Genomic DNA, 57,671 nt, shown 5'->3' with positions numbered 1-57,671 from the left:
GTCGCACTCGACCTGCATCACCTCGGCTTCCTTCTCCGCGAACACGTTCCGCAGTACCAAATAGCCCTGCTCGCGATACGTTCGCAGTTGTTCGAAGCTTAACGCTCGAACTTCTCTCTTCATCGTAATTCCCTGCTCTCATGTCGTATTATTCCTGCTGTTTCTATAGTAAAATCATTCGTATCAAACCTCCATGCACGGGTTTCCTATTTGTCATATACTTTTTTGTATGAACAGGGAGCGGATCGCGATGAGAATCACCCGGTTGGTCCGGCACAGCTTTCATTTGTCCAGAGAACGATTCCAGCTGCCCGAGGACCGGTATGCGGATTGGGCGCTCCTCGCCGCGCAAGGCGGACGGTTCGCGTACGAGCTGGCGTCCGACGAGGGGACGGTCGCGCGAGGATTTTCTCAATACGGAGACGTCCTGTTATGCCCGCCCGGCTATGTGCTGAGGCGGGACGCCTTGGAGCCCGTTCTGTTTCACTTCGCCGAATTCGCGGTCGACGACCCGCGGGATCTGCCGATCGGCAACGTCCGCGTCTCCGATTTGCAGCGGCTCGACTCCACCTTCGCTTGCCTGAAGGATTGGCAGCAGGACGTCCCGGACCGCAGAGACGATTCCGAGGGCGAGCACCTGCTCCTCGACCTTCTGTACCTGACCGTTCGTGCCCGGAGACAGGCCGAGCGGCGCGAGAATCGCTGCGGCGATCCTCTGATGGAACAAGCGGCGGCGTACATAAGGCAGCATGCGCTCGAAGGCCGGCTGTCGCTGCAGCAGCTCGCGGAACGGCTTCGCATCGGGCCGTCGCAGCTCACGCGCCGCTTCCAAGCGGCGTACGGCGTCTCCCCCGTTCGCTACGCCACCGAGGCGCGGCTTGCGAAAGCCCGGGCGCTGCTCGCCGACGCCGAGCTGACGCTGGACGAAATCGCGGAACGGTGCGGGTTTCAGAACGCGTTTTATTTCAGCCGCGTGTTTACGAAATATATGAAGTCGAGCCCGTCTGCGTATCGGAAAACCCATTGGGTATGAAAAACGACGACCCCTGACCAATCAAAGGACAGGGGTAGGTAAACCGGAGTACGGATATACCGGTTGGACGAAGGATATGAAGAGGGATGCGCAAAATGTAATATAATTCCGAGCGGAATCGCATGTATTCGGCCTTTATCGGCAAAATGAAGTATATTTCATATCCGAAACCGTCGTAGCATGGGAAATATATGAACTTTTGCGCAAATTGTGTTATGGAGCGGAGAGTGTTGAACGAATATACGAAAATTTGCCGATCTTTCTTGTTCCCTTCGCCCCGTACGTCTTTTGAAAACAGCGGTATAAATAAGGACGCCCGCGTCGTCGCTCGACCGTCAGGCGTCCTGCATGGCTTCATGCCTTATTTTGTTCCTTATGGATGTCCCGGTACGCGCCCGGCGTCACGCCTTCGTATTTCTTAAACAGCCGGATGAACGTGCTGATGCTGTAGATGCCTACCTCCTCGGACACCGACTTGATCGCGGCGTCTTCCCCTTGCAGCAGCAGCTTCGCCTTCGCCATGCGGCGCCGGTTGATGTAATCGGACACGGTGTCGCCGGTCTGTTCCTTGAAAAACCGAGAGACGTACGACGGATGCAGCGCGAACGTATCGGACAGCGTCGCGGCGGATAGGTTCGGATCCCGGTACGACTCCTCGATGTAGGCGAGCATCTCGTCTTTCAGCCGGACGTTACGGCTCTTCTTCCGCGCTTCGACTTGCGTGCAGACGCTCTCGAGAAACTCCGTCATGCGCGCCCGCATGCTGGCGACGGTCTGCTCCTGCAGCATCGCCTGCAACGCGCGCTGATTGTCCTCGAGCAGCTCCCACTTGCCCGAAGCCGCCTCCGCGGACGCCTTCATCATCGAGCTGACCAAGTCGAACATGAAGCAGCGAGCCATGTCGATCGACATCGGGCTCTCTTGCAGATTGCGTTCGATCACCTCGTCCATGATCGCCTTCGCCATGTCGAAGCTGCCCGACTTCACGTGATTGATGAACTGCTGCTCCTTCTCCAGCGGATACGCGTAGGACGCGCCGGGCTCGCGAATTTGCTCGTAGTCGATCGTCGTGCCGGCGCCTAACAGCATCCGGTACTCCATCGCCTCCATCGCCTCGCGGTACGCGGTCGGGATCGCTTCGGCCGTGCGGTGGACGCCGCCGAACGAGCTCGTGAATTCGATGCGGAACCGCTCGCCGAGGAAGCTGCGGGCTTCCTCGAGCAAGCGCTGCACGTCCTGCTTCGCCTGCGCCGCCGTCGTGCCGGGCGCGAAGTTGACGAGGCACGCGAGCATCTCGTCCGATTCGGCGACCCACCCTCGATGCTTGCGGCCCGCCAGCTCCTCCACGATGTTGGACATGATCAGGTGCACGAACCGAAGGTTCTTCTCGACGTCCCGCTCCTCCGCGCGGAATAAGCCGCTGAAGTCTTCGATATAGAAGAGCAGCACGGCGAAATCGTCGGATAAAAATGTAATTCGGTATTCCTCGAGCGCGGATTCGAGCGGGAAGTTCCGCTCGAGCCGCCCCTTCAGCAGGCGGACGATCAGGTTCGAACGCAAGACGACGTTCTGCTTGTCGAGCTCGCGCCGCATCGTCTCGTTCCGTTCAAGCGCCTCTTCGAGCGTCTCTCCGATATACTGCAGCTCGTTGCGAGCGCTGTGCGGCTCCACCTTGGAGCGAAGCGACACGCTGTCTACGAGGCGGCGGATCGGGTCGTAGTTCCGTCTCGCGGCGAAGACGGCCGTCAGCGCGCCGAGTACGACCGCGATGAGCAGCGTGAGCAGCGTCAGATTGCGAACGTACCCGGCTTTCTCGGCGTAGAGGCGCATCGGCAGCGAGTAGACGTACGTCCAGTCCAGCATAGACGACTGGATATACGAGACGACGACCTCCTCGCCGCCGCCGGTATGGCGCACGACGCCGGTATCCTCCGTCGGCTCCCAATCAGGCGGAAGCGCCGGTCCGCCCTCCGTCGCGTCGACGGAGGAGGCCAACACCCGCCGATTGCCGTCCAAGACGTAGGCGTCGCCTCCGTTGTACGTGCGGATATTTTCTAAAGCGGCCTGAAGCCGCTCTTTATTCATATGGATGACGAGCGTCGCGAGGCGGTCGTTCGGATTTTCGATCGGCAGCGACTGCGTGAACCAGATGTCCCCTTCGCCGGGAGACACGCCGACGTCCTGCCCGTTCACGAATTCGCCCCGATGCGACTCATCCAGAAACTCGCGCCAGACGTCGTACGTCAGGCCGGTATCGGCCAAATACAGCTGAAAGTACATCTCCGGCGCGTAGTTCGCCGTGTCGGTCACGATGAAGTTTCCCGTGCGGTAATAAATGTAGAAATTGTCGATGTATCGATTCGTAGAGCTGTATGTCCGGAAGTCGGCGAACGCCTGCACCATCGTCAGTCGATGCTTGGGCTCCAGCCGCTCCGGAGCGTATAGCAAACTGCGCACCCGCGCATTGAAGGCGATGACCTCCCGCATCCGCTGCACGTGCTCGAGCTGCGAGTCGATCTCCTCCCGCAGCTGCCCGAGCAGGGAGGAATTCGCTCGATTGATTTCGTCCTCGATGACCTGTTGCGTCTGTACGTAGATGATGCCCATCATCGCGAGCGGGATGACGAGCACCAACGCGTATGAGCGCAACCAGGCGAACAGAATGCTGTTCGAGCGCCACTTCTTCATCCGCCTCACCCCTTGATGGACCCTATCATAACACCTTTCACGAAGTATTTCTGCAAGAACGGATAGACGACAAGGATCGGCAGCGTCGCCACGACGATCGTCGCGTATTTAATACTCTCCCCGACCGCCTGCGCATCGCCGGCCGCGGCGTCCGAGGACATGAATTGCGTACTGTTCTGGATGAGAATTTCCCGCAGGATGAGCTGCACCGGGAACAGCTCCCGATCGCGCAAATAGATCATCGCCTGGAACCAGGCGTTCCAATGGCCGACGCTGTAGAACAGGATCATGACGGCGATGACCGGCATCGACAGCGGAATGACGATGCGGAATAGAATCGTGAAGTCTTGCGCTCCGTCGATGCGTGCCGATTCGATCAAGCTATCCGGAATCGAGGCGAACGACGTCCGCAAAATGATCAAATTCCAAGTCGAGATCGCGCCGGGAATGATCAAGGCGGCGAGCGTGTTGCCGAGATGCAGCCAGTTGTAGACGAGCAGATAAGACGGGATGAGGCCGCCGGAGAAAAACATCGTAAAGACGATCATCAGCATGACGGGTCGCGTCCAAGGCACTCCGCGGCGCGAGAGCACGTAGGCGCCGAGGCTCGTCAACGTCAAGTTGACGATCGTGCCGACCGTCGTCAGAAACAGCGTGTTCCGAAAGCCCGTCGCGATGTTCGGGTTGCGGAATACAAGGGCATACGCCTCCGTCGTGAACTCGAGCGGCTTCAGCAGCAAGCCCGTATGCGACAGCAGCAGCATCGAATTGCTGAGGGACGACATGAGCACGTAGACGAACGGATATAACGTAACGACGACCATGACCAGCATGAGTACGACGTTGAGCGTATCGAACGCGAGGGACGCGGCGCTTTTTCGCATTTTCAAAGGATGTCCTCCCTCCTTACCATAAGCTGGTCTCGCTGACCTTGCGGCTGAACCAATTCGCGAACACGAGCATCAAGAAGTTCACCGTCGCCTGAAACAAGCCGACCGCCGTCGCGTAGCTGAACTCCAACGTCGAGGTGAGGCCGCGCCGATAGACGAAGGTGTTAATGACGTCCGCCGTCGCGTACGTATTCGGGTTGTACAGCAGGATAATCTTCTCGAACCCGATATCCAGCATGCTCCCGATCTTCAGGATGAGCAGAATGACGATAATCGGCGCGATGCCGGGCAGCGTCACATGGAACATCTGTTTCGCGCGTCCCGCGCCGTCCATGCGCGCCGCTTCGTACAGCTCCGGATTGACGCCGCTGATCGCGGCCAGGTAGATGATCGAGCTCCAGCCGATCGTCTGCCAAATATCCGAGACGATATAGATCGTTCGGAAGTTCTCGGGATGGCCGAGCAGCGCCGTTCGCTCCATGCCGAGCCAGACGAGCAGATCGGTGACGACGCCGTCGCGAGAGACGAATTGCGTAATCATGCCGCAGATGACGATAAGCGAGATGAAGTGCGGCAAGTAGGTTACGGTCTGAACGACGCGCTTGAACCGCTTGCCGACCAGCTCGTTCAGCAGCAGCGCGAACAGAATCGGGGCGGGGAAGACGAATAATAGCTGGTACAGATTGAGCATGAACGTGTTCGTGAGCAATCTCCAGAAGTAATAGCTGTCGAAGAAATCTACGAAGTGCTTCCACCCGACCCACGGGCTGTCGAACAGTCCCTTGGCCACTTGGTAATCCTTGAACGCGATTATTGCGCCGTACATGGGGACGTATTGGAAGAGCAGGTAATGAAGCGCCACCGGAAAGATCATGATATACAAATATTTATGCAGGCGGAAATCTTTGCGAATGGCGCTCGACCAGACTTTCATCATGATGCGTTCGTCACCACACATTCTCGGTTAGTTAGGATAGCGCGGACGGAAGGCAAGATTCGGCGTCCCCCGCCCGCGCTTGGATACGGCTTGGATCGGCGTTGCCCGCGGCGGTTACCGCTGGGCGTAACGCTCGACGGCGGCGGCCTTCAGCTCGATGGCGCGCTCGATGTTCATCTTCTTCAGCTGCTCGACGTACGCGTCGAAGTTCTCGATCGGCTCGGAGCCCATGACGAACTTCAGGAGCATCTCCTCGCGGAACGTATTCACTTCGGCCATAATCGTCGCCAGCTCGTTCGCTTCCTCCGGCGTATGGCTGACGAGCGGCAGCCTCGTCTCGGAAGCATTGCTTTGGAATTGGCTGTATACGGCGGCGGCTTCCTTCTGCTGATCGTAATCGTAATATTGCTCGATATATTCGTCGGGACCGACGAAGCCGACGGCAGGGGCGTTCACCCGCGTATATTTACTCATTGCGTCCCCGATCGACAAGCCGTCCGGGTTTTTCATAATGAGGTCCGTGAAGCGCGGGAAATCGCCTTCCCAGTTAAACGTGACGCCTTCCACGCCCCACGATTTCAGATTGTGGCCTTCCTCCGAGTAGAAGTAATCCAGCCATTCGGCCGTCGCTTCGACATTCTCGTTGGCGGTCGTAATCCCTACGCTTCCCGTTCCCCGGTATTCATGAGAGTACGTAATGAACCGCGGCTCTTGACCTGCGCTCTTCACGGGGTACTGAGCGGCTGCAAGCGTGAATTTCGGATCCTTCTCCGCCAGCGCGGGCAAAAATTTGCCCATGCCGCTTCCGATGAAAGCAAAGAAGGCGCCGGTGCTGCTGTTAATTACCTTCGCGTCGAAGGCTGCGCCGTCTTGCGTCGCGAAATCGGGATCGAACAGTCCTTCTTCATACCATGCATTCAGCTGCGCCAGATATTCCTTGAAGCCCGGCTCGATCGGACCGTATTTGATGGTGCCGTTATCGTTATAGAAGTCGACGCCGACATCGAATGCACTGTTGAACGTATTGGAACCGAGCAGATGAGTAAGCATCATCGTGAGCGGAGCGCTCGCCGATTTCTCGTTTTTGAACGCGCGCAGCACATTCGTCCAATCGTCGATCGTGACCGGATTCGCGAGGCCAAGATCGTCCAGCCAGTCCTTGCGGATCATGATCCCGTTGTTCACGCCGCGGTTCCCGACTCCGATGCTGGGGAATACGTACATCTTGCCGGAATCCGTAATGACCTGCTTCTTCATCTCCGGATTCTCGTCCAGATACTTCTTCAAGTTCGGCGCATGCTGCTCGATGACGTCGTTCAATTCGATAAGAATGCCGTCCCCCAGCGCCTTCTCCGGTCCGCCGGGATAGGCGGTGAAATTGTACTCGATCATATCCGGCAGATCGCCGGACGCGATCATCAGGTTGAACTGCTCCTTCTCGCTGCCTACGGCCGGGTGCTGGAATTCGATATGCACGCCTGTGCGCTTCTCCATCTCTTGATACGTCAACAAGTCGTTGAACGTCTGGAGCGACTGCGATTGGCTGGCGCTGATCCCGGCCCAATACGACAGCGTAATCTTCTCGCCGTTCCCCGCCGGCGGCGTCGTCTCGCCCCCGCCGGATGCCGAAGGCTGCTGCGCGGACGGCGTCTCGGCTGCGCCTTCGCCCCCGCCTCCGCCCCCGCTGCATGCCGCCAGCACCCCGGCGAACAGCGTGAACGTCATGATCCATCCGAATGACTTGTGCATTTTCATTGGCTTGTGACCTCCCGTATAGGTAGAAATCCGGCTCGCTCTCGCGGCTCCCCGCCACTATACCCCGGGCGCGGCGCGGCTGTAGATAAGCAACCTGTTATTCCTTGCGCATTCGATGAGAATCGCCGATGCGCAATTCATGCAGCGATGGTTATTCGGTGACGTCGGAACCTCCCGGCCGCGCCGCGACGCGGTTTTCGCGCTGCCGCTGCGACGTCGACCAAGCCTCCGCCTGCCGCCGCACGACGCCGCGGATCGTATCCGCCATATCGAAGTTCACGTCCTTCGACGGCTTCATCGTCACATGGAGCGCGAAGCTCGGCTCGTCGACGATTTCCCTCGCGGCGGTTATGACGCGCTCGCGCTCCGCCGGGTGCCGATCGGCGATCTGGAACAAGGCTCGTAAGGCGAAGGTAAAATATTGGAAAAAGTATTCGTCGTCATGATTGATAAATTCGACGTCCGTCGATACGTTCTTGAACGCTTCGCGGCTCCGCAATATGTCGATCAGCTCCGGCACGACCGTCTCGTCGCCCAGCTTGCCGAGCAAGTAGATCGCGGCGTAGCCTCGCGCCTGATTGTACTTCCGGCTCGTCTTCGGGAAGAAGCCGTCGCGCTCGCGCATCGTCTCGCGCAACGCCGGCAGCGCCGCCTCGTCGCCGAGCAGCGCCAGCGCGAAGGCGCTGTGCCGGCGCAGATGGACGCGCTCCGTCTGCGCCGCCCACGCCCGCAGCGACGGGAGCATCGCGCCCCCGAGCCGCTTCGCGGACCAGATCGCGAGGCCCGGCTTCTCGCCGTCGAGGCCGCTTTGGATGTCCGCTTCGTCCCGCAGCCAACGGATCGACGGCATCGCCTCGTCCATCGACGGCTGGCCGTCGCGCATCCCCTTATGGTTCGCGGCCAGCAGGCAGCCCTTCTCGAGCAGGCGCGGCTTCAGCGATTCGTACGGCAGCCGGGTCAACGGGACGCCGGTTTCGATCGCGAGCGCCGCCGCGAGCCCCGCCGCCTCGCCGCACTTCTGCATATCCCGCTTCATGCGGACGCAAGGCGCCAGATCGTGGTCGACCGCAAGCGCGCGGCCGGCGACGAGAAGGCGGCCGACTCCCTTCGGCAGCAGCGCGCCGAGCGGCACGGGCACCGAGAAGTTCAGTCCCCAGAGGCTGGCCGCCACGATCCAGTCGCGTTGGTTTTCGCTTTCGAACGCCATATCCTTGCCATGGTTGTCGACGTTCGAGTACGCGTAGAAGATCGGCTCCTCCGTCTCCTTGTCGTCCAAGAAGTCCGCGAACGTCACCTGCCGCTCCCCCTCGATGAACCGGCCTTCCCGGACGCCGAGCAGCGGCGCCAGCTTTACGAACTTCCGGCGCTCCTCGAACCGCTCGGGCTGGTGCGTGTGTACGCAAGCCGACTCGAGAACCGCGCGAGCGTAATCCTCCGCGTCTTCGACGTCGACGTACCCGGAATCCGTGTAGAACGTGTGCACGGCGCCGTCGTTGATCCAGACGAGCGCGTTCGAGAACGGCTGCGCCTTCCCGTCGAGCTCCCGCCCCTTCCGGTACGACGCGCCCGCCATCGCCGCGATCTCCGCGTCGCCCGTACAGTCGATCGCGATGCGGCAGCCGGCTTCGTCCGGCCCGTTCGGGCCGATCCACCGCAGACCTCGCACTTCGTTATGTTCCAGGTACACGCCGACCGCCGTGCATTCGTAGCGGAGCTCGACGCCCGCGGCGAGCGCGCGGCGCTCGAGCGCCAGCTTCTTCAGATCGGCGTTGACGCCGCCGGCCTTCGTATACGCCGCGGCGCCCGACAGCCGCTGCACCTCTTGGTCGATCTCCTCGAACAATCCGCCCTTGTTGCCGAAGTAATACCCGACGACGGCGCCGAGCGTGCCCGTGCCGCCCATCGCGTTCAGCCGTTCTATGCCTAGAACGCGGAGGCCGCGTTCCGCCGCGGCGATCGCCGCGAGCGCGCCGGCGGTGCCGAGGCCGACGACGATGACGTCGTACGTCTCGGCCGGCGCGAACGCCGCAGGGCGGCTGACTTGGACCCCGTTCCTGCGTTCCCCTATAGTGATCGTCATACCGCATTCCCCCATTCCGAGAAACTCGCTTCCGCATCGAGCGCCGCGAGCGGCTGCGGGAACGCCGCCGACGGCAGCCACGTCCAATCGCGGCCGATCCGCATCGGCCCCGGCGGCGGCGTCGCGTCGAATTGATCCGCGACGACGGCCAACGTCCATCCTTGCAGCGCCTCGGGCTTTGCGGCCCAGAACGCGTGAAGCTTCGCCCGCGCCGCCGTCCAATCGTCCTGCGGCGAGACCGGCAGGCTTAAGTATGCTTCCGAGTCGTACCGCCCCGGCTCGACGCGCCAGCCGTCCGCCTCGATCGGGAGGCGCGCGGCGTCCGCCGCTGCGGCATGCAGCAGCGCGTTCACGCGCTTCGGCACCCCTGCGGCCGGCGCGAAGCCCGGCTTCGACAGACAGGTCGACGTCGTGTCGACGATGCGGCGGACGCGAAGGTCGCGGAAGCCCGACTGGTCGAACAACGTAACCGCGTATCCGCCCGCTTCGCCGTCCAACGGCTCGACGTTCGCGAGCTCCGTCAGAAACCGCACCGGCAGCTTCGCGTCCCGCGTCAGACGATACAGCGCCGGAATGACGCCGCCCAGATGCGCCCGCCCTTCGGCCGTCAGCAGCCCGCGTTCGACCAGCTCGCCGCGGAACGCCGCCGCGAACCGCCCGCAGCCGTCGGCGCGCCAATTTTCCCCATGTTTAAACGCGTACAGAAATTCATGTCCTACAGTAATCTCCCGATCTACGATCAGAGCGCCGGCTCTCGTTCCCGACGCCAAGCCGATGCCCGCGAACGTCGCGCCGACGATCAGCGTCTCGATGTCCCAATGCGTCTGTGCCTGTGCCATACCGCAACCTCCTCGGAAACTTTGCTAGATTCGACTGTACCCATTATGGAAAGCCGGACGTCCCGGTGTAAATGTGCAACCTGTGCAGCGATGCGCAAATGATGACGCGCCTCAGTCGCCGCGCCCCGTCGCGGCTCCGTAATGGACGAGCAGCCGGTCTACGTCGGCCCGGTCGATCCGGCCGTCGCGGTTCAAGTCAAGGAGAGGGTTGAAGTCGACGGAGCTGCTCCGGTTCCCGTACGCCGCGGCGATCAAACGGAGGTCCGACAGATCGATGCGGTCGTCGCCGTTAAGATCCCCGAGCTTCAGCTCCCCTAACGACCCGACGTCGACATCCGCCTGCTCCACCGTCACGTCCGCCGATATCCGCTTCAGATAGGCGGCTTTCGTAAACGCGAGCTCGTACGCGCCGGGCGGCACGGCATACAGCGCGAAGTTCCCGGCCGCGTCCGTTACCGCTCGTTTCGCTTCGAGACCGTCGACCGACAGCCGCACGACGATGCCGCCGTGATCGGCGGCTCCTTCCAGCGCGACGCGGCCGAAGACGGTCGTCGCGTACCGCTCCGTCCGCATCGCGACGGCTTCCGACAAGGGGGATTCGTAACGCCCCCGCTTCGCCTTCAAACGGTAATAGTACCTGGCGTCCAACGCCAGGCCCTCGTCTTCGAACGCGGTCTCGGCGACCTCGGCGACAAGCGCGTAGCCGTCCTCAGGCTGAAGCGATCTGTACAGCTCATAAGACGTCGCGAAAGGCACCGCCTCCCAAGCCAACGCCAACGCATCCCCTTTGTTCAACGTCTCGCGCAGCCCCATCGGGGCCGCCAGCTCCAGAGGCGGGGTCGACGCTAGCACCGGTTGTCCGGACAACGCGTCGCCTCCGGGACCGATGGCGTCGACGCGATATTCGTAGCTCGTTCCGAATTCCACGCTCGCATCGTTCGCGTACACCGTCCCGTTTTCGACATAGGTCCCTGCATGCAGCGGGGCGAACTGCGCTTCCCCCTCCGACTTCCGGTACACTCGATATTTCGCCGCGCCTGCAACCACGGGCCAGCCGAGCGTCACGTTCGTCCCGGTCGCTTCGAGCACCGCAGGCGCGGGCGGCTCGAGCGGAGGCACGCGATCCGGAATGACGTAGTCGATCGTCAGGCCGGGCCCGTTCGGGCTTTCCTTCGTGCCGAAGTACGCGTAGCCCTGCGACCGCTGCGCATCCAAGCCGCCCAGCAGCATGATCGTCAGCTCCCGCTCGTGGTTGGCGAAGCGCTGCCGGATATAAGGCGTGACGTCGATCTCGTACCAAGCGTTCGTCGGGACGCCGGCGAGCGCGTTCACGCTGCCGATCAGCTCCTTCCCTTCCTCGCTCGGCACGTCGAACGCGGTAATGTCCGCTTCGCTCCATGCGTTGTCTCGGATCGCGTACAGCCCGACCATCGAGCCCCCGCTCTGGACGTCCCTCAAGTACAGACGGAGCGTCGCTTTCCGAACGTCCGTAACTCCGACCAGCGCCCCCAGGTCGAACTTCGCGTAGCCGACCCGCTTCCAGAACGCGGCGTTGTGACGTACGATCATCTCTTGCCGGTTCCCGAAATTCAAGTACGCGTTCTCGTTCGCTTGATTGATATATGCGTCGTCCGTCGGCGCGAACGACGCCGACGTCTCGTCTCCCGGGCCGAGGAACGGCGGCACGGTCACGACCAAGACGTCGCTCTCCGCGGAGGAGCCGTCCTCGGAATAGGCCGTTACCTTATAACCGTAAACCCGGTCCGATTGCACCGTCGAATCGTCGAAGTACACCCCGTCCTCCATCGAGCGCAAGGCGCCGTCGAGGGCGACGAATGCGCCTTCCTCATAGACGGAACGGCTGACCGTGTAATGCGCCGCGCGAGCGGCGGCCGCCCATTTGAGCGTAATCGTCGGAGGCGACGGTTCGATCCCCGCCAATACGACCGTCGGCTTCGCCGGCGGCCCGCCGGCCGTCCCGCCCTCCGAATAGACGGCCTCGATCGTCGGCCGATTCGCCGATTCGGACGATCCGAAATAGGCGAATCCCTGACCCGCCGTAGCCGACGACTCGGCGTAGGAGAAGTTCTTCAGCATCACCGTCGCGGCCGTCTCTCCGTCTTGAAGCCGCTCGTTCAAGTACGCCGCAATATCGTATTCGATCCAGGCGCCCACGGCGTTCGTGCCGGACGTATTGAACGCATAGCGTCCAAGCAGCGTCCGCCCTTCCTCGCTCGGCCTGCGGAACGTGCCGTCCTCGTTCGTCAGATGCACCGTGTCGTCCGACCAATCGTTATCTGTCAAGCCGAACGCCCCCACGTCGCCCATGCCCTCGGTGCGGATCAGATACACCTTGAAGGTTGCGTGTTCTACCGTCATTCCCGCCAAATTCGACAGGTCGAATTTCAAATATGAAACCCGTTCGTACCCGCCGCCGTTGTACCGAGACACCAAGGTCGGGCTAGCGGATTGGTTGCTGTCGCGGTAAGCGAACGTATCCTCGGTCGGAACGATCGTCGCCGTCAGACGCTCCGCGGCTTCCGTCCGGGCAGGTGCATAGGACAATAAACTTCCTAGTAGGAAAAGGATCGCAAGCCCGCAATACAGCCAACGGGATCTCGATCGCATCGTCACGCTTCCGTTCACTGCCGCTCCCCCCTCTCGTTCGCGGCCGGCGGCGTTCGCCGGAACTCCGGAGCGAACTGCCGATTCCCGGCGTCGACGAAGCGAAGCTCCTCGAGGACGATGCCGAGATCCTTCTTCTCCCTTAGCAGCTCGAATTCGACCTGATACAGCTTCGTGTTTTTCCCGCTCGCCGTCGTCGTCGCCGTATACCCTGTCGAGACGCCGGAGAAGCGGATCGTTCCGCTCGCCTCGTCCGCCTCGTCGATCGCGACGAGGTCGAGGCCGGGCAAGAGATGCCCTATGCGTCTTTCGCCGTTCGCGGCGACGATCTTCAGGACCGCCGGATCGTAGCGCAGCGTCAGCTCCATTCCCGCCGCCTGCCGCACCTCGTCCGCTTCGATGACGGCGAAGAATCGCTCGCCGACCTTCAGCGAGGCGGGATGGCCGACGGGCGCCTTCGCGTCGGAGCCGCGGTACAGTCGGACGTCCGCGTTGTACGCGCGGCCGGGTTCATTTTCGAACATAGCCTTGTACAGTCCTATCAGATAATCGTAACCGATCCGCGGCGCGTTATAGGCGCGAATGACCGGAAACTCCCGCTCGGCGATCGCTTTATCGTCTTCGGTGGCGACGCGGTCGTATTCGACGTCGTAATATCTCCATTCGCCGTTGGTCGTATCGGTCACTAGCTTCCTATAGTCGTAGGAAAAGTACCCGTGCGTCCCCTTGTAGACGATGTCCGTCATCCCGACGCGAATGCGGCGCTCCACCTCCGCCACCTCCTCCGGCTTCGACTGCGACGGCCACAAGTCCGGATCGTTCCGGCTGAGCGCCTTCAGCACGAAGGACGTCGGCAGCATCGGCAGCAAGCCCTCGAGCACATAATTGTGGTTGCTTCGCTCGCCGTTGCTTCCCGCATCGTACTCGAACGCCATGCCGATCTCGCCCCGGTTCGGCAGTCGCTCCCGCGCGTGCGGATCGACGACTCGACCGGTCAGCTTCCGCTCCAGCCGATTCGGATCGCCCCAAGTCGCCCCGCCGGCGTATGGAATCGGTTCCCCGGCGTCCATCTCCACTTCGCCGACCGGATGCTGGAAGAAAAACTTCGCCGTCTCCCGAAACATCGGCCAGGATTCGTAAGGCGTGACGATTCTCTGATCCAAGGGGATGGTTCCGCGATCCTTGACCTGCTGCCAATCCTGGATCGGATGGCTCGCGCCGGACACGTAGCCGGGCTCGGTATGGAAGCGCTCGTCGAACGTCGTCGTGTCGATGCCGAGATAGAAGTCCTTCACTTGCCCGTAGCTCCATTGATCGTAGATGTTCCATAACCCGTTCGCATGAAGCTCCGCCAAGAACGCCTCGTACGCCGCTTCGTCGGGAATCGTGGTCGTCAGCGCCTCGTTCACCGCCTCGAGAGAGCCGTGATACAGCAGCGCAAGCTGATACACCGCGTTGTAGCTCTCCCAGTGGTTCGGGTTGGAATAGATGCCCCCCGCTTGCCCGGTCGCGTGCGTCTTGGCGTCGTTCGCGGGATTCATAATAAAGTTGGACGAAATGAGCTGCGCCTTCATCATCAGGTCGATCCGCCGTTTGGCGTCCTCGGGAATCGCGTCCCACACCTCGGGCATATGCTTCGCGAGCACGATCGTCTGATAGGCGGCCGCGTAGTGCCAATTCGCCGTGATGCCGCCCGCGCTGGGCGGCTCGTTCCTTGCCCCGGGCTTTACTATAAACTCGATCCGCTTGCGGACCTCTTCCGTTACGTTGTACTCGAGAATCGTCTCGTTCGGATAATAGAAAGCATAGAACAACAGGTACAACAGCGCCGCGTTCGCGTCGTACGTTTCGACGTAGCCGCCGTCGAATTGATAATTCGGCTCCGTCGGCGGCGTCATGAATTTATATTTTAAGTAGGGCTCCTGCAGCGCCGACAGCAGCAGGTGCTGATCGAACACGGGAAGCGCTTGTTGCTGCTCCGCGGCGTGAGGCGCCCGCTCGGCTGCGACGGCCGTGTTCTGCGGGGCCGGGAGGATCGCCGCGGCCAGCAAGGCGAGCGCCGCGGCTCCTTTCACCGTTTTCGTCCATGCGCTCATTCGGCCTCCCCCTTCCCCGCTCGCGAGACGCTCGCCAGGACGGCCTCCTCCAGCGTCTCCATCATGGCCCGCTGCCGCTCCCGCACGTAGACGAGCGCTTCCGCCGCTCGCGCCTTCGCGCGTTCCGGATGCCGGGCCATCTCCAGCACCGCCGGCACGATCCGCCGCGCCTCGTCCTCGTTGTCCAGATCGAAGAGCCAGTCGCGGAGTCCGATATCGCGCCACATCCAGCCCTTCACGGTTTGTTCGGCCCAACGGCATACGATCGCCGGCACTCCGTGCGCGACGCATAGAATCGGGGAATGCATCTCGTTTCCGAACAGCCCGGCGGAACGGACGTATACGCTTATCGCCTCGTCGGTCGACCAGAAGTTCGGCCGCCATACGACCTTGGAGCGCACATCGTCGGGGAGCTTGTCGTACAGCATCTCTTTCCCGACCGCGACCTGCGTTCGATCCTCCGGGCAAATCAGCACCTTAAGGCCCGTCTCCCGGACGACGGCTAGAATCGCTTCGCGCAGCTGCGCGTGATCATGCTCCTTCATCGCTTCGTTGCGCGCATGCTTCGTTGCGTCGAAGGGGGAATTCCGGATCGTCCAATAGGGCGTATATCGCAGCTTCGGAATGCAGCAGAGGAAGGCGCCCGGGACGAGACCGTTCGCTTCCAAGAATCGCTCCGCCCTCTCGTCGTCCCGCACGTCGCACGAGAATGCCGCGTCGGGGCCGAATTCCATGATCGGACAAGCTACCCCCGCGGCCTTCGCACGCTCGAGCGACACCGTATCGCGGAAATAGACGAATTCCGCCTCGCTCAGCAGCTCCGTCACCGCCGGGTCGTCGTCGTACGAGATGCCGAACACCCCGTACGGCTTCCCCGTTCGCTTGCGGAACGCGGCGACGTCGTCGCTCGCCACAAGCCATGGGCCGGATCCATGCAGCAGGAAATCGCAGGAGGCGATCGCTTCCTCGAGCTCCGGTCCTTCGACTCGCCCGTCTTCGCCGATCCTCCCCTTGACGATCCGAAGCCGCGGAAACCGCCGATGCTCCATCGCGGCTACCTCGTCGGTCAGGTCGTCCGACGCCCACAGAATGACTTCCGCCTCGGGAAAGCGGCGTTCGATCAAGGCCAACGCGCCCGGCGTATGCGCGATGTCTCCGATGTTCACCACTTGCCACGAAGATCGCAGCAGGATAATCGGTGCGCGCCTCACTCGGCTGTGCATTGCTTCATTCCCCCGTTCTCAATGAATTCATCGTTCGCTCCATGCGTGTTCGCCCTTCACTATACCGCAGCGACCGCCGGCCCGTAGATGCGCAAGTAGCGTCATCGATTCGCATCCCATGACATTCCGCGATGCGCAATCGATGCAAGCATGCGCAATTACGCCTGCCGCCGGACGGCGCATTAGAAAAACTCGTCTGGAGACGAGTCCCTAAGCTTCGAGCGTTTGCATCATGCGATTCAGGAGGACGGTAGGCACCTCCGGATCACTCCGGATCTCTGTGAACCGTAAAGAAAATGTGCTGTCGGGCTGCCTACGGTAAAAATTCTTAACGGTAGCTGCCCTTAAGACGGATAAACCGAAGGCGAGGCGCGGAAGGCAGGCGGCGGGACGCGGACCGAGTCCGATGGGGGGGTTGGCGCATGCGAACCGTAAAGAAAATGTGCTGTCGGGCTGCCAACCGTAAAAATTCTTAACGGTAGCTGCCCCTAAGTCGGATAAACCGAAGGCGAGGCGCCAAAGGCAGGCGGTATGGCGTCGAGTTCGCGCAACATGAGCAAAACCGGCCGCAATCGTTCAGCTGAGCGAAGGTCAATCCAGGAGAAGGAGCGCGGGAACAAGCGCGCTTCCTCCTCATGGAATGCTTCAAACTTATATACCTTTTGATTTGTCAACGAAAGCGCGGGCCGCCCCCTGGACGACCCGCGCCTATTCCGCTTCGATCGGTATGATGACGGTCCCGATCCGCTGTCCGTTTACGCGCCTTGCAGCTGCGACGCCCAGAACGCCAACGTCTCCGCTTGAGACGCCGTCAGCTTGACGCCGCTCAGCGCGGCGAGTTGGTCCTTATACGCCTGCAGGAGCGCGTCGGCTTCCGCGGCGTCGCCCCGCGCAAGCGCCTCTTCGGCGTTCGCCAGCTTCTTCGTCAGCGCCTCGGCGATGCCGCCCGCGCCCGGCGCGCCTGTCGCCGCGACGAACCGCTCGGTGAGCGCGATCAATCCGTCCGTCGTCGCCGCGACGACGAACCTCGTCTCGATCGTCCGCGTATGGCCGGCCGCATCCGTCGCTTCCGCCGTCGCCGTATGCTCGCCCGGCGAGAGCTCGTAAGCCTCGGCTTCGACGAGCGGGGACGCGCAGGACGACGACGCGATGCCGGACAGCGCGTCGGACGCTTCGCAGACGATCCGCACGAACGCGTCGATCGTCGCGACGGGCCATCCATCGGAAGGGTTCCCGGGTTCGATTCCGTACGTCGACACCGTCACCGTCGGCGCCTCCGTATCGACCATCACCCGTACGGCGTCCGCCGCCTCCCCGCCGGCGACGCGGTACTCGACGTCGTATATGCCGTCCGTGAAGACGACCGGACCGGTGTACGGCGCGAAGCCGCCCGTCGGCGGCGTCGAGCCGTCGGTCGACCGCTCGGCCGCGATCCGTACCTCCGCCGCGTCCGGCGGCAGCAGCGTCAGCGTGACCGGACTCGCGTACCAGCCTTCTCGGCCGTCGGGCGCTTCCGGACTCCAGACGGCTTCGACCGTTGCGCTCGGCGTCAGCACGAGGTACGGACTGTAGGTCGCGTGTTCGCGGCTCCGCACGCTTACGGCGTACCGGTTCCCGGCCGGGGCGACGTGCCGCAGCGCGACATCCAACCGGCCGCCTTCGGCCGCTTCGACGGCTTCGACCGGCAGCTCGATCGCCCGCCATTGGAAGACGTCGTCGATGTCGACGGACGCGAGCTTCTCCAAGACCGTCGGGCGGGTGTTCCATGTGACGGTATTCTCCTGCCACTCGCCTTCCAGGGCGTGGACGTCGATGCTATGACCCGTCGCTCCCGCGCCGGTGCCTTGATCCGAGACCGAGGCGTAAATATATAGCGTCGCCGCCTCCAGCGGACCGTCGATCGCGCCGACGTCGAACGCGAGATACGCCTCCCGGGCAAAGTCGACATTCGCATCCTGCTTGAGCGTCATGCCCGACGTCGTCCCATATCGGTCGTCTCCGTACGACCCGCCCCGGACGAACGCATCCGCGACGGGCATCCTCGTGTTCGGGTCGGCGACCTTCACCGTCAGACGGTCGTATTTCAAGCGGCGATCCGTTGTCTCGACGACGACGTACAGCGTCGCTTCGCCGGCGCCGACGAACGTAAGCTCGCCGGCGGCGCCGACCGCCGCGACCGACTCGTCGCTGCTGCCGTAACGCACCTGCGCCTGCGCCAGATCGGCTTCGCCGCCGTCCGACAGGACGCCGGTCACGCCGAGCCGCCCCGACTCCCCGACCGCGGGCCGATCGTATTTGGCCGTCAACGCGACGCGTTCCAGGACGGGCGCCCTCGTCTCGAACGCCGGCCAGACCCCGGCCTCCGTATGGAGGCGCGCCTCGGTGATACTCATCCATTGGTTGGAGCTGTTGCCGTATCCGACGATGCGGACGTAGCGGGCTTCGACGGCCGGGAACGCATGAGCCTCCAGCTCGAGCGATATCCCGTTGCTCGACCCGGCGTACGCTTCCGTCCACGTCTCCCCGTCCTCCGACGCAAGCACGGTAAAGTCGAAGCTCCTGACGTCGCCTTGATACCAGGCAAGCGACACGCCGTCGATCGACGTCGATTCGCCAAGATCGTACTGCACCCATTGCCCGTAGCCCTGCGCGGAGAAGAACGTCGTCAAGTCGTCGTCGATCGTATGCTCCGGCGGGAACGTCCCCTGAATGCTAGCCGTCACGACCGGCCCTTCTTCCGAAGCAGCTTCCCTTTGAAAATGCACCTCGTACCTCGTCGTCGGCCCCCCGGCGCGAGACACGAGGATCGTCGCCGTTCCGTCCGGCGTCGATGCTTGCTCGACGTCGACCGTATCCGACGGCGCGGCGGCCGTCGCGGTCACCGTCGGCGCCGCCGCCGTTCCCTCTGCCAGCGGGACGTCATACGTGAACGCCCCCGGCGCGAACGCATCCAGCGGAATGCCGTCGAGCGCGATGCCGCTAAGCGTCGGCACGGCTTCATGCGAGACGGCCCACGCGGCGAGCGGCGTCGCGGCCGTCGGTTCCGCGGCGGGCGCTCCGTCGCGCAGCGGGGTGAACTGGACCGCCAGCCGCAGGTCCGTCACGCCTTCCATATGAATCGCCAGCTTCCGAACGCTGTTGTTCGCCGATTGCTGCGGATCGGGCGACGTCCAGAGCGGCTCCGCATCCATGATCGTGAACGCCGCCCCGGAGGCGGGGGATATAATGCGAGCCAGCATCCGTTCGCCGGCGATCGTCAGAATCGCGCTTCTGCCGTCCGCCGCCGCCTCGACGTTCGCCGGCGTATGCATGAACCACCAGACGTCCGCCGGCTCGTCGGCTTGCAGCTCGTCTTGAACGAGCACTTGACGTCGATGGTCGAACAGCGAGATGCCCCGCTGCCAGGACGTCGCGCCGACATGCGCGTACGCCTCGGACAGCTCGGCGACCGCGAACGCCTCGGTCGGTCCGCTCTCGAACCGGACGATCTTCCCCGTCGCCAGCGGATCTTGATCGTCTCCGGCGCCCGGATTGACGACCAGCGTGTTCTGCCCTTCCGCGCGCTTGCGATAATACGTCCAGCGCTGCCCGTTCGGGCCGGCGCTCCAATACCCCGGCGAACCGTAGTCCTCCGAGCCGAGCTCGGACGCCCACCGGAGGCCCAACGCATCGAGCACGAACGTCCCGAGGTCGAGATCCCCGTGATTGAACGCATTGTCGCCGGCCTTCCATCCGACGTACAACGCGTCGGATTGGTCCCACGCGCTGCGGAACGACGCCGCTTCGGACCGTCGGAACAGCTTATCCAAGGGCAGTCCGGCTTCCCGTGGGCCGAGGGCCGCGCCGGGTTCGTACCAGAGCAGCTGCGTCGGCGCAGCGCTCGCGCTGCCTTCCCCCCACCAAGCATACTCCGGCCGGTCGTACGTTTGGGCGAACCAGAACATCTCCGCCGGACGCTGAGCGCTCGCGGAGGCGTCGTAGTAGTTGAAGGTGAGTCCGGACGGTCCCGTCATATAAATCGGGAACGAGCCGGTGTCCGCCAGACCCGGCGTCTCCGTCAAACCGAACGTCTCGCCGACCGCCGTCTGCAAGGAAGCCAAATACGGCACGAAATACCGGTTGGCGTAAGCCCAGTACATGACCCCTTCCGGATACGCGCCGTCCGGCGCGTATTCGCCGAGCGCTCGCGGGATCGAGGCGAGTCCGGCCTGCAGAATCGCCTCCGCCAGCTCCGGCTCCTCGTCGCCGATCGCCAGCGCGCCGATGGCGAGTCCGCCGTTGCACACGAGATTCCAGTTGTTCGTCGTCGACACCCACCACGCCCCGGATCGGTAGGCGTTCAGGCCCGGCGTCAAGCCCAGCTCGACGATCGCCTCGCGAATCGCGTCCTTCCGCTCCGGCGACCAGTAGTCGTACGCCCAGTCGTAGCCGATCGCGAACGCGTGCGTCATCTCGGCCGTGCTAAGGAAGCTCTCCGGGTTCCAGTCCGGGAAGGCGGCCGCCGCCTCCAGCTCCGTCCACAGCCGCTCCGCGTACTTCGCGTCGCCTTCGATCCGGTACGCGAGCGCCAATGCGTAGGTCCGGCCCAACACTTGCCGGCTCACGTTCAACAGCGTGCGGCCGTCGGGGAAGCCGTATTCCGAGGGCGCTTCGCCGAGGAACCGCTCCGCGTCCGACCGGATCTTCCCGTACCACTCGGCGGAACGCGGGTCGGCCCCGATCCGCGCCGCGAGCGCGGCGAAGTCGTCCGCCGTCGCCATCAGGCGCGGATGCGCGGGCGACAGCTTGCGGACGATCGCGTTCGCTTCCGTCTCCGTCATCGCGCCCGTCATGACGACGTTGTCCAAATACAGCCTCTCTCCCGGCTGCACGCTGGTCGTAAACCGAAGCGTTACCGGCTTCGACAAGTCGATATCAGCGTGCAGCGGTACGCCGCTTTGAATCGGGTAGCCGTTCAGATAGGATGTGAACGTCCGCCCCGCCGCGTCGATCTCGATCTTCGCGTCGACGTACGCATTCCTGTCGAAGACGACCCCTTCCGGCGGAGTCGGCACCAAGCCGTTGCCGTCGAGCAGCAGCAACCGAGTCACGGGCGGCGTCTGCCCTTCGCCGCGCAGCTCCAGCATGAATCGATGACCCAGCGTCTTCATTTGGAATTCGACGGTCAACGTCTCCCGGCCCGCGAAATCGATGCGCTTCTCGACCCGCGGTCCGCCGCCGCCCGTCGCCGTTTCGACCCGCGCGTATTCCAGCGCCTTGCCGCCGTTGTCTTCGACGACCGTTAACGGCGACTCCGCGCTTCGGGCCGCGGCCGTCCACGCGTCGGGATCTCCCGCGTTCACGACCGGCGGGGAACCGACGGCATCGTTTTCGAAATCGTACCGGAAAAGCTCCGTCTCCCCCTCCCCCGTTGCGGCCGCCGCTTCGACAGACGCCGTCCCGGGCGGCAGCAGGCTGAACGCCATGCAGACGGCCAACCAAACCGCCGTCCCTCGAATGAGTGCTCTCTTCATAGATTTCCCTCCTTAATAAATGATCACGTTAACTGTAAGCACTTACAAATCCGCGTGCGCTGACCTCTTCCCGATCCCCCCCTCTCCCGAATCGTCGCAACGTGCGTGCGATATGGAGGATTATAGGGAACGCTTCTCCCCCGTGTACATGTTCAAAACTCGATTCCGATGCGCAATCGATGATCTTCCTCCGTTTTTCCCCGAGTTCAGTCATCGGTGAAAAGACAAGAGCCCAGGCCTTAGTTGGCCTGGGCTCTTGCCCGCATTTCGATTCCTATTGAGGTTAGGCGAGCGTTGTTGTCGCAGCGGCGACCTTCCCCGAATTCGGACTCCATTCCATGGAGAGATAAGGGAAGTGTTCCCGATAGGGCTGGAAACCAAGGCGTTGGTAGAAACGCATGGCCGGGTTATACAATTCTACCTGTAGGCGGATCGGCTTCCCGGTCGGAGCAACGAGTTTCTGCAGCCCTCGGACCAGCACCGATCCGATCCCCCTGCCTCGATAAGGCTTAATCAGGGATACATCGACGAGTTGAACCGCGAGCGCGCTCTCCGACGTCAGGATCCGGCCGACCGGCACGTCTCCCTCCTTCACGATGTCATGCCGTACTCCTGATTGGTTCGCATAGGTCGCTTGCTGCGTCCGAAATTCCACCCACATCAGCGTCTGCATCTCCGACTGGCTCCACCCCGAACCGGCGTATTCGGCGAGTCGGACGCTGACGAATAATTCGAATAGGAACGCTTCGTCCTCGACTCCCGCCGGCGACAACGATATCATGAGCCACCTTCACCTTCGCTTTCCGACAATCGTTCGTTTTCGTTCCTTACGACAGTATATAAGAACGAACTGAACAATTTCTGAAACTATGGCGAAGATTGGAAAAGCGGTCTTGCATGTCAGCTAGAATCTCCCATTTGCAAGTTCGATGAGACGCGAAAGTGCAGCAGCCGAATACCTGCAAGGCTGCAGGATATTCGGCTGCATTCGGCTCATTGCCGGCGTTTACATGTAAGGATGCAAGCAATCGGCTTTGCGCGACACGCAAGAGGGCGCGAACTGCATTGTTGCAATTCGCGCCCCTTCTTCTTCCCTCTAGGTCCCCGCTCCGAACGTCACCTTCGACAGGTCCGGCACGATCTGCACCCACGTCTTCCCGGGAAGAAGCGGAATATCCGTAATCGCCCCTTCCTTGTCGTACGCGCGGATGACGCCGTTCTTCAGCTCCCAGACGATATCCCGCTTCAAGCCTGCTTGCAGCAGAACGCCTTTGCCCGGTCCCTGTACGTCCACTTCCCGCCGACCGACGTCGTCGACGATCCGGTGCTTCGCTTGAACGACGAGCACGTTCGTCGCGGACAACCGCGCATCCGTCTTCTTGTCGGTATGCGGTTTCCCCTTCATCGAGCGCAAGTACGTCTTCGTCGCCGCTTCGTATTCGTAGCCGACCTCGTAACCTCCGATATACGGGATGGTAACGCGATCCGCCGGATCGCCCTTCGGCACCGCCGCATCTCCGCCCGCTCCCGGCAGAGCGAACGTCACAACCGGGTCGGTCCACGCCTCGCGGAATTTCTTCTTCTCCGCGCCCTTGCGGATGAGTTCGATGCTCGTGTATAAATTGTGCGGCGCTTTGCGGGACTTGTCCCGCCAATAATAATCGTGATCGCCGTATACTTGGTCGAGATGGTTCAGCTTATGCTTCACCATCAAATTCATCGCCTCTTGGCTCCATCCCGCATGGACGAGAATGCCGTCGACCTCCATGCCTAATTGGACGAAATACGGACGGATGCTGCGCACAGGCCCGATCTCCTCCGACTTCACGCTCTGATAGACGGCAATAAACCTCGTAATATCGCCTTCCGCCAACACTTCGTATACGAGATCCGCTTCATGCAGACCGGTTTGAGGACGCGCGGCGGGCGAATTTTCCACCATCACGACGACGGGGCGATCCGTCAGCAGCTCCTCGGCCGGCAGTCCGGTAAGCGGGTATGTATAAGGCAAGATCGGTTGTTCCGCAACGTCCTCGGACCCCGGCGTCTCGGGGGTCTCGGCGACCGGGTCTTCTTCGATTGGGTCCTCGACGGGCGCGGCGCCGCCCGCGCAGCCCGCGAGCAACGATAAGAGCATCAGCAAGAGCAGGGGTTGTAGCTTGCGTCTTCGTACGTTCATCGTTGTTGGCTCACCTCTCCGGCAGTTGTATCCCATTATTGTAAACGAGGAGCACGCCGTTGTAACGACTTTTATGCGAAACGAGATCGGTTCGTGTCGATTTCCGGGGAAATAACGTACCGTTGTCGGAAAATGATTTTGTATATTCCTTTGCAGGAATATTTGAAGTATGATACACTCGCTTCAAGAACGAAGTACAGGAACTGGAGGGAACTTGATGTCGGTATTTAATACGGAAGCCTACGTAGAACAGCAGGAGATCGTCGTGAAGCGAACGTTCCGCGCGCCTCGCGAGCTCGTGTTCGACGCGTTCACGGATCCGAACCATCTCGCGATGTGGTGGGGGCCGATCGGCTTCTCCACGACGACGAGCCGATTCGAAGCCCGGACGAACGGGCAATGGGAGTACGTGATGCACGGTCCCGACGGCACGGCGTATCCGAACCTGATCACCTATCGGGAGGTCGTTCGTCCCGAACGGCTCGTCTACTCGCATGGCGAGCCCGGGGACGAAGAGCAGTTCCGCGTGACGGTGACGCTCGAGGATCGGAACGGCGACACGGCGTTATCGATGCATTCGCGATTCCGCTCGGCCGAGCAGCTGAGGCAAGCGGTCGAAAACTACGGCGCGGTCGAAGGCGGCAAGCAGACGATCGCCCGCTTGGCGGAGCTGGTGGAACGGCTCGCCACTTCGAAGAACTAAAGAACGCCGCGGGGCCGCCCTCCAAGTAGATTCCTACTAATCTACTGGAAGGGCAGCCCCGTTTACGTTTAATACAATATACTGTACATCCGCTATACCTTTAATCGGCTTAAGTCCAAAATAAACTCCTTCTCGACGAAGGATAAAATCTGTTTCTCCTGCAGCTCGTGGAACACCTGGAACAGCAGCGGCTTCGTCACCCCGGCCATCTGCGACAGCTCGTCGTAATTGAGGCTGAGCCGGACATGGATCGTCTTCGCGTTCCTACGGCCGTGGGTGCCCGCCAGCTGCAGCAAGTTTTTCATAACCCGCTGCTTCGAATTCAAATACGTTAAATCCTGCACCTGCTGGTTCGTCTCCCGAAGGCGCGCGCTCAATTGCTTAATGATGCCCAGCGTAATTTCGTGATTGTTCTTCAATAGTTGGTTGAAGCTCTTGGCCGACAGCGAGATCAGCTTCGTATCCTCGATCACCTGAGCGGTGGCGGACCGCGGCTTCCCGTCCAGAAGGCTCAGCTCCCCGAAGCAGTCGCCGCGGGTAATGATGGACAAGATTTTGCTTTCGCCGTTCGCGTTGGTCGTGAAGATCTTGATCGACCCCGAGACGACGAAATACAGCAGCGTGCCCACCTCGTTTTCCCGAAACAAGATCGTGCCGGAGGGGTAAGCGTTCGTCACGCACTCATCGGCGATGCTGCGCAGCAGGGGCTCCGCCAAACCGGAGAAGAGCTCCGTCTCCCTCAATAACTCAATCATACAATGCCTCCAGCATAGGAAAATAGACTCATTTCCTATGTTTTCGACATGGGTCGACAGAACTCCTTTTTCTTACTCGATCAACAGCTCGCTCGCCGATACGGCCACCCCTACGGTTCTGCCCCCCGGCTCGACCGACAGCCGACCGTCTCTCCCCGAGGCGTACGCGGTCCCGGCTTGCAACGTCGCGCCGGGCACCTCCGCGATCCCGCGGAGCGTCACTTCGATCGACTGCCCTTCAGTCCCGTCCGAGCCCGCGATGCCGCTGGGGGTTACATACGGCCGGCCGAAGGCGAGGAACGCGTCGTCGAGATAAGCGATCGTGTATATCTGATTGTTCCGGCCGTCCGACATCGCGCAGAACGCTCGGCGGTCGTCGATCGGCAAGAAGACGGAAGGCGTCCCCGGCGACGAGGGGAACGGATAAAACCGGTCCTTCGGAGGCGCGCCGTCCGCTGCGGAACCCGCATCCAGCAAGGCTAACCGCAGATCCGAGGCGGGCCGGCCCGGCTGGGACGTCATGCCCTTCGTCCATCTCGCCTTGTAGACGAATGCCGTCTTCCCCCGCATGCGCCGAAGCTCCGTGACGATCCTCTCCAGCTTCTCCTTCCGCGCCGCCGCATCGCCCGCTTGGAACAGCCTGCCGCCCAGCTTCGCGTACCGGACGGTCTCGATCGCCCCGCTCGCCGAATCGGTCAGAAGGCACGCGACATGGCCGTCTTCTTCGTCGAGCATGCCGTGCGTTTCGCTGCCGCTCGTCTCTAAGGACAGTCTGCCGCTGGAGATCAGCGTCCCGTCCTCCCTCGCCTCGACGAGGAAGCTCCCGGCCGAAGTCGCGGCGAACAGATTCGGCCCGAGCCGCGCCGCCGTGAAGTTCGCTCGCTCGTAGTCCAAGCGCAGCGCCTCGCCGAGCGGCTCGAAGCTCGGGGTCGCGCCCGCCTCCCGATACCGAAAGACGCGGGCGAACAGGTCGATCTTATGATTGAGCCCGAGGACGAGCAATCGGTCTCCGGCGAGCGGGAACAATCGAGTTTCCTTATACGGCTCCGGTTCGAAGCTCGTCGTCGCCTTCTCCGTTAGTCCCTCGCTCGTCACCTTGGCGACGAGCACCTTCACCTCCCGCTCGGAGCCGCCGCTGTCGTACGTCGGCTTGATGCGCTGCCTGTATTGCAGCGCGATCTTCCCCGGCGCGATCTCCACGATCGCCAGGTTGTCGACATGGCTGTACGAGAACGTATGCGACGCGATCGGCCGGTACCCGCCGGGACGAGGCTCGAACACGGACAGCTTGCCGTGCCAGGTGTCCCTCTCCCGGTAGGCCAGAACGACGTACCCGTTCGACAGCGCGACGACGTCGAACAAGCGGTCGCTGGAATAATAGTCGCCCGTCTCCGAGGAGAACTCGCCCACCCCCGCGTCGATGAACCGGAGCGGCGTCCAACCGCACCGGAACAGCTTCATTCGGCCGCTGCCGGACACGATGAATCGGCCGGTCGTTCCGAGCGCGCAGAAGTGGAAATATTCGGCTTCGCAGCCCCGGTCCCATACGTTCGTCAGCTGCTCCTTGACCAGGACGTCCTCGAACGCGGTCATGTCCGCCGTCATGCGAAGCAGGAGCGCCTGCGTATAATCGGCATAGGAGCTCGCCTCGCTATTAAACGTAAGAACATACAGCGATTCCCCCAACGACACGAAACGAAGCCGATTCGCGTTCCCCCGAATCGTGCCGAGCATCCCCCGCGAGAACAGCGACAGCACCGCGTTGCCGGTCGCGGACGCTTCGAACATCGTCGTCGTCAGACTGCCTGCGTTCCGGTCGTTATAGGCGACCGCGAACCGACGGTCCGAGAGCCGGACCGCGTCGAAGAAGAGGCCGCTGACCGTTACTTGGAAAGGAGCCGCCATCGAAGGGACGTCATTGAGCATTGCGACGTTGTAGATGTCCAATCGGCTCTCCGTTTTGTTGAGCAAGATGTACCGGTCCGGGGACAGCGCGAGCGCCCTCATTTCTACGTTTTTGGAGGCGGGCGGCCGCCAGACCGCCCTCCCTCCCAGCTCGATCCGCCCTTCGCGGACGAACAACGCCTGGGTCGCGACCGTCGGCTGCGGATCGCCGATGAAGCAATTGACGACGTAGCGTCCTTCTCCGAGCTTCGCGAAGGCGAACCGGTCGCTCAGCAGAGGGACTCCTTCGAACGCATACGCGTCCGCCGGCATCGCGACGGACAGATCGGAGCCGATCGCGCCGAGGCGGGCCTTCATCCGAGGGGGCTCCGCCAGCACGCAATGCCATACCATGAGGAACGAATCCGCCCCCGCGGATTCGATCTCCGGCAGCCCGTTCGTGCTCAACTCCGTAACGAACGGGCCGCCCAGCTCCAGCCCGTCGCCGCCCGCCCATCGCACCGCGAGGAACCGCCACAGCACCGTGTTATGCTCCAGGTAACAGAGCAAGCCGGTCCCCTCGTCGAGCGGCTTGAACAAGATCCGGTCGATCCCCTCGACCCCGAACACCGGCAGCAGCTTGCCGGCTTTCTCGACGATGCCGTCGGGTCCGGCGGCGAGCCGGGCAATTCGGATGTGGTGGTCCGTCGAGGCGATCTGAATGAATTCGTCCGAGCCGATCGCATGAACCGCCCGGCTCTGTTCGTCGGGCCGCAGGTAGAGGACGTCCGGGCTGAATTTCGGCAGCGCGTCGAGGGGCAGCTCGGCGTTCTTGTACGCCAGATCGTCGAACACCGTCACGACGTCGCCCTTGCGGATCGTCTCGCCCGGCGCGACAGGGAAGGAACGCCGCACGGTCGTCGTCCCGCCCCCGTTCATCGTACCCTTCAAAGAGCTATACAACCGAGATCACCTCGACTCCGGAGATATCGAGGGAGAGCGCGCCCGCGGGCGTCTGCAGCGCCGCGATCTTCGTCCCCTTGGGCAGCACCGTCTCGAAGGAGAATTTCACGGTGTCCTCGCTCGCGATGCTCGTTCCGATCCGCTGCGTCTCGGGGCCGGCCGTCTTGCCCGGGCGGATGATGTGCAGCTGCAGCTTCGAAGAGGAGCTCGTCGTATTGTGAATGACGATGTTCTTCAGAATCGTCTTGTTTTTCAACGTCACCAGATCGGTCAACGCCGCTCCGGGCTGTCCGCCGTACAGATCGACCGCGGAATACGCTTCGTAAGCCATCGTCACACCTCCATCCATTGCAGGCATAGCGCGTTGCCGATCTTCACGTTCCATTCCTGCTCCAGCTTTTCCAACCTCTCCAGCCGGGCCTCCGCCTCGTCCAGCGCCGCGTTCACCTTCTGCGCGCCGGCGTACAGGCTGTCGGGAGCGGCCGGGTCTAACGTAATGCGGTGGGTACTCGCCATCGCCTCTTCACCCGCTTTTTTCTAAATTCTAGGACAATGTCACCATCAACCGCCTGGCCTTCGGCGTCTCCGCTCGCGCGGACTCCGAATTCGACTGCCGAATCCGAATGCGCACCCGATTCGAGGCGGGGACCGTCGCTTCGTATTTGTACTGCGTATATTGCCCGTACTGCCGGACCGCCGCGCCCTCGCCGAGCGGAACCCAGGCGTCGCCCCCGTTCACGCTGTAGTCCGCGGCCTGCGCGGTTCCGGAAGGCTTATATAAATCGACGTACATCGTAATTTTCGTGAAGAAATCGTTCGTGAACCATTCCTTGCTGACGTACGTGCCCGTCGTCTTATAGGACAGCGCGACGGCGCCGATCGCTTCGGTCTGGATGACCGGCGAGCTCTTCTTCGTGCCGGACAACGCGGCGCGAACTTGAATGTGCCGCGTCGGGGCGCCCAGCGCCGTCACGCCCGTATCGTTCAAGGCGTACCAATTCGCGCCGTCCGAGGACCACTGCCACTGCAGGTTGCTTCCTTGCGGCACCACCTGACTCGTGGACAGCAGCAGCTGGGAGGCCGCCTCGGACAACGTCTTGCTTCCGAAATACAGCTTGCTCTCCGTCTTCTTGAATTCGGCCGCGTACAGGCGGAATTTCAAATCCGTATCCTGATGCGCCGTCCACGCCGTCGCGTTGGAGCTGGAGAAGAGCACGCCGACGTCGTAGGGCTGCCGGGACACGGCGTTGCCGGTCATCAGATCCTTCGCGCTCATCTTGGCGACGTATACCCGGTATTGGCTGGACCCGGTCAGAATGACGAGCGCGTATTCGACGTTCGCCTGCAGCAGCACCGGATCGGCGAACGTAAATTTGGTGGCTGTCTCTCCCTTCGCCGACACCTTGACCGCGCTCGCCTCCAACACCTTGGACGCCAGCACCGTCGTTCCCGGGTACCCGTTCACGACGTTACGCAGCTGCAAGGTCACGGGCTTCGCCGTATACCCCGCGGAATCGGCGTCCTTCGTCGCGAAGAACAGCTCGACGCTCGTCACGAGTCTTTCTTCCAGCAGCAAGAACGTTTGCGCGAGCGGGTCGATCTGGTTCCACCAAGGCACCTGCCAGAACGTCTGCTCGATAAGCTGCCTGCGGCCGACGCCGACGTATGAGGTTCTCGATTCGTTTTGGATTTCCGCCACCGTTATCCCCCCTTACACATAATTGAAAATTCTCACTTCCCGCGTGCCGGTTCTGATGTTCTCCGGAATCGTAAAGCTTGCGACGAAGCGGCCGGCTCCGTTCGCCTTCACCGTCCCCGGCGACGTACCCGCTCCGTAACCCGCGGCCGGTTGGAGCGCCACCGGGACGCCGTCGAACGTCGCCTGCAGATTGTCGGCGTTCGGCTCGAAGCCTTCGCCGTGCACGGCGACGACGCGCTGCCGGATGAACGGGATATTCTCGTCGAGAATGACCCGGGTTTCGGTCCGGCTGCCGCCCCACCACGCATCCCACCAACCCCATACGACGTTGGAGACGACCGTCTGCTCGACCCAAGAGTCTTGAGAAGGCGTAAGGCGAATCGTCGCCTGCGCGCCGAACACTTGGTAAGGGTTTACGTTCAGCGATTCGGTCGCGTAGCTCTGCTCGATGACGACCTGCTCGGTATAGTCCAGCGTGAGCAGCCGCTCGTGCCGCCGGACCGACTCCCCGCTCTCGAAGGTCAGCTGCTCGAACGTTTGCGTCGCGGGCAGCTGCAGCGTCTGATTCGCCGGATCGATCATGGCGTCGAAGCCTTTGCCGAAATCGATGCGCTCGAAGTTCGTGAAGTTATCGGTCAGAATGCCCTTCTTCTGCGTCGTCGGATCCGCGATCTGGGCGGATCGCTCCAGCTCCAGCATCGCCTGATTGTATTCGGCGCGCTCCAGACGATCGAGCAGGGAACGCAGCTCCAGCATCGTCAGCCGCTTGGGCTTGTAGTTCACGACGGCGACCTCGCCGCTCGCCGGAGGGAAGTGAAGCTCCCCGAGCTCGAGGATGTCCGGCGGAACGGGCGGCAGCGGCGGATGCACGTCCGATTGCCCCGTCGCGATTCGAATTTGCCCGTCGGGGGTCAAGTAGAAGGCGTCCTTGCGGGCTAAATAGTAGTCGTAGGTGACATTGAAGAGCGAGTCGGGCACCGGGCGCAGCTTGTTCAGCCACGCGACCCCGTTCGCGGAGGCGTCCAGGCGATAATCCTCGTCCTGGACCATCTGCCGCATAAACTGGTAGACGACCGAGTACGTGTCCCCGACGGCGGGCCGGTCGTTCCCGATCGACCAATCGACGCTGTTGTCGACGAGCTGGTAGTGCGTTCCTTTGACATAATTTTTGTCTTTGTAAACGACCCGCACGATATCGACGACGGCCTCTTCGGGGAGCGGATCCGCCATCCCGGTTTGACGCGTGACGTCGGTCTGGAGCTGCACCCGGGCCGTAATTTCGCGGATCGCTTTCACGGGCTTGCTGTTCAACGTATAGACCGGTTCGGCGCCCGAGCCCGGGTCCTTATACACCTTCACTTCGTCCGATACCTTCCGGGCATCGAGCGATTTCCGAAGCCGAATGCGCGTCGGGACGAGCCGATTGATCTCGTAGCCGAGGACGTACGCCTTCCCCGCTTCGATGACCAGGTTCACATACTCTCCTTCGGCCGGCTCGATGAAGCCGTCCATGCCCGAGACGAGGAAGCTTCCGCTCGTATCGTGCGTGCGCCGGGCCAGCACGGGCGTGAAGCCCTCCAGCTCCGGCGGCACCTTGGCGGTGACCACTTCGCCGTTCACGAGCCGGTACATCGGCGTCGCGGCGGGATCGTTCAACACCCACTCCGGCGACGCCGCCAGCCGGTCCATCCCGGGCGAGCCGAAGTTCGCGTAGCCGACCGCCGGATCGAGCAGCTTAGGCTCCGTCTCGTGCGTCACCGTCTCGTAGACGATCTTCAGCCCGATAATTTCCTCGCCTTGGCGGGTAATCGGGATGCGCTTCTCTCCGATGTCGTGAATCATGCCGTCGATATAGACGGAGGCGGGAAAGATAATGGCTTCGTTCCCGGGCGGAGGCGACACGAACATCTGCCCGCCCTCGATAATATGGCCCGAACCGAAGATGACGTCGCCCATCCGCTTGTCGCGGTGAAGCGCGAGCGATTGGATTTCGTTCAGCTCGGCCGATTGGAGCCGCCGGCCGCTCCTCGCCTGCAGCGATACCCAGCGGTCGGCCGGGTCGAATCGATTGTACACACTCATAGCGAGACGCTCCTCCTCCTAGACAAACCCATCAGAACTCCACGATAAATTCGAGAAACTCCCGTTGATCCGCCGCGCGATGAATCGGCGAACGGTGGTTCACGACCAAGGGCAGCCCGTGATCGCCGACCTCCGCGGCCAGCACCGCCAGCTTCCCGGGCGGCGTCTCCGGCGCGAGCGTCAGCCCCGTCACGATCGCGCTCTGGCGATAGCTGACGGCGGGCAGCTCGTCGCCGGCGATCCACGCCGCGACGTACACCCAGCGGGCGAGGCTTTGCCGCCCCTCTTCCTCGGAGACCGGCCTCCACCGCTGCTCGAATTGAACGATGTCGCCTTCCGCGTCGGGCACGACGAATCGGACCTTCTCCGCCTTCTTATATCCGATCGGCTCCGTCAAAGACGACGAACCGGTTACCTCGGGCGCGCTGTCCGCCTCGTTCCACGGCGTCGGCTTGCCGATGCCGATCCAGACGTCGGTCGTTCGCACGAGATGCAGCGCTTGGAACGTGCGCATCCCGGCCACCGACGCCGTATAACTGACTCCCATGTGCGTGACCTCCTACTCCTGCTACTCCTGCTACTCCTGCTACTCCTTCTACTCCTGCCACTGCTCCCGCTTCTACATCGGTTCTTGAACGACGGTCACGGCGCATTGCTGCGCGCGAACCGTCTCGTCCGTGAAGCGAAGCGGGTCGGTGAAGAAGAGGCCCGGGGACCACCACGCCTCTCTCCCCGCGTCGGCTTCGTGGCTCCGAACCAGGGCGACGCGTCCCGCGGTGTCGACGCCGCGTCCGCTGAGTTCGCCGTAAGACAGCTTCGTCTCGCGGTCGATGCCTGGATAGACGCTCCGCTGCATCCCCGCTTTCGGCGCTTGGGTCCGCACGGAAGCTTTCGCATGGACGGCCAACCAATACCGGAAGCCCGCGAATCCGCTGATCTGGATCAGCTTGCGGACGACCTCGACCTGCTCCGGCTCGACGTGAATCGCCGAGATCAGCGGCCCGTAGAACGCGCCGTCCGGAAACACCGCATCGTCCCCTGACAGCGTGTAACCGTCTTCCGGGCTGAGCCGGTACGTCTCCGTCGCCGTTAAGCCGAGCGCCAGAATCGTATCTAAAATCAAAGTGCCCGAGGAACGCAGCTTCGCGAGCAGCGCGTCCCGGTCCGGCGCCTGAAGCTCCCGCTTCCACAGCCCGAGCCATTCCTCCGGCGCCTCGGACAGAAACAGCGCGTGCAGAAGGCGCCCTTCCACATCGGGAATGTCCGGAGCCGCCGCATCCAGAATCGCGTTCATTTGCCGGCTCTCCCGGTAATATTCCGGCAGGTAGCGGATCAAGGACGTCATAAGAGAATCACGACCTCCGCCTTCAAGCTGCTCGATTCGGGCAGCGGAAGGTTTTCCTCCGGCTCGATAACGACGGCGTCCGAGGCGCCTGCGACGATGACGGCCGCCACGATCTTCGAGAGATAGATCGTGCCGCCGATCTCGATCGTCCGCAAGTACTGATGCACCGCCTGCTTCGCGGCGGCTTCGCCGAGGCCCGACACGCGGACGACGACCCGCTGCTCCCGCGGGACGACCGGCGCGACGATCACGTCGACGCCGAGCGGCTTCTTCCGGTCGATCAACTCCCGAACCTCCGCGAAGATCGCCTCCCGGGCTTCGTCGTCCCCTTCGCAGTCGATGACGACGTCGACCGTGCCGAGCCCCCGCTTGCAGTTGATCGCGTCCGCGTACGTCACCCCGGTGACGGACAGCGCCCAGCGCTTATAATCCGATTCGGTCCCGCCGTGCTCGGGATTGCGCTTCTGGTACAGAATCCGTTCCCGAAGCGCGACGTCCGCCTCCTGATCGAGGCCGCCGGCGGCCGGCCGCTTATTGTTCACGGTCCAAATATCCTTGACCGGGTCGAACAGCAGGCGGATCGTATCCGCGTTCACGTTGCCGGCCGGGCCCGGCTGCTTGCATCGAGCGGGCACCGCCGCTTTCCCGTCGGAGCCGATCGTCGCGTTCCCGATCGTCGCGAACGTCAAATCCGAGTTTTCGATCCCGACCGTCGTGCCGTCCGGAATCGCGGCGCCCACGACGCCGGTAAACTCCAGCTCGACCCTCGCCGCCGCGGCCGGCGTCCGCTCGAGCCCGTAATCCTTGGCGATCGAATCCAAAAATCGCCCCTCCGCCGTCACGGCGAACGCCTGCTCCAAGATGCTCCGGAACTTGCTCTCTTCGATCCACAGCTGCATCGCGATCGGGGCCAAGGCGTCGTAGATGACCGAGCCCTCGCTCTTGTCGAGTCCGTCGTTGACGCGGGCGAGCAGCTGCTGCAGCTTCGCCTCGAAGCCGAGCGCCGAAGATTGTTCCATGCTACATCACCCCTTCGTAACGGATCGTCCCCTGGGTCGTATCGGCGAAGAAGGCGATGTACACCTCGTCGTTTTCCGAAGTGATCGTGAAATCGTACACCCGGTGAATGCGTTCGTCGTATACGAGCGCTTCGGTGATCATCCGAACCATCTCGACCTGAATAAAGCCTTGAGAAAACGGTTTGCCGAGCATATGTTGAATTTCGCAGCCGTAGTCGTCCGAATAGATCGGGTGGCTGAACCGAATCGTCCGGACGGCCTTATGAATCAGCTGTTGAATGGCTTCCGCGCCGTCGATCCGCCGGCCGATCTCCCCCGTCTCGAAGTCGAGCTTATAAGTGCGCAGGGCGGGCGCCTTCCTCTGGATGACGGTCGGAAATTCGATTTCGGGAGTAAGTCCCATGCCCATCCCTCCTCGCCTGTCTCCGACGATTAATATTGAACGATGCGATCGTACACGAAATATTTCTGGCCGCCCTCGAACGCGAACGCCATCACGCGGTCGCCCGCGCGCAGCGTATCGTCCTTGTCGTCCTCGGTAATGTAATGAATCTCGCCTTCCAACAGATCGAACTTCCGGTCCTTCAAGGCGACGGTCACGGTCAGCTTATGCGCGTGGGCCGGCGGGATCGGATCGTTCTTGCCTACCGGGGCTCCGACCGCGACGGTCCCGTCGAACGATTGCGACGAGATCGCCGTACTCTCGGCGTTCGTAATGTTCGCCTTGCGTCTGACCCGGCACAGCCGTTCCGCGACGACGATCAGCTCCTTCGGGATGATCAGCTTATCGTTGCCCTTCAGCTTGATCTTCAGGTCCGGCGGGCCTGCCACGACCTCGGCCTCCATCGGCTCTAGCAGCCTTAGCGACTGCACGCTCGCGAGACAGTGCCGCTTCACCAATTCCCCGAACGACATGCGCCCCCTCCTCCGCGTCAATACGTGACGATGCGATCCATCACGAAGAACTTCTGGCCGCCCTCGAACGAGAGCGCCATCACCTTGTCGCCCTTCTTCAGCAGATCGTCTTTACTGTCCTCGTTTAGAAAATGAATCTCGCTTTGCAACGCAGTAAAATCCCGCTCCTTCAACTCGACCTCTACCGATACGGCATGCTGATGCTCCATCACCTTATCCGTGTCCGCCGTGAACGTTTGCTTCGATATCGCCGTCTTCCCGGTATTCGTCACATTCGCCTTGCGATGTACCCGGCACAGATGCTCCGCGACGACGATCAGCTCCTTCGGGATGATCAGCTTATCGCTGCCCTTGAGCTTGATCTTCAACTCCGGCGGGTCGGATACGACCTCGGCTTCCATCAGCTCCGGCAGCCTAAGCGACTGCACGCTCTTGATGCTGTGCCGCTTGATCAATTGCCCTAACGATTCCGCGATGCGCGACTCCCCCTTACGTCATCTCCGTCAACGTCAGCGACATCGAATGATACTTGCCCTTGAACCGGTGGGCGTCCTCTTCGACGGCGTACGTCCGCTCGATGCCGAGCTCCGGCACCTTCGCGACGATCGTCGTGCCCGAGACGACCTCGGCGATGCCGAGCGCTTCGTCCAGCCGCAGCGTCTTCGTCGCCTTTCCCTTCTCCGCCAGCATCCGGTTCGCCGCCTCCTGCAGCTGCGCCCGGTTTTGTTTATCCTTGATTTTCTCGTAATGCTGCAGCACGCCGAACTGTTTCTGAAGCGACTTGTTCTCGGCGGTGGCGACCAAGGTTTGCTTCTCCTCCCCGCCCTGCAGCTTCACCTTCGTGACGGTGTTCTCGATCGATTCGCCGTACGAATAATCGATCAAGTTCAGTCCCGACTCGATGACCCATTTGCGGGTATTTTCCTTGTAAGGCACAAGCTGCACCTTCCCCTCCCGGGAAAAGAGCGAGTATCGCACCCCTTGGTGACGGTACGTAATCCCGAGCGCCTTCTTCGCCATGTCGAAGAGCGTCTCCTCGTCGCACACCATGTACGGGATGACGTACTCGGTATCCTTGATCGCACCGACCGGAATCGAAAAATCCGCGCACAGCTTCGCGAGCACCGCCGACGCCTTCATGCTCTTGAACACATAAGAATCCTTGTTGTTCGTCAAATAAATCATCTGGTCGTAGCAGGTCAAGGCGAGCTTGCCCGGCTTGTATTCGGCGTTGAACACGTTGCCCCGGAACAGCTCCTCCTCCCCGTACCGGAACAGCACGCCGGTTCCGTTCGGGACCGGCGGCGGGACGCCTCCGTTGTCCGAAAGATGCAGCAGGCCGACCGTCAGCTTGCGGACCGCCTTCCGCGCGTTCCCCGACCATTCGACGCTCTCCACCAATTCGGTCATGTCGACCGTTCCGTTCTCCAAGACGAGCAGCAATTGGATCATGGAATCACCAACACCTGATTCGGCCGGATTGTATACGGCGGCTTAATTCCGTTGGCGGCGGCGATTTTCTCGTACGGCACGCCGACGCGGCGGTCGATCGCCCACAGCGTGTCGCCCGCCTTCACCGTATACGTCTTGGGCTTCACCGACGCCTTGGGCCGCTGCCCCTTGTTGCTGATCTCGGCCACCGTCTGCCCGTTCTCCTGCTTCGTCTCCACGCTTCGGGGCTTCGTGTATTTGAACTCCCGAAGCGTCAGCTCGTAATAGATGCTGCCGACGTCCCCGGCGATCTCCCGGTACGAGAGCGATTCGATCGTGACCGGAACGGTGATTTCCTTATGCTGTTCCGACGTAATGACGACGAACTGCACGGGGAAGCCGCTGTTCTTCCACTTCTCCAGCTGATCGATCCCTCTCCGGGGAGGCGGAATATCTCGGTAAGCGCAATAAGGCCCGTAATGTTTGGGAAAATGAGAGGACAATTCGTACGTCCGAAGGACGGGGTCCTGGATGACGGTCACCTGTCCCAGCTTCTGCACGGACACCGTCTCGTTCGCGGAGCCGGCGGACACCTTCCATTCGGAAGGATTGACGGGCAGGCGGAGCGTCTCCTCGCCGTTGTTGTACGTGAACCAAAACTCAACCGGCATAGACGCCCTCCCCCTCCGTCAACAAGTCCTCTTCCAGCATCCGCTTCAGCTTCTCGATGAACCGGTTTTCGTCCGCTTCGTCGTGGACATGCATCTCCCCGATCAGATTCGAGATCGCCACCGACTTCGTCGTCGAGGTCGGCGCCGCGCCGGCCGCGCCGTACGGCTGCAGCATCGCTGAACGCTGCTCGGAAGACAGCTGCCCGCCTCGGTACCGATCCGCCTGCTCGGAGGTCAACACCATTTCGCCGCGGTGCAGCTGCGCGATGTACCCGTCGAACGGCACGCGGGCGAGCCCCGTCCGGTGGCTGCCGTGCACCGGCACCACGGCCAGATTCACCTTCGCCGTCGTGCCGCCGAAGATGCTCGCGACCGAATCCCAGATGTCGGACACCTTCTGCAGCAGCGCGCCTTTCAGCTGCTCGAAGCCGGCGATCAGGTTCAGCATGAACCGCTCCCCGAACGACAGGGCCGAGTCGACGAAGCCGGTCATCGCGTCGGAGACGATCCGAAGGCCCCAGAAGAAGGCGCCGATGACGATGCCCCACATCAGCGCGCTGAATTCTCCGATCGCTTGGAGCGCCGGGGAGATCGCAGCCCAAAGCGACTGCATCGCGTTCCGCCCCCAAGCGATCAGGGCGTCGAGTCCGGCGACGAACGCCGCCGCGATACGATCCGCTGCGGCCCAGAAGGCGGTCTCGATCTCCTTCATCTTGTCGGTTAAGTACGTGCCGATGGCGTCCATCCCTCGCCGGAACGCGAGGATCGCCGCATTCAACAGGTTCCTCGCGCCTTCCGCGATCCGGCGGCCCAAGTCCTGCACATACGCCGCGAAGGCGAGGCCGATCCGCAGCCCGAAGAGAAGAACGTCGATCTTTAACTGCGTCAGCGTCCGGTCGATCCATGCGGCGCCTTGCCGGATCGCGTCGACGAAGGCGAAGAAGCCTGCCGCGATTCGCTTGCCCGCCGCGACGGCGACGTCCGATACGGCGCTCCATACGGACGCGATCCGGTTCGCGATCGGCGTTACGGCGGCGACGACGGTTTGCGCGAAGCCCGCCAATCCCGACGCATAGCCGAGGACGAAATTCGCGGCGGCGTCCTTCGCCCGGTCGGCGAAGCCCGACAGCAGCGCCGAGACCTTGCCGAACGCCGTCTGGAAGGCTTGTTGTATCGTCCGTACGGCACCCGCATGATCGCCGGCGGCCCCCTTCCATACCCCTGCGAAGAGGCCTCGCAACAGCTCCATGCCGGCCCGGCCGATGCGCAGAATCGTATCGATCGCATCCGAGACGATTCCCCCGATCGTCCCGAAGGCGGAGGAGACGGCATTCGCGAGGAAGGAGCCCGCGGCTCCGACGATGGTCGCGATCCCGTTCCAGACGAGGGCATGGAAGTCGTAGATTTCGGTGAGCGCTCCGACGACGACCGCTTTCGCGCGCTGATACGCGCCGTTCACCGCTTGCCACGCTTTCCCTAGCGCGGCCGTCGTCGCGGCGGCGATCTCGCTCCACGTCCGCCCCGCCCATGCCGCGATGCGTTCGCCCGCCGCGGCGACCTCCGTCCCTACGTACTCGAACCAGGCGCCGAGGTCCGCGAACAGCTGCTTCGCCTCCTGCACGAAGCGCTCGATGCCTGCCTTCAGCGATCGATACGACGAGACGATCCAGGCGATCGCGCTCGCCGTCTTATCCCGAATGCCCAGCCAGTTGCCGGTCCAAGCCGCGGTCAGCAGTCCGATCGCGGCGACGACCCAAAAAATAGGGTTCGACAGCAGCGCGACGGCCGTGCCGATGCCGGAGATGACCGACATGACCGTCGAGATGACGGCGAACGCCGCGAACGCGGCGATAAGCCCGTTCAGAATCGGCCTCAGCGAATCGAAGTTGGCACCGATCCAATCGAGCGCGTTCTCGAGCCAGCCGAATACCGGTCCCAGCACGTCCATCATCCACAAGAAGCTCTTGACGAATACGTCCACCGTCTTCGCGGCCAGCGACTCCAGCTTCTTGAAGCCGCCGTTCGTAAGCCAGGCGACCAGCCGCTGCATGACGGGCTTCACCTGCTCGAGCGCGGCGACGCCGGCGTTCTGCAGCGAGCCCTTCAGCCCTTCGGTCACGATCTCCCACATGCCGTTCGCGGAAGCGTTCAGCTTGTCGCCGCCCCCCTGGAACCAGGCGTCGGCGGTCTTCAGGAACTTGTTCCAGCTGCCCTTCTTGAACTCGAGACCGAACTCTTTCATCTTGGAATAATCGTTCGTCTTCGCCGCCGACAGCGCCTCCATCGCTTCTTTGACCGACTTCCCGGGGTTGAACGCCGCCATGTCCTCGGCCAGCTTCACGAGCTGCATGGCCTGCTTCGTGTCGCCCTTCGTCAGCTTGATCGCCTTCATGCCTCCGGCGAGCACGTCGCTCGCCGAGAACGCCGTCGTCTGCGCGTTCTCGCGCAGCGCCGTCCAGTAATCGGCGAACGATCGCTCGAGCTCCTTGGCACTGGCTGGCCCCTTCCCTTTGCCCTTGGCGCCGGCTCCCGAACCCTTCAGCTTGCTCGTCAGGAAGTCGAAGCCGATGCGGCTCGACTCCAGGTCCGCCGCCGCTCCGAGCGTCGAGTCGCCGAAGCTCTTGAGCTTGCTCGCGATGCCCAGCGCGCCGATCGCCTCCGCCATCTGCTTCTTGTTCGCTCCGAGCTTCTGCCACAGCGTCGGCGGCTTCTCCGGCTTGGGCGCCGTCGCTTTGGCGAAAGCCTTCGCCATCGCGTCGGCGAAGGCGCCGAGTCCGGTTTCATCCTTTGCTCTGATATTGCTTAAAGACTTGAACTTCGTTCCCGGCTTGGGGATCCCTTTCCCCCCTTTGTACAGAACCGAGGCTCCCTTCTTGACGCCCTGCTTCGCGGCGACCGCTCTGCCCAACATGACTACCGCATTGGCCGCTGCCATAGGTGCCGCTTCGCCTCCTTCCGGCGCGGCGGGCGCGTCCCGCTACCCGCGTCTCGCCGCGCGTTCCGCCTTCCGTTCGGCCTCCATCTCGAGAAACTCGGAGGCGTATATGAATGCGCGGTGGTAATCGTCCATGCCCCACAGCTCCTGCGGGAGAAGGTGGTGCTTCTGCCACACCCGGTGGGATACGAGCGCATGGTAATCGCCACTGCGAATCAGTTTTTTGCTTCATCCACCAGCTCTTCGAAATCCGTATCGAAGCCGTTCACCCGTTGAACCGCCTGAATGAGCTCGGCGTATTCGCCGCCTACGTTCAAGATCTCCTTCACGAGCTCGCAAGGGTCGACGATGCCGTAGCTGTTCAGCAGCTCTTGGTCCCGGAAATTCGGGTATACCGTCGTCTCGACGGCCAGACGGCAGGCGAATCGCTTCCAATCGATCTCTTCGCCGATCTTCTTCCCCTTCTTGAACTGCGGCACGGTGCATTCGTCCTGCAGCTCCTCGATCCGCTTCGTGTCGACCGCCTTCAGCGTGAACGGGATCGGATTGCCCTCCTCGTCCACGTACCGCTTCGAGACGACGACCTCTTCCAATACGACTTGCTTCGCCTTGCCCTTCATGAACAGATCCATCGATTTCGTTGCCGTTGCTGCCATCGCGCGTTCCTCCTTCAAGGGGTTGAGTCGTTATTCGAACGTATCTTTCAGCGCTTCCGGAATTTCGGCGCCTTCGAACGTGAACGGAATTTCTTCCTCCAGCGCTTCCGCTTCGACGTTGAACTGGCCGATCTTTACCGAGTCGATGTTGCAGTTGATCAACGTAATCCGCTCCGTCCCGCGGCCCGCGCCCGGATCGTCGAGCACGCCCTGCAGCGTGAAGTAGACGTCCTTGCCCGTCGTCGCGTACTCCAGCAGCATTTTCGAAAACTTCGAAGTCACCTTGTACAGCGTCAACGTGCCCGTGCCGCTCAGGCTGGTCGTCTTCTTGCCGAGCCAGCGATTCCCGAGGACGGGAATGTCCACCTTGTTCTTCTCGATCGTCGCCTCGAACGACTTGGCGTAGCCGATCTCCTCGCTGTCCAGGAACAATCTCGCTTCCCGGCCGTTGATCGTATTGTCCGCGCGAAACTTCGCCATCGCTTATCGCACCTCCACGGTAAAGAAAAATTTCTCCATGCTGTCCACCGGCTGCACGGACAGGTTGACGTATACCTCGTCGCCGACCGAGCGAGCCTTGTCGATCGCGAAGTCGTTGTCGAAGTCGACGTTCTGAATCGCTCCGGCATCCTGCAGGTCGCGCAAGTATTGATTCGCCGCCGCCTTGAGCAGCGCGTGGCCGTCGGCGTTGTTGTCGATCTTGCCGATATAGCTGTCGTTCGCGACGCGGGCGAAGTCGTTCGCGATCGCGTCCAACACGCGAACGACCCGGTTCTTGGAGAACCGCCTGTTGCGCGTCTGCGAATAGGAGACGAGCGAGTTGATGTCCTGCTCGACCTTCACCTTGACCCCGTCGTGCACGAAGACGAACTGCCCCTTCTTCAGCGCGTCGATCACCTGACTGTTCTTCAGGCGCGGATTCGCGTCCGCCGCGCCTTCGTAGGCGCTGTACGTGTTGGACTGAACGATCGACGCGCCCGCCGTCGCCCCGGCGACCCACGCGACGGCCTGCTCCTTGGTCAGCGCGGTTCCGTCAAGCAGCACGACGCCGTTGCCCACGCTGACGATGCCTTCGTAATCGGCGATGTTCTGGAATACGCCTTCAGTCGCATTGCCGGCGATGACGCCTTGAATTTTCTTCCCTTCCTCTTCGCGCATCCGGCGAATGTACGAGATGAACGATACCTTCAGCTCGTCGTCTTCGTACGGATACGCGATCACCTCGAAATGCTGCGTCTCCGTCCGCTCCAAATATTCGGTATGGTCGGCGCCGATCGCGGCCGCGTTCGTGCCGCCCGTCAGCGCCGTGCCCGGCGTGCTCGATACCGCGCCCGCGCCCGAGAACGTCACCCACGCGTTGGCCTTCAGGTCGGCCGCCGCGCTCGCGACCTGTTGGTCGACGACTCTGCCGTCGACGAGCGTCTTGACCAGCATGCCGCTCTCGCTCGAGGGGTCGTCCTCGGCGGTGATGAGCACGTCGTTGCCCCTCGTGCCCGCGTGGATCGCGGTCGCCGTCGTCACGTTCGGCGCCGTGCCGAACGACCCCGTCGCCTTATTCCCGTCGTTCAACCGATAGACGAGCAGCGTCTTCGCCCGCTTCTTCGCTTCGCGAACGAGAAGCATCTCCTCGTCGTTGATGTCGTAGCCGAGCAGCTCCATCGCGTCGCTGTCCTTCTCGATGCGCAGGAACGTCTTCGGCTGTCCCCAATTCAAGACGAGCGGGATCGTGACCGTCCCTCGCTCGCCGGATTTGATCCGCTCGAGCGCCGCGATCTTGAAATTCATATACAGCCCCGGCCGCACCTTCTCAACGCCTAACGTCCAAGTTCCTCCCGCCATCTCACTTGACCTCCCGTTTCAAAAATGCTTTGATTTTCGCCTGCGCTTCCTTCACGGTAAACTCCCCGGCTCCGGCGCCGTGCAGCGCGCCGTCGACGGTTTCCGGATTCACCCCGAACAGCTGCCTTGCATGGCTTCTTAGGCTGGCGGCCGTGAACCGTTTCTCCGCCGGCTTGGCCGGCTTCCGGTTCTCCTCCGCCGATGCCGTCGACGCCGACGGCTCCGGCGCTTCCGCCGGCTGCGCATCGACGTCGTTATTCCGCTGCTTCCCCATCGCTCTTCAGCCTCCCTGCGACATGCAATGTATTTATGCGTGCATAACTCTCTCTCGAATAGCTCGGTTGACGGGACCATTCCGCCGTCAACTCCGCTTCGCCGGTCCCTGCCATCTGCAGCTCCAATCGATCGATCCGCAAATAACCGCCGGTCGCGTTCCCTTCTTCGTCCAGCTCGGGAATCCGGTACCGCGCATACCGAATGCCGTCCGCGATGCGCTCCGCCGCCAGGAACGCCTGGCTGTCGGTCGCTTGGACGACCCGGATCGCAAGCGTATACGTCTTGCGGAACGAGGACACCGAGCCGGGCCCGTCCGCGATGCGCGGCGGCGGAAAGCATATCGACGGTATCGACTTCGTCTCCGGGATATCCCCGATATACGTTTGCGCTTCGACGAGCTCCCCGCAGAAAGCCGCGATCGCCTCCAAGTCGGCAAACATACGCCCCTCTCCTTTCACCTCCATTAGAAAAGCCACCCGCTCCCGGATGGCTGGATCGTTCGTTCCTATTTAGTGTAAGCGGACGCCCGCCTACAATCGGTATCGCGATCATACGAATAACATCCAACATTCGCCTAAGAAAAGCCTAAAAAAAGACGCAAAAAAAGCTTCCTCGGCGGAAGCTCGATTTCTTTCCTTATGTTATACGATGTTTGCCGCTTTCAGGATGGAGGACAAGGTATGGATCGCTCTGGACTTGTACAAGTCATACGTGCTTTTAGGAATTTTCAACACGAACTCGTAGATGTACTTGTCCTTCTTCTGCTCCAAGAAGCATTTCGTTATAATTTCCCTCCCTTCGTAAGGCAAAGCCTCCAACGCGCGTTCGATCGCCTTGCACTTCCCGGCATACTCGGACATCGCGGTTCCCTGATCCCATACGCAAATGTCCACTGCAGCCTTCATTGACGGGTAGGCCTTCAGAAGTCTCTTGACTTGCATCCTTTCATCCTCGGAGACGACTGCGGTTAACGGCATGTTCCTTTCACCTATCCTCCGTATTTTTTCCTATGTCTATAATTGACCCCCATTCAAATATACCTTATTTTACCAAACGACTCGCGATTGTGAAGGGACGTTCGGAGCACTACCTATAGAGGAGAATGACATTTTTCACCCTGATCATCATAGGTATAATCGGCTATGACCACAGCGAACCGAGGCGAGAACCGGTTGCCGTTACTGGGAAAATTCGCGTTCCCCTCTAGGCGGACGCTCCGCCGGCTCCGCCCGGAAGTCATGACAATATGACTGCAATTCATGACTTCCCTTCGAAAATCATGACAACCTCGTTCGAGCGCGCCGCCCGCTTCGTCATGATCGCGCTCCGGCTCTCCTCCCGGCCTCCGACCACATCACGATCGGCAGCAGCAGCAAGGCAAGCAAGCCCCCGGCGAGCGACAACGCGGCGAAGCCGGCGTGCTCCACGACCAGGCCGGACAATGCGCCGCCCGACGCCCCGGCCAGAGCGATCGCGACGTCGATCGTTCCTTGCGTCTTCGCGCGGGTAGACGGATGCGTCGCGTCGACGATCAGCGTCGTGCCGCTGATCAATCCGAAATTCCACCCGAGCCCAAGCAGTACGAGCGCGGCGATCAGGCTTGCGATCGAATGTCCCGGCGCGAGCGCGGCTACGATCCCGGCGGATAACAGGACGGCTCCGGCCGCGATCGACATCGCCGTCCGTCCGATCTTGTCGACGAGAACGCCGGTCGCAAGGGAGGGAAGGTACATCGCGCCGATATGGAACCCGATGACGAGCCCGACCTCGCTTAAGCCGAACCCGTGGTGCTCCATATGAATCGGCGTCATCGTCATAATGGCGACCATGACGATCTGCGTAAGGATCATCACGGCCGCGCCGACGACGATCCCTCTGCTGTTGCCGATAGGAAGCTGCGACGGACCTTCCGAGAGGACGCCGTTCCGATCGGCCTTCGCCCGGGCGTCCGCGATCGCCTTCGCGACGAGGAACGGGTCCGGTCGCAGGAACGCCAAGAAGACGAAGCCGGCCAACATATAAGCCGCGGCGGCAAGAAGGAACGGACCCGCGAGCGCCGGGATGCCGATCGACGTCGCGAGGCCTCCCATCGGTCCGACCAGATTCGGCCCCGCGACGGCGCCGAACGTGGTAGACACTAATGCGACGCTGACCGCCTTCGCCCGCTGCCCGGGCTTCGCCAGGTCGGTCCCCGCATACCTCGCTTGCAGGTTCGTCGCGGAACCTACCCCGTAAATCAGCAAGCAAGCGAATAACAACGGAATGCTCTGAATGACGGCGGCGAAGACGATCCCGAGCGCGCCGACGCCCCCGGCCAGGAAGCCCGTTCCAAGCCCGATGCGGCGGCCGGATCGTTGCGAGAGCCGTCCGACGAGCAGCGCCGCCGCGGCGGAGCCGAGCGTAAGCAAGGCGGACGGGATGCCCGCGGCGCTGTCCGTGCCGAGCATATCCCGGGCCAGAAGCGCGCCGACCGTCACGCCCGCCGCCAGCCCGGCGCCTCCGAACAGCTGCGAGAGGACGACGATCCGCAACGTCCTCTTGTATAACCTCTCCTGCATTTCCGGAGAATCTACGTAATTCCGCATTCCGGGTCCTCCTTCATTGCAAGATGGCCTTAATCAATTGACCGCGGTTCTTGACTTGCGTCTTCGCATACACCGAGCTTAAGTGCTTCTTCACCGTAATTTCGGTGACGAACAAGCGCGCCGCGATGTCGGCGTTCGAACAGCCGTCGATGGCGAGCTGCGCCACCTCGCGCTCGCGCTCGGTCAGCCCGAGCGCGGCGAGCCGACGCTCCCGCTCTTCCGGCGAACGCGTCGGGTCTCCCGGCGCGGCGCCCCGAGCCGGCTCCAGATCGACGCCGATGCGGCGAAGCATCGCGGCCAAGAACGCCTCCAGCTTCTCCCCCCGGGTGTCGAGCGCGAACGCGGGCGCAGGCGTCTTCCCGTCGTAAGCGCAATGCGTGACGTTCGGCAGCAGCCGAAAGCCGAGACCCAGATGCGACTCGCGAAACATCTCCAGCGGGGGCGGAGAGGTGACGAACAGCTTGCCGGCGCACATGTAGTTGTACATTTGCGATCCGGCCTCTAGGAGCATGGAAGAATCGTTCCAATCCAGAATATCGATGCTCCGGATGAACCACCCGGCCGGATCCGGGCCCGGAACGGCGAGCGCTTCGCGTTCGGCGGGCGTCAAGCTTCGAAAATACGGACCCGAGAACGGATCCCTCTCCAAATAATCAAGCGTATCCGCCCCGATCGAAATCATCGCGGACAAGCCGCAGACGGTGCCGTCGGTTCCCTTCATCAGTTGAACGGTATGCGGCCCTAGCTCGGCCAATTCCGCCAAATCGAGCCCGGCGATCGAGTACAACGCCTCCTCCTTCGCGAGCGTAAGCTCCAGCAGCTCTCCCGTAGCCGGATCGACGCCCCTGCGGGTGACCGGCTTCGCTTCGTCCCGGCGCCGCCGCAGGTAGCGAATGCCCTCCTCCAGGTTGGCCGCCGACAGCGGCTCCCACATATATTCCTGCTCATCCGCGGCATTCAAGAACGCCCGAATGTTCTGATCGCCGATATAATAAAACAGTTCTCCCACTTCGGCGGCGACGTCCCGCTTCCGGTAAGACTCTCGGATGAGCGTCGCGTAATAGAGGACGCAGCGTTCCATGAGCTTCCGGAATTTTCCCGGCGCCCGTTCCCTGAGCTGCGCCCGCGTCGATTCCCTCATCAAGTCGTGCAATCGCCAGCCGTTCCCGGTTTTCCGAACGAAGCTCAACTCCGCGATGCCGGAGAAGGCGGACGCGCCGACGCGGCGCTCCGTAATATGCTCCAGCACCTCTTGATTGAAATACCGCAGCATCGAAGCCGCCTCCACCAACTCCCGAAGCTCTTCGTCCGGCACCTCCTTCAGCCAGAGCGCGGCCAGCTCCGAAGACCAGCCCGAGGACAAGTCGACGGGCCCGCCGCCGCCGATCCGCTCCGCCGCAACGGCCAAGGCGAGCGAGAGACCGTGACCTTGCGTACGCTCCCAGAGACGTTCCCCCTGCTCCGGTTCGGCGAGGCCGCACTTCCCCGCATAGTCCAATACGGCGTCCCGCTCCAAATGGTCGATCGCAAGCCAATGCGTGCGCTCCCGCCAAGCCGGCGACGTCAGCCATTGGCCTCTAAGCGGATGCCGGCCCGACAGCAGGACGAGCGCTTCGGAAGGCAGCCGACGCAGAAACTCGTCCCGAAGCCAGCCTTCCAAGAGGCTCATTTCCTCGAAAGTATCGATCGCGATCGCGACCCGGCGATGCGACGCCTCCTCATGCAATCGTTCGAGAACGCGGTCCAACGGAGAACCGTTCGCTGCGCCTCTTCCGTCATGAAGGTCCATGCGCTCCGACAGCGCTTCGCAGAACGCCTCCCCGGTCCGGCCGACTTCGCGGCTGTCCAACAGGTAGAACGCGGCCCCATGACTTCGCGCTTGCCTGCGGAACGCGTCCAGCAGGGTGCTCTTGCCGACGCCTCCGGTCCCGTACACGCTCCACACGGGCCGAACCTCGGGGTCGCCGTTCAGAAACCGCTCGAACAGCACCCTCTCGCGCTCCCGTCCGACGAGGAAGGCATCCTCCCTCTCTTCGAAAAACCTCATTTCATCCCCGCCCGATTCCTTGATACCCCCAAGTATACTCACAAATTATACCTCGGTATAGTACGAGAACCTCTCATTCCCTGATAAGGTATTGATGAAAGGAGGCGCGCGAACATGAGCCATCGTACGTTACCGAGAACCATCGAGAATCCGCTCGTCAAGGATCGGGTCACCTTCCTGACGACGGCCGCCGAGTCCGAAGGCGCTTATGAATATGTCAAGGTGGAACTGGCTCCGGGGGGAGGCAACGGTCTTCATTATCATCGGACGTATTCGGAGCGTTTCGAGGCGGTGGAAGGCGAGCTCCATCTAGAGGTGGACGGCTTGCTGCGCAGCTTGCGTCCCGGGGAGAGCGCCACGGCGCCGCCGGGGACGAAACACCGATTTTTCAACCCGGGACCGGACCCGATCGTATTTCATACGAAGATCGAGCCGGCTAGATGCTTCGAGCCGATGCTGCGAATCGCTTACGGGCTTGCCCGGGACGGGAGAGTGCGCCCGAAGAGCGGCATCCCCCGCAATGCGCTCGAGATGGCCGTTCTTTTCGAGCTTGGAGAGTCGTATATGAACGGCGTTCCGATTTGGCTGCAGAAGGCGGTCTTCGGGTCGCTCTACGCTGTCGCGAGGCGGCGCGGCGTGGAAGAACGTCTGTTGCGGACCTACTGCAGGTAATTTATCGAGACGAGAGGATGATTTTTTTTGAAAATGGGAGTTCGCATGCTGCAAATCGCATCGTTTTACTTTGTCGTCGGCGTCGTCATGGGCATGGGGATGTCGATGACCGACCATCATGAACTAAGCCCCGTCCACGTGCATCTGAACTTGATCGGATGGGTGTCCATGGCGATCGGAGGGCTGGTCTATTGCCGGTTCCCGGCGGCGACAGGGTTGCTTGGGAAGCTGCACTTCTGGATGCATAACATCGGCGTGCCGCTGATGATGGGCGGATTGACCGCGTTAATCTTCGGCGCGACCGGGTTTCTGTTGTTCGTTCCGATCGGCGGCGTGCTGATCGTGCTCGGCACCATCGCGTTCTTCGCGAACGTCGTCCGTAACGTCCGCGCGGACTAGGCGCCTCCTATCCCTTCAACCGACGAACCGTTTCGGCGATGCCTTCCTCGTACCTTGTAGCCGCAATCGGTCCGATGCGCCGCTCGTACTTCTCCCCGCTGAGGCGGAGCGGCTCCGTCGTAAGGTACAACATCTCCACCACTTCCTTCATGACCGGAACGAACGCCCCCAAGATCGATAAGCCGATCTTGCCCAACGGGATGACGGATTTCGTCGATCCCGCCGCCTTCCTCGCGAGCCGGACGATCTCGTTCCCCGAGATGACGCCGGCCCCGGGGATGTTCCATTCTTCGCCGTAGGCGTCTTCGCGAAGGGCGATGTCCACCGTCATGCGAGCCGCATCCGGCAAGTACACATATTCGCGAGGCACTCGCATGTTCCCGATGAAAAACCCGACCTTCCCCTTCGCGATCGCTTGGAGCGTGCCTCCCAAATAGGACGCTTGGTTCGCCGTAGGACCGTAATAGTCAGGCAATCGGACGATGAGCGGCCGCGCGCGCGTCCACCGGCGATCGAATACCATTCGGCCGTACTGCAGCCGGATCCGGCCCTTCCGCGTATGAGGCTCCTTCGGGTGATCTTCGTCGACCCGATCCGCCTGCCTTCTTCCGTACGGGTAAATCCCGTCCACGACGACCACCTTCAGACCGAGTCGATCGGCGGCCTGCATGACCGCTTCGCCGAGCGGCAGCAAGCGCTCCTCCATCTCATGGTACGGCACGTTCGCGCAATGAAACAGAACGTCCGCGCCGGCCGAAGCCGCCTCGATGTCCTTCGCCTGGAACGCGTCCCCGACGGCCAGCGTCAGATGCGGCGGATGGCCCAACCGGGCCGCGAACGACTCCAGCTTCGCGCGGGAACGTCCGAAGGCTGCGACATTCACCCCCCGCTTCACTAATTCCTCCGCGATGGCGGCGCCGGTGCCGCCTGTCGCTCCAAGAACAATCGCTTTCTTCATAGTATCGACCTCCGTTATTAGTTAGTGATTGATCAATCACTAACTTACTAAAAACAATATACATTATTGTTAGTGATTGATCAATTACTAATTTTCAAAAAAAAAGAGAGGCCTCGTTTCTCACCCCTCCATCAGCTCCGGCAAGTCTAACGCCATCGATACGTTGCACAGCATCCCGCGCGCCAGAAACAGCTTCGCGCGCTCCTCGGGATCCGGCAGCCCGCGAACTCGGAACGCTTCCAGCACGATTCCCCGAACGTCTCGGTAGCCCGACTGCATCGCCGTACGGATCGGCTCGTCCCGCATCGTCTGCGCCTGCATCTGGAGCAGCGTCTCCGAACGGCGCGCCGTCATGATCTCTTCGTAAGCGGCGATCAGCTCCCGCTCCAATCGATCGGGCGACGCGGTCGCGACGACTTGGCGGAAGGCGTCGGCGATTCGCCGCCAAGACGCTTCCAAAGCGGCGAGCAGCAGCTCCTCCTTGGTCGCGAAAAACCGGAAAATATACGGCTGCGAAATCCCCGCCCGCTTGGCCACCTGCATCGTCGTCGTGCGGTAATACCCCAACTCCGCGAATACCTCGATCGCGGCCGAAATAATGTCCGCCCTTCGGTTTATCGAAGCCGTGTCGTTCTTCGCCATAACGTTAAGCTCCTTCCATGTTAGTGATGAATCAATAATATATTATCGAGAGTGTATCAGAAGCGAGACGCCGCAAGCAACCGAAACCATGGTCGACGATACGGGGAATGGAAAAGTTTCTCAATCTTTCGTCGAAAGAAACAGGATTAGCGCGAATCTTGTCGAAAAGGTAGGTAGTCTTATAGTTCGTATATCTTCTAGAGGTGCAACATGCAAACGTTCCGACTTCCTGTCGTATTACTCCTACTGTGCGGCGTCGTACTCGTCGTTTGGTTCGGCATGCCGAAGGCGGCGCAGCCGATCGTTCCCGAGAGGACCGTTACGGAATGGGACGTCCGTTGGATCGACGCATCGGAGGCGAGCGGCGAACCCGCGGTCTCGGACGGTCCCTGGCATTCCGCGACCGTGAGCCGTCCCCTGACTACGATTCCGGACGGCGCCGTCGGAGCATGGATCCGGCTGACCGTGCCGGCGTCTTCCGAATGGAGAAGCCCGGGGCTGTATATTCAGCGACTATACGGACTTGACTACACCGTTTACGAGAACGGGGAAGCGATCTTTCGCGCTTCGCGCGGCTACGATTTCGAACGAAACATTGCGCTCGTTCCGCTTACGGCGAATTCCGCGGCGAGCGAGATTCTGATCCGCATCGAATCGAAGGAACGCGCCGGAATCGGCAGTCCCGTTCGCGTCGGCGCCTTCGACGCCTTGTCGTCGGACAATGTACGCGCGGAGATGCCGAATCTGTTGCTCGGCGCCGCGATCTCGTTCCTCGGCATCGTCATGCTCGCGATTACCGGACTTTCGCTCTGGAAGCATCGGAAACAAGCGGCGGCGCTCAGCCTGTTCGTCCTCTCCACGGGCATGCTGATCGCTTCTTATTCGTCCTTGCCCTTCTATTATTATCCGGAGCTCGGACGACTGCTGCTGTTCGTATTCGATGCGGCCATGCTGGTGTTGTTCCCGTCGCTGTTTTATTTCTCGATTCATCTCTATGAACACTCGGCGGCCTTCTTTAAGAAGCCCGTTCGATGGCTTATCGGCTATTACCTTTTCTGCTTCCTGGTTTTGATCGCGCATCTTTGGGTCGGCGAATCGTTTTACTTTTTCTATAAGCTCTTTACGTTCTATATCCTGGCTCCGCTCATCGTCCTTCAGCTGCTCGTCACGATCGGGCTCGCTTTCCGAAATGCGTTCCGGGGAAACCGGGATTCTCTCATACTCTCGAGCGGCATCCTCGGACTCGCGATATCCGGCATCGCCGATCTGGTCTTGCTTTCCGTCCTTCATCGGCCGCATGTGTTTTACTTGTGGAAATTCGGCCTTGTGTTTCTGATCCTTAGCCTCGTCTTGGTGCTCGTTCGCAGAATAGCCGCCGATTATTCCACGCTGCTCGCCTACTCGAGGGAGCTGGAGCTGCACAGCCACCATCTGCAGAAGACGGAGCGAATGCGGGTCATCAGCGACCTGGCCGCGTCGATCGCGCATGAAATCCGCAATCCGCTGCAGGTGACGAGGGGCTTCTTGCAGCTGCTGTTACGCAGGGCCGACGACGATACCAAAGGCCATTACACGATGGCGATCAGCGAATTGGATCGGGCGTCCGTCATCATTTCGGATTTTCTGACGTTCGCGAGGCCCGAGCAGGACTCGGTCGCGCCGATGGACGTCAAGCAAGAATTGTGCAATATCGAGACGATTATGGGGCCGATGGTCATGCTGCACGGGGGAACGCTTCGCGTCCAAGCCTCCGATCGCCTGCTCATGCTGGGCAACGTGTCGAAGTTCAAGCAAGCGATCATCAATATGATAAAGAACAGCATCGAGTCGTTCCAAGAGCAGGGGAACATCGAGGTGCACGCTTACGCGGAAGGCGCCGAGATCGTCATTCGGATCGCGGATAACGGGTTAGGCATGGATGCGGAACAGATCGCCAAGCTCGGCGAGCCGTATTTTTCTACGAAGACCAAGGGGACCGGTCTCGGTCTGATGGTCACGTTCCGGATCATCGAAGTGATGAAGGGCACCCTCGAATTTCGCAGCGAGAAAGGCAAGGGAACCGAAGCGATCGTTCGGTTCCCTCTGATCAGGCTGGACTAGCTCCACACATACTGCACTTCGTCCGACCCGTCGACGCTCTTCAGATCGGCCGGGTTGGGCGGCAGGACCAAATAAAATTGCGTCGGCGTCTCCTCTACCGCTTTAAGCTCGATGCCCTCCGGGAGCTTGAGGCCGAACGAAGCTTCCAGCGCGCTCTTCGGATCGGCCAACAGCTGCGCCTTGAACTGCGGATCTTCCCATGCTTTCTGGATAATTTTCACTTTCAATGAGTCCATAGACATAAGGCTGTTTCCCCTTTCGGAAAATGGATTAGCCCTATTATCATACACTGAATTGGTAATATTGTCCTATCATTCTTTCATTTTCGACAAGAAGTACGCGAATCCGCCCTCAAGCGCCAGCCGCCGTTTCGATGCCGCCGCTGCTTCGGCCTCTCCCCGCATGCTTCGGACGATGTCCTGAGCGAATCGAACGAGCCGGTCCGGCGCGTCGGAATTCCGTTCCAGCCGTTCGACGTAGCCGCCTGCGATGTCCGCGAGGCGATCCAAGACGCCGTGGTTGTACATCGCTCTCCGGACTTCGGACTCGTCGACCGGCCAAGAGGGAAGACGCTCTCGAACGAGCGTCAGGAAGGCGTTGCCGCTGCCGTTCGCGACGGGCAAGTCCTCCCGCCAATCCGCTCGATCGTCGGACAGCTGAAGCACCGCTAACGCCAGCTCGACGGCCTCCTCCGCCGCGGGGAGGCGCTCCGCTTGTCCCGCGCGAATCAGCATGCCGCTGACGCCGATCTTCGCGGGAGCCGCCTTCCGCGCCAACGCGCCGCCGTCTCGCGGATCCATCGGACCATCCCGTCCTTCCGCATAGACGGCCGACGCCCATTCCTCAAGGTAGACGCGGTACCGGCTCCACAACATCGAATCGCCGGGGAAGTGTCTCCGGTACCGCTCCAGAAACCGCTCTTCCAATAGCGGAACGAGCGCCAGCGACTCCCGCAATGACTCCGGGTTCGCCGCGGCGCCGTCCATCGCGTCGTCCAATAGGAAAAACCGGAGCATCGCATGGATATTCCCGATCGCCAGATCGCGGCACAGCTCCAGCGGACCGTTCGTCCGCTCCCGCGCCCAATACGGCAGCAGGTAGCTGATCGCGTTCGCGCGTCCGCCATTCCGCAGCGGGTCGCTCCGCTCCAGAAGCCGCAGCGCTCGGTCCCGCGGTCCGTCCGGGAAAGCGGCGATGTCCTTCTCCGCTTCGGCGAAGATCCGCGCGAGCTCCTCGCGATACCGTTCGATTTCGTTCATGATCGGATCCCCCCCCTTGCCAATACGGAAAAGAGCTAAGCGGTTTTCGCCGACTTAGCTCTTTCCTTACAACTCATGGTTACGTTACGATTGGGTCGCCTTAGCCTGCTTGTTGCTGGGCGCGAACCAACCGAGCAGGGCGATCGCGACTAAGACGATATAGAAGACTGTTGTCCAACCCGTGCTATGCGGAAAATGGTGATCCAACACCCCGATATCCTCGTGGGCGAGCGTAATGACGGCCAGCTTCACCCCGACCCAAGCCACGATCGCGTAAGCCGTCGTCTCCAGCGCCGGACGTTGTGCAAGCAGCTTTACGAACCAAGTGGCCGCATACTTGATTAAGACCAACCCGGCGATGCCGCCAAGCACGACGACGATAAACTGACCTCCGTCCATGCCGCCGAAATCGCCCAGCGGCGAGTCCGGAAGACCGAGGGCAATCGCAACCGCGGCGAGAATGGAATCGATCGCGAAGGCGAGATCGGCCAGCGCGATCTTGCCGACCGTAGGCCAAAACCCTTTCCCCGAGGATTCTTCCTTTAGTTCTTTCTGATGGGCCTCGGGTTTCTTCCCGAACTTCGCTTGAATGATGTGTTTTAACCCAAGGTACAGCAGATACGCAGCGCCGATCGCCTGTACCTGCCAGACGTTCGCGATGAAGGAAATCGCGAACAGCGCGGCGAAGCGGAAAACGAAGGCCATAATGATGCCGTAATTGATCGCCTTCTTCTTCTGATCGTCCGGCAGATGCTTCGCGATGACCGCCAACACGAGCGCATTGTCAGCGGACAGCAAGCCCTCCAACCCGATAAGAATCAGTAATGCCCATGCGTACTCCAGCCAAAGTGACTCCAACTCGATTGCTCCTCTCTTCATCCCTGCAAGTGTCAGCAGTCAACAAATTCTATATGTAATTAACGTTAACTTGCCCAACCATTAGTATACCTAATCCATCGCGGACAGGCACGTCGGGACCAAAGTTTTTTTACGTCCGGCAGGCCGAACCGGTTCCAAAAAAATGCGTCGCGCTTCGTGGATCGGCGACATATAAAAGAAAGCGTTACTCCCTGCCGGGGGGAGTAACGCTTCCAGTCATTAATTCATCTTCCGCAGCAAGTTCATGATCATCGTTACGGCTTCGGCCCTTGTTGCCGTAGCATCCGGCGCAAACCGATCACCGCTTCTTCCTTGGACGATGCCCGACTGCCGAACCGCGGAAACAGCTCCCTTGGCCCATTCGGGAATATACTCGTCATCGGCAAACCCGGTAGTAACCGAAGATTCGGTTTCGATGTCCGCGCCGTACGCTCTTGCGATCATAACCGCCAGCTCCGCTCGCGTAATGTTCGCTGCCGGTCGGAACCGCCCGTCGCTGTAACCGGTCGCGATCCCCGCTTCCGCAGCCTGCGAAACGGCCGTCGCGGCCCATGCCCCGATCTCCGCCGTATCCGCGAACGTCAACTCCGCGCCCGTACCCTTCGGCTCTAACGCGTTCATCAGCAAGACCGCAAATTCGGCGCGGGTGACTTCGGCATCCGGCTTGAACGTGCCGTCGGCATACCCGTTGACGATACCGGCAGCCACCGCCGCCCGAATGTTCGGTTCCGCCCAATGACCGGCGATGTCGCCGAAGCGGATCGTCGGCTTCTCGTCCGGAGAGGGGTCCGTCTTCGGGTCGACGACGAATACCGCAAATTTCGTAAAGTTTTTCACGCTCGCCGCGATCGTATTTCCGGTTACCTCGCCGCCGATGTCCACCCACTCCAGATTCAATTCGTCATAGGAAAATACAGAGGGCTTTTGACCGTCCTTTACCATTGTCGGATCGAAGGCGAATGTCAATGTAACATCTTTGCTGAGGCTGCTCGCGAAGTTTTTCGATATTTCGAACACCGGACTGAGCAGCCGGTCGCTCCTTTCGATCAGCTGCCGGATGTCGGACACGCGTTCGATCGTCAGCTTTAGCTCTTCGCGGGAAGCGCCGGCCGGTATGACGATCTTCACCTCGTCGCCCAGGCTGACTTCGCCCGATCGTCCGGCGGGGAGCGTAAGCGTACCGTCGGTCGAGGTTACTTTTCCAGTGGTTGCAATCGTTCCGTTAGAGCCGCCGACAGCGCCGCTTCCGCCGCCGATCCCGTCGCTATTCGTCGTGACCGATACGCTTTCGCTGTCGTTCGAAATATTGCCTAACCGATCGACCGCCTTGGCGGTATAGGTGTACGTCCTCGAAGCGGAAAGCCCGGTATCGACATAGCTGCTTTCCGCCGTCTCCGCAACGAGCTTTCCGTCGCGATAAATCGAATATTTCGCCACGCCCGAATCGTCGCCCGCGGCGAGATGAAGCGTAATGGAGCTCGTTGTTTTTTCGCCGGCCGCGACCGTGACTCGATCCGGCGCTGTCGTATCCGCAAGCACGCCGTACGTGGAGAAATGGCCGACCGACGCCACGATGCCGTGATCCGTAACTCGAGAAGGCTGGTATTCCCACTTTCCCGTCGCTGCGTTGTAGTAGAAAATCGCGAGTTTGCTCGAATGTGATTTATCGCCGTACCCGAGCGTTATTTCGACAGGCCGATCGACCGTCACCCCTTCGAATTGAAAATCGATCACCTGACCGGCTTTGGCGAGTTTCACTTCTCCGGACGGCGCGGCGTTCGAATCCCGCACCGTCAGCGTCGCCCCCGGGGACATCGGAAGTCCTTCCGGCAGGTTGACTTTAAGCCCGCCCGGGAACGCGAGCGTACGAACCGACGGGTCCAGCGCGACCGGCTGCCCCATCGCTTCATCGGCCGAGACGTTCACCGTGACTTGATACGTATGCCGCTCCTGATTTTCCGCGGTGACCATGATCGTAATCGGATTCGGCCCGACGATCAAACTGGAGACGTTGTAAGCATACACGTCGTCCGTTACCGAAGCGTATGTCGCTCCCGTGACCGTGATCGTTTGCTTGGAATCGCCTTTGCTCAAGAACAGCTTCAGGCTCTTCGCCGACTTCGCCGCATCGACGGCATACATCGGTTCCGACGGCGAAAATGCCGGACGGAGCGTGCCTTGATCCACGGACAAGTCGGATAACAACGCGTTCGCCGAAATCCACTTCGCATATAACGTGGCGTCGGCCGCTCCGAAGGGGGCTGCGAAATCGAACGCTTGCGACAATGCGTCGCGATCCGTGTACCACCCGGCGAACGCATACCCTGTCTTCGTCGGGTCCGTCGGCTTGACCGCGGCGCTGCCGTAATGCACCGTCACGTCGTCTACCGGCGAGCCGCCGTTACTTTCGAAGCTGATCTCGTATCGGTTCGCGGACCATCTCGCGTACAGCGTTACATCGGCGGTACCGATCGTAAACGAACCCGCTTCGGCATAGTTCGTTCCGCTTCCGTCGACCGCCGTATTCCAACCCGCGAACGTGTGGCCTGTCTTCGTTAATCCGCCAGGGTTGCCCGGCACAGTCACAGCTGTGTCGTACATATGACTGCTAACCGCCGGTACGCTGCCGGACTCGGCGCCGTTGCCGTCGTACGTCACCGTGTAGCTATTGATCGTCCATTGCGCATACAGCGTCACATCCGCCGCGCCGATCATAAACGCATCGCCGGTCGTATAAGCCGTTCCGCCGCCGTCCGCCGCCGTATTCCAGCCCGCGAACGTGTAGCCTGTCTTAACCAGACCGCCCGAGTTGCCCGGCACCGTAACGTCAGTGTTATAGTCATGGTTGCTGACGGAAGGCGCGCTGCCGGACGTGGCACCGTTGACTTCATAGGTTACCGTGTAACCGTTGACCGTCCACTTCGCATATAGCGTCACATCCGCCGCGCCCATCGTGAACGATGCCGGCGCGGTATAGTTCGTTCCGCTGCCGTCCGCCGCCGTATTCCAGCCCGCGAACGTGTGGCCGAGTTTCGCCAGACCGCCCGTGTTGCCCGGCACCGGGACGCCCGTATTGTAGTCGTGAATACTGTCCGCCGG

At 61.5% G+C, this 57,671-nt stretch carries 47 protein-coding genes (1 of these 47 running past the window's edge); 5 read left to right on the top strand and 42 right to left on the bottom strand.

The window, feature by feature from the left end:
• Positions 1 to 123 carry the beginning of a phytanoyl-CoA dioxygenase family protein gene (locus tag FE782_RS12725; RefSeq protein ID WP_138194480.1) on the bottom strand. The gene continues 648 nt to the left of window position 1, outside the view, so 123 of the gene's 771 nt are visible here — the first part of the coding sequence; the start codon lies at positions 121 to 123; its stop codon lies off the left edge, out of view.
• A 127-nt stretch (positions 124 to 250) separates the two neighbouring features.
• Between FE782_RS12725 and FE782_RS12720 the strand changes: the two genes are divergently transcribed.
• Entirely contained in the window at positions 251 to 1,033 is a 783-nt protein-coding gene (locus FE782_RS12720) for an AraC family transcriptional regulator (protein WP_158299372.1), read from the top strand.
• A 354-nt stretch (positions 1,034 to 1,387) separates the two neighbouring features.
• Here the strand turns inward: FE782_RS12720 and FE782_RS12715 are convergent, their stop codons facing one another.
• The 12 genes from FE782_RS12715 to FE782_RS12665 form a co-directional block, all read right to left on the bottom strand.
• Positions 1,388 to 3,721 carry a helix-turn-helix domain-containing protein gene (locus FE782_RS12715; RefSeq protein WP_138194478.1) on the bottom strand — a complete coding sequence of 778 codons (2,334 nt, stop codon included), beginning with the start codon at positions 3,719 to 3,721 and terminating at the stop codon, positions 1,388 to 1,390.
• 5 nt (positions 3,722 to 3,726) lie between these two features.
• Positions 3,727 to 4,605: a carbohydrate ABC transporter permease gene (locus FE782_RS12710; RefSeq protein ID WP_138194653.1), complete on the bottom strand. Its 879-nt coding sequence runs from the start codon at positions 4,603 to 4,605 to the stop codon at positions 3,727 to 3,729.
• A 22-nt stretch (positions 4,606 to 4,627) separates the two neighbouring features.
• Positions 4,628 to 5,548, bottom strand: a complete 921-nt coding sequence (locus FE782_RS12705; protein ID WP_202914526.1) for an ABC transporter permease — start codon at positions 5,546 to 5,548, stop codon at positions 4,628 to 4,630.
• Between the two features lie 114 nt (positions 5,549 to 5,662).
• Positions 5,663 to 7,303: a type 2 periplasmic-binding domain-containing protein gene (locus FE782_RS12700; RefSeq protein ID WP_138194476.1), complete on the bottom strand. Its 1,641-nt coding sequence runs from the start codon at positions 7,301 to 7,303 to the stop codon at positions 5,663 to 5,665.
• A 151-nt stretch (positions 7,304 to 7,454) separates the two neighbouring features.
• On the bottom strand, positions 7,455 to 9,383 hold the full coding sequence (locus FE782_RS12695; protein ID WP_158299371.1) for an FAD-dependent oxidoreductase: 1,929 nt from the start codon (positions 9,381 to 9,383) through the stop codon (positions 7,455 to 7,457).
• Positions 9,380 to 10,222, bottom strand: coding sequence for a hypothetical protein (locus FE782_RS32285; protein ID WP_158299370.1), 843 nt, complete (start codon positions 10,220 to 10,222; stop codon positions 9,380 to 9,382). The genes FE782_RS12695 and FE782_RS32285 overlap by 4 nt, the downstream gene beginning before the upstream one ends.
• Positions 10,223 to 10,333: 111 nt before the next feature.
• Entirely contained in the window at positions 10,334 to 12,868 is a 2,535-nt protein-coding gene (locus tag FE782_RS12690; RefSeq protein ID WP_138194474.1) for a CBM96 family carbohydrate-binding protein, read from the bottom strand.
• Positions 12,865 to 14,943 (bottom strand): cohesin domain-containing protein, encoded by a 2,079-nt coding sequence (locus FE782_RS12685; RefSeq protein WP_138194473.1) that lies wholly within the window; start codon positions 14,941 to 14,943, stop codon positions 12,865 to 12,867. The genes FE782_RS12690 and FE782_RS12685 overlap by 4 nt, the downstream gene beginning before the upstream one ends.
• Positions 14,940 to 16,166, bottom strand: a complete 1,227-nt coding sequence (locus FE782_RS12680; protein ID WP_138194472.1) for a polysaccharide pyruvyl transferase family protein — start codon at positions 16,164 to 16,166, stop codon at positions 14,940 to 14,942. The genes FE782_RS12685 and FE782_RS12680 overlap by 4 nt, the downstream gene beginning before the upstream one ends.
• Before the next feature lie 755 nt (positions 16,167 to 16,921).
• Positions 16,922 to 21,679 carry a CBM96 family carbohydrate-binding protein gene (locus tag FE782_RS12675; protein WP_138194471.1) on the bottom strand — a complete coding sequence of 1,586 codons (4,758 nt, stop codon included), beginning with the start codon at positions 21,677 to 21,679 and terminating at the stop codon, positions 16,922 to 16,924.
• Between the two features lie 283 nt (positions 21,680 to 21,962).
• Positions 21,963 to 22,460 carry a GNAT family N-acetyltransferase gene (locus tag FE782_RS12670; protein ID WP_138194470.1) on the bottom strand — a complete coding sequence of 166 codons (498 nt, stop codon included), beginning with the start codon at positions 22,458 to 22,460 and terminating at the stop codon, positions 21,963 to 21,965.
• A 315-nt stretch (positions 22,461 to 22,775) separates the two neighbouring features.
• Positions 22,776 to 23,858 (bottom strand): DUF3048 domain-containing protein, encoded by a 1,083-nt coding sequence (locus tag FE782_RS12665; protein ID WP_158299369.1) that lies wholly within the window; start codon positions 23,856 to 23,858, stop codon positions 22,776 to 22,778.
• 217 nt (positions 23,859 to 24,075) lie between these two features.
• On the opposite strand from FE782_RS12665, the gene FE782_RS12660 reads away from it, so the two are divergent.
• Complete coding sequence (locus FE782_RS12660) at positions 24,076 to 24,561, top strand: SRPBCC family protein (RefSeq protein ID WP_138194468.1); 486 nt, start codon at positions 24,076 to 24,078, stop codon at positions 24,559 to 24,561.
• Between the two features lie 92 nt (positions 24,562 to 24,653).
• On the opposite strand, the gene FE782_RS12655 is transcribed toward FE782_RS12660, so the two are convergent.
• The 23 genes from FE782_RS12655 to FE782_RS12545 all read right to left on the bottom strand — a co-directional run bounded on the left by FE782_RS12655 (position 24,654) and on the right by FE782_RS12545 (position 47,663).
• A complete protein-coding gene (locus tag FE782_RS12655; RefSeq protein WP_138194467.1) occupies positions 24,654 to 25,316 on the bottom strand; it encodes a Crp/Fnr family transcriptional regulator in 663 nt (220 codons plus the stop codon).
• A gap of 72 nt (positions 25,317 to 25,388) precedes the next feature.
• Positions 25,389 to 28,163 carry a hypothetical protein gene (locus FE782_RS12650; protein WP_138194466.1) on the bottom strand — a complete coding sequence of 925 codons (2,775 nt, stop codon included), beginning with the start codon at positions 28,161 to 28,163 and terminating at the stop codon, positions 25,389 to 25,391.
• The gene (locus FE782_RS12645) at positions 28,156 to 28,494 is read right to left on the bottom strand and encodes a hypothetical protein (RefSeq protein WP_138194465.1); all 339 of its coding nucleotides are present in this window, start codon (positions 28,492 to 28,494) and stop codon (positions 28,156 to 28,158) included. The genes FE782_RS12650 and FE782_RS12645 overlap by 8 nt, the downstream gene beginning before the upstream one ends.
• Before the next feature lie 2 nt (positions 28,495 to 28,496).
• Positions 28,497 to 28,679: a hypothetical protein gene (locus tag FE782_RS12640; protein ID WP_138194464.1), complete on the bottom strand. Its 183-nt coding sequence runs from the start codon at positions 28,677 to 28,679 to the stop codon at positions 28,497 to 28,499.
• Positions 28,680 to 28,707: 28 nt separating this feature from the next.
• The gene (locus tag FE782_RS12635; protein ID WP_138194463.1) at positions 28,708 to 29,862 is read right to left on the bottom strand and encodes a hypothetical protein; all 1,155 of its coding nucleotides are present in this window, start codon (positions 29,860 to 29,862) and stop codon (positions 28,708 to 28,710) included.
• Between the two features lie 12 nt (positions 29,863 to 29,874).
• Complete coding sequence (locus FE782_RS12630; protein WP_138194462.1) at positions 29,875 to 31,944, bottom strand: DUF4815 domain-containing protein; 2,070 nt, start codon at positions 31,942 to 31,944, stop codon at positions 29,875 to 29,877.
• Positions 31,945 to 31,975: 31 nt separating this feature from the next.
• Positions 31,976 to 32,491: a BW3TFN family phage tail fiber component gene (locus tag FE782_RS12625; RefSeq protein WP_138194461.1), complete on the bottom strand. Its 516-nt coding sequence runs from the start codon at positions 32,489 to 32,491 to the stop codon at positions 31,976 to 31,978.
• Positions 32,492 to 32,563: 72 nt separating this feature from the next.
• Complete coding sequence (locus tag FE782_RS12620) at positions 32,564 to 33,289, bottom strand: hypothetical protein (protein WP_138194460.1); 726 nt, start codon at positions 33,287 to 33,289, stop codon at positions 32,564 to 32,566.
• A complete protein-coding gene (locus tag FE782_RS12615) occupies positions 33,286 to 34,308 on the bottom strand; it encodes a baseplate J/gp47 family protein (RefSeq protein WP_138194459.1) in 1,023 nt (340 codons plus the stop codon). The genes FE782_RS12620 and FE782_RS12615 overlap by 4 nt, the downstream gene beginning before the upstream one ends.
• 1 nt (position 34,309) lies before the next feature.
• Positions 34,310 to 34,711, bottom strand: a complete 402-nt coding sequence (locus FE782_RS12610) for a DUF2634 domain-containing protein (protein ID WP_158299368.1) — start codon at positions 34,709 to 34,711, stop codon at positions 34,310 to 34,312.
• A gap of 29 nt (positions 34,712 to 34,740) precedes the next feature.
• A complete protein-coding gene (locus FE782_RS12605; RefSeq protein WP_138194457.1) occupies positions 34,741 to 35,223 on the bottom strand; it encodes a DUF2577 family protein in 483 nt (160 codons plus the stop codon).
• A gap of 17 nt (positions 35,224 to 35,240) precedes the next feature.
• Positions 35,241 to 35,678, bottom strand: coding sequence for a DUF2577 family protein (locus FE782_RS12600; RefSeq protein ID WP_138194456.1), 438 nt, complete (start codon positions 35,676 to 35,678; stop codon positions 35,241 to 35,243).
• Between the two features lie 34 nt (positions 35,679 to 35,712).
• On the bottom strand, positions 35,713 to 36,675 hold the full coding sequence (locus tag FE782_RS12595) for an XkdQ/YqbQ family protein (RefSeq protein WP_138194455.1): 963 nt from the start codon (positions 36,673 to 36,675) through the stop codon (positions 35,713 to 35,715).
• Positions 36,672 to 37,325, bottom strand: a complete 654-nt coding sequence (locus tag FE782_RS12590) for a LysM peptidoglycan-binding domain-containing protein (RefSeq protein WP_138194454.1) — start codon at positions 37,323 to 37,325, stop codon at positions 36,672 to 36,674. Before FE782_RS12590 ends, FE782_RS12595 begins: the two co-directional genes overlap by 4 nt.
• Positions 37,315 to 40,260 carry a phage tail family protein gene (locus tag FE782_RS12585; protein WP_138194453.1) on the bottom strand — a complete coding sequence of 982 codons (2,946 nt, stop codon included), beginning with the start codon at positions 40,258 to 40,260 and terminating at the stop codon, positions 37,315 to 37,317. The genes FE782_RS12590 and FE782_RS12585 overlap by 11 nt, the downstream gene beginning before the upstream one ends.
• Before the next feature lie 215 nt (positions 40,261 to 40,475).
• Positions 40,476 to 40,916, bottom strand: a complete 441-nt coding sequence (locus FE782_RS12580; RefSeq protein WP_138194452.1) for a phage tail assembly chaperone — start codon at positions 40,914 to 40,916, stop codon at positions 40,476 to 40,478.
• Positions 40,917 to 40,946: 30 nt separating this feature from the next.
• Positions 40,947 to 41,396 (bottom strand): phage tail tube protein, encoded by a 450-nt coding sequence (locus tag FE782_RS12575; RefSeq protein ID WP_138194451.1) that lies wholly within the window; start codon positions 41,394 to 41,396, stop codon positions 40,947 to 40,949.
• Positions 41,397 to 41,399: 3 nt separating this feature from the next.
• Positions 41,400 to 42,755, bottom strand: a complete 1,356-nt coding sequence (locus FE782_RS12570; RefSeq protein WP_138194450.1) for a phage tail sheath family protein — start codon at positions 42,753 to 42,755, stop codon at positions 41,400 to 41,402.
• A gap of 1 nt (position 42,756) precedes the next feature.
• Positions 42,757 to 43,029: a YqzN/YkzM domain-containing protein gene (locus FE782_RS12565; protein ID WP_138194449.1), complete on the bottom strand. Its 273-nt coding sequence runs from the start codon at positions 43,027 to 43,029 to the stop codon at positions 42,757 to 42,759.
• Positions 43,010 to 43,471: a hypothetical protein gene (locus FE782_RS12560; RefSeq protein WP_138194448.1), complete on the bottom strand. Its 462-nt coding sequence runs from the start codon at positions 43,469 to 43,471 to the stop codon at positions 43,010 to 43,012. Before FE782_RS12560 ends, FE782_RS12565 begins: the two co-directional genes overlap by 20 nt.
• Before the next feature lie 201 nt (positions 43,472 to 43,672).
• Entirely contained in the window at positions 43,673 to 44,008 is a 336-nt protein-coding gene (locus FE782_RS12555; RefSeq protein ID WP_138194447.1) for a hypothetical protein, read from the bottom strand.
• A gap of 336 nt (positions 44,009 to 44,344) precedes the next feature.
• Positions 44,345 to 45,616, bottom strand: a complete 1,272-nt coding sequence (locus tag FE782_RS12550; RefSeq protein ID WP_138194446.1) for an MFS transporter — start codon at positions 45,614 to 45,616, stop codon at positions 44,345 to 44,347.
• Positions 45,617 to 45,629: 13 nt separating this feature from the next.
• Positions 45,630 to 47,663 (bottom strand): LuxR C-terminal-related transcriptional regulator, encoded by a 2,034-nt coding sequence (locus FE782_RS12545; protein ID WP_138194445.1) that lies wholly within the window; start codon positions 47,661 to 47,663, stop codon positions 45,630 to 45,632.
• A 114-nt stretch (positions 47,664 to 47,777) separates the two neighbouring features.
• Here FE782_RS12545 and FE782_RS12540 point away from each other — a divergent pair, with 114 nt between their 5' ends.
• Together FE782_RS12540 and FE782_RS12535 are read left to right on the top strand one after the other, a co-directional pair.
• A complete protein-coding gene (locus FE782_RS12540; protein ID WP_138194444.1) occupies positions 47,778 to 48,335 on the top strand; it encodes a cupin domain-containing protein in 558 nt (185 codons plus the stop codon).
• 33 nt (positions 48,336 to 48,368) lie between these two features.
• On the top strand, positions 48,369 to 48,734 hold the full coding sequence (locus tag FE782_RS12535) for a cytochrome-c oxidase (RefSeq protein WP_138194651.1): 366 nt from the start codon (positions 48,369 to 48,371) through the stop codon (positions 48,732 to 48,734).
• A 7-nt stretch (positions 48,735 to 48,741) separates the two neighbouring features.
• On the opposite strand, the gene FE782_RS12530 is transcribed toward FE782_RS12535, so the two are convergent.
• Both FE782_RS12530 and FE782_RS12525 read right to left on the bottom strand, forming a co-directional pair.
• Entirely contained in the window at positions 48,742 to 49,692 is a 951-nt protein-coding gene (locus FE782_RS12530; protein WP_138194443.1) for an SDR family NAD(P)-dependent oxidoreductase, read from the bottom strand.
• 120 nt (positions 49,693 to 49,812) lie between these two features.
• Positions 49,813 to 50,334, bottom strand: a complete 522-nt coding sequence (locus FE782_RS12525; RefSeq protein ID WP_138194442.1) for a TetR/AcrR family transcriptional regulator — start codon at positions 50,332 to 50,334, stop codon at positions 49,813 to 49,815.
• A 210-nt stretch (positions 50,335 to 50,544) separates the two neighbouring features.
• On the opposite strand from FE782_RS12525, the gene FE782_RS12520 reads away from it, so the two are divergent.
• The gene (locus FE782_RS12520; RefSeq protein ID WP_138194441.1) at positions 50,545 to 52,434 is read left to right on the top strand and encodes an ATP-binding protein; all 1,890 of its coding nucleotides are present in this window, start codon (positions 50,545 to 50,547) and stop codon (positions 52,432 to 52,434) included.
• Here the strand turns inward: FE782_RS12520 and FE782_RS12515 are convergent.
• From FE782_RS12515 to FE782_RS12500, 4 genes are all read right to left on the bottom strand, one after another.
• Positions 52,431 to 52,676 (bottom strand): NHLP leader peptide family RiPP precursor, encoded by a 246-nt coding sequence (locus tag FE782_RS12515; protein ID WP_138194440.1) that lies wholly within the window; start codon positions 52,674 to 52,676, stop codon positions 52,431 to 52,433. The genes FE782_RS12520 and FE782_RS12515 overlap by 4 nt on opposite strands.
• A gap of 69 nt (positions 52,677 to 52,745) precedes the next feature.
• Complete coding sequence (locus FE782_RS12510) at positions 52,746 to 53,693, bottom strand: hypothetical protein (RefSeq protein WP_138194439.1); 948 nt, start codon at positions 53,691 to 53,693, stop codon at positions 52,746 to 52,748.
• A gap of 84 nt (positions 53,694 to 53,777) precedes the next feature.
• Positions 53,778 to 54,551 carry a TerC family protein gene (locus FE782_RS12505; protein WP_138194438.1) on the bottom strand — a complete coding sequence of 258 codons (774 nt, stop codon included), beginning with the start codon at positions 54,549 to 54,551 and terminating at the stop codon, positions 53,778 to 53,780.
• Between the two features lie 240 nt (positions 54,552 to 54,791).
• Positions 54,792 to 57,671: InlB B-repeat-containing protein (locus tag FE782_RS12500; protein WP_202914524.1), on the bottom strand; the 2,880-nt coding region annotated here is incomplete at its 5' end.

The sequence above is a fragment of the Paenibacillus antri genome (assembly GCF_005765165.1).
Lineage (GTDB): Bacteria > Bacillota > Bacilli > Paenibacillales > YIM-B00363 > Paenibacillus_AE > Paenibacillus_AE antri.
The sequence above is the reverse complement of the archived record's forward strand: the minus strand, read 5'-3'. Positions and strand labels throughout refer to the sequence as shown.

What these genes read in the sequence shown, in the direction of transcription:
- FE782_RS12720 (WP_158299372.1), top strand. Translation starts at nt 251, where the DNA reads ATGAGAATCACCCGGTTGGTCCGGCACAGCTTTCATTTGTCCAGAGAA.
- FE782_RS12715 (WP_138194478.1), bottom strand. Translation starts at nt 3,721, where the DNA reads ATGAAGAAGTGGCGCTCGAACAGCATTCTGTTCGCCTGGTTGCGCTCA.
- FE782_RS12710 (WP_138194653.1), bottom strand. Translation starts at nt 4,605, where the DNA reads ATGCGAAAAAGCGCCGCGTCCCTCGCGTTCGATACGCTCAACGTCGTA.
- FE782_RS12705 (WP_202914526.1), bottom strand. Translation starts at nt 5,548, where the DNA reads ATGATGAAAGTCTGGTCGAGCGCCATTCGCAAAGATTTCCGCCTGCAT.
- FE782_RS12700 (WP_138194476.1), bottom strand. Translation starts at nt 7,303, where the DNA reads ATGAAAATGCACAAGTCATTCGGATGGATCATGACGTTCACGCTGTTC.
- FE782_RS12695 (WP_158299371.1), bottom strand. Translation starts at nt 9,383, where the DNA reads ATGACGATCACTATAGGGGAACGCAGGAACGGGGTCCAAGTCAGCCGC.
- FE782_RS32285 (WP_158299370.1), bottom strand. Translation starts at nt 10,222, where the DNA reads ATGGCACAGGCACAGACGCATTGGGACATCGAGACGCTGATCGTCGGC.
- FE782_RS12685 (WP_138194473.1), bottom strand. Translation starts at nt 14,943, where the DNA reads ATGAGCGCATGGACGAAAACGGTGAAAGGAGCCGCGGCGCTCGCCTTG.
- FE782_RS12680 (WP_138194472.1), bottom strand. Translation starts at nt 16,166, where the DNA reads ATGCACAGCCGAGTGAGGCGCGCACCGATTATCCTGCTGCGATCTTCG.
- FE782_RS12675 (WP_138194471.1), bottom strand. Translation starts at nt 21,679, where the DNA reads ATGAAGAGAGCACTCATTCGAGGGACGGCGGTTTGGTTGGCCGTCTGC.
- FE782_RS12670 (WP_138194470.1), bottom strand. Translation starts at nt 22,460, where the DNA reads ATGATATCGTTGTCGCCGGCGGGAGTCGAGGACGAAGCGTTCCTATTC.
- FE782_RS12665 (WP_158299369.1), bottom strand. Translation starts at nt 23,858, where the DNA reads ATGAACGTACGAAGACGCAAGCTACAACCCCTGCTCTTGCTGATGCTC.
- FE782_RS12660 (WP_138194468.1), top strand. Translation starts at nt 24,076, where the DNA reads ATGTCGGTATTTAATACGGAAGCCTACGTAGAACAGCAGGAGATCGTC.
- FE782_RS12655 (WP_138194467.1), bottom strand. Translation starts at nt 25,316, where the DNA reads ATGATTGAGTTATTGAGGGAGACGGAGCTCTTCTCCGGTTTGGCGGAG.
- FE782_RS12645 (WP_138194465.1), bottom strand. Translation starts at nt 28,494, where the DNA reads ATGGCTTACGAAGCGTATTCCGCGGTCGATCTGTACGGCGGACAGCCC.
- FE782_RS12640 (WP_138194464.1), bottom strand. Translation starts at nt 28,679, where the DNA reads ATGGCGAGTACCCACCGCATTACGTTAGACCCGGCCGCTCCCGACAGC.
- FE782_RS12630 (WP_138194462.1), bottom strand. Translation starts at nt 31,944, where the DNA reads ATGAGTGTGTACAATCGATTCGACCCGGCCGACCGCTGGGTATCGCTG.
- FE782_RS12625 (WP_138194461.1), bottom strand. Translation starts at nt 32,491, where the DNA reads ATGGGAGTCAGTTATACGGCGTCGGTGGCCGGGATGCGCACGTTCCAA.
- FE782_RS12620 (WP_138194460.1), bottom strand. Translation starts at nt 33,289, where the DNA reads ATGACGTCCTTGATCCGCTACCTGCCGGAATATTACCGGGAGAGCCGG.
- FE782_RS12615 (WP_138194459.1), bottom strand. Translation starts at nt 34,308, where the DNA reads ATGGAACAATCTTCGGCGCTCGGCTTCGAGGCGAAGCTGCAGCAGCTG.
- FE782_RS12610 (WP_158299368.1), bottom strand. Translation starts at nt 34,711, where the DNA reads ATGGGACTTACTCCCGAAATCGAATTTCCGACCGTCATCCAGAGGAAG.
- FE782_RS12605 (WP_138194457.1), bottom strand. Translation starts at nt 35,223, where the DNA reads ATGTCGTTCGGGGAATTGGTGAAGCGGCACTGTCTCGCGAGCGTGCAG.
- FE782_RS12595 (WP_138194455.1), bottom strand. Translation starts at nt 36,675, where the DNA reads ATGATCCAATTGCTGCTCGTCTTGGAGAACGGAACGGTCGACATGACC.
- FE782_RS12590 (WP_138194454.1), bottom strand. Translation starts at nt 37,325, where the DNA reads ATGCCGGTTGAGTTTTGGTTCACGTACAACAACGGCGAGGAGACGCTC.
- FE782_RS12585 (WP_138194453.1), bottom strand. Translation starts at nt 40,260, where the DNA reads ATGGCAGCGGCCAATGCGGTAGTCATGTTGGGCAGAGCGGTCGCCGCG.
- FE782_RS12580 (WP_138194452.1), bottom strand. Translation starts at nt 40,916, where the DNA reads ATGGCAGCAACGGCAACGAAATCGATGGATCTGTTCATGAAGGGCAAG.
- FE782_RS12575 (WP_138194451.1), bottom strand. Translation starts at nt 41,396, where the DNA reads ATGGCGAAGTTTCGCGCGGACAATACGATCAACGGCCGGGAAGCGAGA.
- FE782_RS12570 (WP_138194450.1), bottom strand. Translation starts at nt 42,755, where the DNA reads ATGGCGGGAGGAACTTGGACGTTAGGCGTTGAGAAGGTGCGGCCGGGG.
- FE782_RS12565 (WP_138194449.1), bottom strand. Translation starts at nt 43,029, where the DNA reads ATGGGGAAGCAGCGGAATAACGACGTCGATGCGCAGCCGGCGGAAGCG.
- FE782_RS12560 (WP_138194448.1), bottom strand. Translation starts at nt 43,471, where the DNA reads ATGTTTGCCGACTTGGAGGCGATCGCGGCTTTCTGCGGGGAGCTCGTC.
- FE782_RS12555 (WP_138194447.1), bottom strand. Translation starts at nt 44,008, where the DNA reads ATGCCGTTAACCGCAGTCGTCTCCGAGGATGAAAGGATGCAAGTCAAG.
- FE782_RS12550 (WP_138194446.1), bottom strand. Translation starts at nt 45,616, where the DNA reads ATGCGGAATTACGTAGATTCTCCGGAAATGCAGGAGAGGTTATACAAG.
- FE782_RS12545 (WP_138194445.1), bottom strand. Translation starts at nt 47,663, where the DNA reads ATGAGGTTTTTCGAAGAGAGGGAGGATGCCTTCCTCGTCGGACGGGAG.
- FE782_RS12540 (WP_138194444.1), top strand. Translation starts at nt 47,778, where the DNA reads ATGAGCCATCGTACGTTACCGAGAACCATCGAGAATCCGCTCGTCAAG.
- FE782_RS12535 (WP_138194651.1), top strand. Translation starts at nt 48,369, where the DNA reads ATGGGAGTTCGCATGCTGCAAATCGCATCGTTTTACTTTGTCGTCGGC.
- FE782_RS12530 (WP_138194443.1), bottom strand. Translation starts at nt 49,692, where the DNA reads ATGAAGAAAGCGATTGTTCTTGGAGCGACAGGCGGCACCGGCGCCGCC.
- FE782_RS12525 (WP_138194442.1), bottom strand. Translation starts at nt 50,334, where the DNA reads ATGGCGAAGAACGACACGGCTTCGATAAACCGAAGGGCGGACATTATT.
- FE782_RS12520 (WP_138194441.1), top strand. Translation starts at nt 50,545, where the DNA reads ATGCAAACGTTCCGACTTCCTGTCGTATTACTCCTACTGTGCGGCGTC.
- FE782_RS12515 (WP_138194440.1), bottom strand. Translation starts at nt 52,676, where the DNA reads ATGTCTATGGACTCATTGAAAGTGAAAATTATCCAGAAAGCATGGGAA.
- FE782_RS12510 (WP_138194439.1), bottom strand. Translation starts at nt 53,693, where the DNA reads ATGAACGAAATCGAACGGTATCGCGAGGAGCTCGCGCGGATCTTCGCC.